At 70.2% G+C, this 47,096-nt stretch carries 41 protein-coding genes and 2 pseudogenes; 15 read left to right on the forward strand and 28 right to left on the reverse strand.

From position 1 onward, the window contains the following. Window positions 1–155: 155 nt before the first annotated feature. From QIS96_RS34910 to QIS96_RS34925, 4 genes are all read right to left on the reverse strand, one after another. A complete protein-coding gene (locus tag QIS96_RS34910; RefSeq protein ID WP_282546871.1) occupies window positions 156–1,478 on the reverse strand; it encodes a hypothetical protein in 1,323 nt (440 codons plus the stop codon). A gap of 119 nt (window positions 1,479–1,597) precedes the next feature. Beyond that, complete coding sequence (locus QIS96_RS34915; RefSeq protein ID WP_282546908.1) at window positions 1,598–1,987, reverse strand: PPOX class F420-dependent oxidoreductase; 390 nt, start codon at window positions 1,985–1,987, stop codon at window positions 1,598–1,600. 5 nt (window positions 1,988–1,992) lie between these two features. After that, complete coding sequence (locus tag QIS96_RS34920) at window positions 1,993–3,252, reverse strand: alginate lyase family protein (protein WP_282546872.1); 1,260 nt, start codon at window positions 3,250–3,252, stop codon at window positions 1,993–1,995. 133 nt (window positions 3,253–3,385) lie between these two features. After that, window positions 3,386–3,637, reverse strand: a complete 252-nt coding sequence (locus tag QIS96_RS34925) for a helix-turn-helix domain-containing protein (RefSeq protein WP_282546873.1) — start codon at window positions 3,635–3,637, stop codon at window positions 3,386–3,388. 50 nt (window positions 3,638–3,687) lie between these two features. Between QIS96_RS34925 and map the strand changes: the two genes are divergently transcribed. After that, entirely contained in the window at window positions 3,688–4,455 is a 768-nt protein-coding gene (gene map, locus QIS96_RS34930; protein ID WP_282546874.1) for a type I methionyl aminopeptidase, read from the forward strand. A gap of 473 nt (window positions 4,456–4,928) precedes the next feature. Here the strand turns inward: map and QIS96_RS34935 are convergent, their stop codons facing one another. Continuing rightward, window positions 4,929–5,615, reverse strand: coding sequence for a glycoside hydrolase family 75 protein (locus QIS96_RS34935; RefSeq protein ID WP_282546875.1), 687 nt, complete (start codon window positions 5,613–5,615; stop codon window positions 4,929–4,931). Window positions 5,616–5,653: 38 nt separating this feature from the next. Beyond that, complete coding sequence (gene ggt / locus QIS96_RS34940) at window positions 5,654–7,465, reverse strand: gamma-glutamyltransferase (protein ID WP_282546876.1); 1,812 nt, start codon at window positions 7,463–7,465, stop codon at window positions 5,654–5,656. A 103-nt stretch (window positions 7,466–7,568) separates the two neighbouring features. On the opposite strand from ggt, the gene QIS96_RS34945 reads away from it, so the two are divergent. Together QIS96_RS34945 and QIS96_RS34950 are read left to right on the forward strand one after the other, a co-directional pair. Next, on the forward strand, window positions 7,569–8,324 hold the full coding sequence (locus QIS96_RS34945; protein WP_282546877.1) for a hypothetical protein: 756 nt from the start codon (window positions 7,569–7,571) through the stop codon (window positions 8,322–8,324). Window positions 8,325–8,627: 303 nt separating this feature from the next. After that, on the forward strand, window positions 8,628–8,837 hold the full coding sequence (locus QIS96_RS34950; RefSeq protein WP_282546878.1) for a hypothetical protein: 210 nt from the start codon (window positions 8,628–8,630) through the stop codon (window positions 8,835–8,837). Window positions 8,838–8,940: 103 nt separating this feature from the next. Here the strand turns inward: QIS96_RS34950 and QIS96_RS34955 are convergent, their stop codons facing one another. Both QIS96_RS34955 and QIS96_RS34960 read right to left on the reverse strand, forming a co-directional pair. Further along, entirely contained in the window at window positions 8,941–10,203 is a 1,263-nt protein-coding gene (locus tag QIS96_RS34955; RefSeq protein WP_282546879.1) for a cytochrome P450, read from the reverse strand. After that, window positions 10,200–10,970 (reverse strand): alpha/beta fold hydrolase, encoded by a 771-nt coding sequence (locus tag QIS96_RS34960; RefSeq protein ID WP_282546880.1) that lies wholly within the window; start codon window positions 10,968–10,970, stop codon window positions 10,200–10,202. The genes QIS96_RS34955 and QIS96_RS34960 overlap by 4 nt, the downstream gene beginning before the upstream one ends. Window positions 10,971–11,204: 234 nt before the next feature. Between QIS96_RS34960 and QIS96_RS34965 the strand changes: the two genes are divergently transcribed. Further along, complete coding sequence (locus tag QIS96_RS34965; RefSeq protein ID WP_408907306.1) at window positions 11,205–12,824, forward strand: CocE/NonD family hydrolase; 1,620 nt, start codon at window positions 11,205–11,207, stop codon at window positions 12,822–12,824. A 61-nt stretch (window positions 12,825–12,885) separates the two neighbouring features. Here QIS96_RS34965 and QIS96_RS34970 read toward each other — a convergent pair whose 3' ends face one another. The 5 genes from QIS96_RS34970 to QIS96_RS34990 form a co-directional block, all read right to left on the reverse strand. Continuing rightward, a complete protein-coding gene (locus tag QIS96_RS34970) occupies window positions 12,886–13,758 on the reverse strand; it encodes an amino acid ABC transporter permease (protein WP_282546881.1) in 873 nt (290 codons plus the stop codon). After that, window positions 13,755–14,399 carry an amino acid ABC transporter permease gene (locus tag QIS96_RS34975; protein WP_282546882.1) on the reverse strand — a complete coding sequence of 215 codons (645 nt, stop codon included), beginning with the start codon at window positions 14,397–14,399 and terminating at the stop codon, window positions 13,755–13,757. Before QIS96_RS34975 ends, QIS96_RS34970 begins: the two co-directional genes overlap by 4 nt. Before the next feature lie 10 nt (window positions 14,400–14,409). Next, window positions 14,410–15,336: a glutamate ABC transporter substrate-binding protein gene (locus QIS96_RS34980; protein WP_282546883.1), complete on the reverse strand. Its 927-nt coding sequence runs from the start codon at window positions 15,334–15,336 to the stop codon at window positions 14,410–14,412. A 41-nt stretch (window positions 15,337–15,377) separates the two neighbouring features. Further along, complete coding sequence (locus tag QIS96_RS34985; RefSeq protein WP_282546884.1) at window positions 15,378–16,121, reverse strand: amino acid ABC transporter ATP-binding protein; 744 nt, start codon at window positions 16,119–16,121, stop codon at window positions 15,378–15,380. Between the two features lie 141 nt (window positions 16,122–16,262). After that, on the reverse strand, window positions 16,263–16,703 hold the full coding sequence (locus tag QIS96_RS34990; RefSeq protein WP_282546885.1) for a DUF6278 family protein: 441 nt from the start codon (window positions 16,701–16,703) through the stop codon (window positions 16,263–16,265). A gap of 213 nt (window positions 16,704–16,916) precedes the next feature. Here QIS96_RS34990 and QIS96_RS34995 point away from each other — a divergent pair, with 213 nt between their 5' ends. Together QIS96_RS34995 and QIS96_RS35000 are read left to right on the forward strand one after the other, a co-directional pair. Further along, window positions 16,917–17,096, forward strand: coding sequence for a hypothetical protein (locus QIS96_RS34995; protein ID WP_282546886.1), 180 nt, complete (start codon window positions 16,917–16,919; stop codon window positions 17,094–17,096). Between the two features lie 209 nt (window positions 17,097–17,305). Then, window positions 17,306–19,090 (forward strand): SGNH/GDSL hydrolase family protein, encoded by a 1,785-nt coding sequence (locus QIS96_RS35000; RefSeq protein ID WP_282546887.1) that lies wholly within the window; start codon window positions 17,306–17,308, stop codon window positions 19,088–19,090. A gap of 118 nt (window positions 19,091–19,208) precedes the next feature. Here QIS96_RS35000 and QIS96_RS35005 read toward each other — a convergent pair whose 3' ends face one another. The 9 genes from QIS96_RS35005 to QIS96_RS35045 all read right to left on the reverse strand — a co-directional run bounded on the left by QIS96_RS35005 (window position 19,209) and on the right by QIS96_RS35045 (window position 29,532). Next, on the reverse strand, window positions 19,209–19,988 hold the full coding sequence (locus QIS96_RS35005) for an exodeoxyribonuclease III (RefSeq protein WP_282546888.1): 780 nt from the start codon (window positions 19,986–19,988) through the stop codon (window positions 19,209–19,211). 54 nt (window positions 19,989–20,042) lie between these two features. Beyond that, window positions 20,043–20,684, reverse strand: a complete 642-nt coding sequence (locus QIS96_RS35010) for an MBL fold metallo-hydrolase (protein ID WP_282546910.1) — start codon at window positions 20,682–20,684, stop codon at window positions 20,043–20,045. Between the two features lie 115 nt (window positions 20,685–20,799). Next, window positions 20,800–22,080: a bifunctional 3-oxoadipate enol-lactonase/4-carboxymuconolactone decarboxylase PcaDC gene (gene pcaDC, locus QIS96_RS35015; RefSeq protein ID WP_282546889.1), complete on the reverse strand. Its 1,281-nt coding sequence runs from the start codon at window positions 22,078–22,080 to the stop codon at window positions 20,800–20,802. Between the two features lie 32 nt (window positions 22,081–22,112). Next, window positions 22,113–22,802 (reverse strand): transposase, encoded by a 690-nt coding sequence (locus QIS96_RS35020; RefSeq protein WP_282546890.1) that lies wholly within the window; start codon window positions 22,800–22,802, stop codon window positions 22,113–22,115. A gap of 425 nt (window positions 22,803–23,227) precedes the next feature. Next, the gene (locus QIS96_RS35025) at window positions 23,228–24,373 is read right to left on the reverse strand and encodes an alpha-hydroxy-acid oxidizing protein (RefSeq protein ID WP_282546911.1); all 1,146 of its coding nucleotides are present in this window, start codon (window positions 24,371–24,373) and stop codon (window positions 23,228–23,230) included. Between the two features lie 87 nt (window positions 24,374–24,460). After that, the gene (locus tag QIS96_RS35030) at window positions 24,461–26,113 is read right to left on the reverse strand and encodes an amidohydrolase (RefSeq protein ID WP_282546891.1); all 1,653 of its coding nucleotides are present in this window, start codon (window positions 26,111–26,113) and stop codon (window positions 24,461–24,463) included. Between the two features lie 15 nt (window positions 26,114–26,128). After that, window positions 26,129–27,382 carry an amidohydrolase gene (locus QIS96_RS35035; protein WP_282546892.1) on the reverse strand — a complete coding sequence of 418 codons (1,254 nt, stop codon included), beginning with the start codon at window positions 27,380–27,382 and terminating at the stop codon, window positions 26,129–26,131. Then, window positions 27,379–28,629, reverse strand: a complete 1,251-nt coding sequence (locus QIS96_RS35040; protein WP_282546893.1) for an MFS transporter — start codon at window positions 28,627–28,629, stop codon at window positions 27,379–27,381. The genes QIS96_RS35035 and QIS96_RS35040 overlap by 4 nt, the downstream gene beginning before the upstream one ends. 99 nt (window positions 28,630–28,728) lie before the next feature. Further along, entirely contained in the window at window positions 28,729–29,532 is an 804-nt protein-coding gene (locus tag QIS96_RS35045) for a class II aldolase/adducin family protein (protein WP_408907307.1), read from the reverse strand. A 135-nt stretch (window positions 29,533–29,667) separates the two neighbouring features. Between QIS96_RS35045 and QIS96_RS35050 the strand changes: the two genes are divergently transcribed. Next, complete coding sequence (locus QIS96_RS35050) at window positions 29,668–30,288, forward strand: TetR/AcrR family transcriptional regulator (protein ID WP_282546894.1); 621 nt, start codon at window positions 29,668–29,670, stop codon at window positions 30,286–30,288. Between the two features lie 566 nt (window positions 30,289–30,854). On the opposite strand, the gene QIS96_RS35055 is transcribed toward QIS96_RS35050, so the two are convergent. Continuing rightward, a complete protein-coding gene (locus tag QIS96_RS35055) occupies window positions 30,855–31,442 on the reverse strand; it encodes a nitrilase-related carbon-nitrogen hydrolase (protein ID WP_282546895.1) in 588 nt (195 codons plus the stop codon). Continuing rightward, window positions 31,442–31,981 carry a nitrilase-related carbon-nitrogen hydrolase gene (locus QIS96_RS35060; protein ID WP_282546896.1) on the reverse strand — a complete coding sequence of 180 codons (540 nt, stop codon included), beginning with the start codon at window positions 31,979–31,981 and terminating at the stop codon, window positions 31,442–31,444. The genes QIS96_RS35055 and QIS96_RS35060 overlap by 1 nt, the downstream gene beginning before the upstream one ends. A gap of 163 nt (window positions 31,982–32,144) precedes the next feature. Here QIS96_RS35060 and QIS96_RS35065 point away from each other — a divergent pair, with 163 nt between their 5' ends. Both QIS96_RS35065 and QIS96_RS35070 read left to right on the forward strand, forming a co-directional pair. Then, on the forward strand, window positions 32,145–33,077 hold the full coding sequence (locus QIS96_RS35065) for a LysR family transcriptional regulator (protein ID WP_282546897.1): 933 nt from the start codon (window positions 32,145–32,147) through the stop codon (window positions 33,075–33,077). 329 nt (window positions 33,078–33,406) lie between these two features. After that, window positions 33,407–34,018, forward strand: coding sequence for a response regulator (locus QIS96_RS35070; protein WP_408907308.1), 612 nt, complete (start codon window positions 33,407–33,409; stop codon window positions 34,016–34,018). Between the two features lie 27 nt (window positions 34,019–34,045). Here the strand turns inward: QIS96_RS35070 and QIS96_RS35075 are convergent, their stop codons facing one another. Beyond that, window positions 34,046–35,248: a sensor histidine kinase gene (locus QIS96_RS35075; protein ID WP_282546899.1), complete on the reverse strand. Its 1,203-nt coding sequence runs from the start codon at window positions 35,246–35,248 to the stop codon at window positions 34,046–34,048. Between the two features lie 341 nt (window positions 35,249–35,589). On the opposite strand from QIS96_RS35075, the gene QIS96_RS35080 reads away from it, so the two are divergent. Further along, window positions 35,590–37,803: an MMPL family transporter gene (locus QIS96_RS35080; protein ID WP_282546900.1), complete on the forward strand. Its 2,214-nt coding sequence runs from the start codon at window positions 35,590–35,592 to the stop codon at window positions 37,801–37,803. A gap of 98 nt (window positions 37,804–37,901) precedes the next feature. Beyond that, window positions 37,902–38,183 (forward strand): hypothetical protein, encoded by a 282-nt coding sequence (locus tag QIS96_RS35085; protein WP_282546901.1) that lies wholly within the window; start codon window positions 37,902–37,904, stop codon window positions 38,181–38,183. 281 nt (window positions 38,184–38,464) lie between these two features. On the opposite strand, the pseudogene QIS96_RS35095 reads toward QIS96_RS35085, so the two are convergent. Beyond that, window positions 38,465–40,091: pseudogene (locus tag QIS96_RS35095) on the reverse strand (RHS repeat-associated core domain-containing protein); the annotation flags it as partial. Between the two features lie 180 nt (window positions 40,092–40,271). Then, window positions 40,272–41,618, reverse strand: coding sequence for a PLP-dependent transferase (locus QIS96_RS35105; RefSeq protein WP_282546903.1), 1,347 nt, complete (start codon window positions 41,616–41,618; stop codon window positions 40,272–40,274). 552 nt (window positions 41,619–42,170) lie between these two features. Between QIS96_RS35105 and QIS96_RS35110 the strand changes: the two genes are divergently transcribed. Next, a complete protein-coding gene (locus QIS96_RS35110; protein ID WP_282546904.1) occupies window positions 42,171–42,752 on the forward strand; it encodes a DUF2690 domain-containing protein in 582 nt (193 codons plus the stop codon). 155 nt (window positions 42,753–42,907) lie between these two features. Here QIS96_RS35110 and QIS96_RS35115 read toward each other — a convergent pair whose 3' ends face one another. Next, a complete protein-coding gene (locus QIS96_RS35115) occupies window positions 42,908–43,717 on the reverse strand; it encodes an RICIN domain-containing protein (RefSeq protein WP_282546905.1) in 810 nt (269 codons plus the stop codon). Between the two features lie 374 nt (window positions 43,718–44,091). Here QIS96_RS35115 and QIS96_RS35120 point away from each other — a divergent pair, with 374 nt between their 5' ends. The 3 genes and pseudogenes from QIS96_RS35120 to QIS96_RS35130 all read left to right on the forward strand — a co-directional run. Then, window positions 44,092–44,658 carry an EF-hand domain-containing protein gene (locus tag QIS96_RS35120; protein WP_282546906.1) on the forward strand — a complete coding sequence of 189 codons (567 nt, stop codon included), beginning with the start codon at window positions 44,092–44,094 and terminating at the stop codon, window positions 44,656–44,658. A gap of 180 nt (window positions 44,659–44,838) precedes the next feature. Continuing rightward, window positions 44,839–45,348 (forward strand): GNAT family N-acetyltransferase, encoded by a 510-nt coding sequence (locus tag QIS96_RS35125; protein WP_282546907.1) that lies wholly within the window; start codon window positions 44,839–44,841, stop codon window positions 45,346–45,348. A gap of 1,376 nt (window positions 45,349–46,724) precedes the next feature. Beyond that, a pseudogene (locus QIS96_RS35130) lies at window positions 46,725–47,096 on the forward strand (transporter); the annotation flags it as partial.

Below are 47,096 nucleotides of genomic sequence, written 5' to 3' on the forward strand. Positions count from 1 at the left end.
CGTGTGGGCGGGCCACATAGGTGCCGCACACATGTGGTCCGCCCACATAGGTGCCGCCACACACGTGGCCTGCCCACATAGGGCCCGCACACATGTGGCCTGCCCCCACAGGACACCGGCCCTCCCGTCGACCGTCCGGGCCCTTCCCCCGCACCTCAGACGGCGATGCCCGCCACGCGCAGCGCGTGCACCAGGTCCCACTCCCGCTCCGGCGACACCGCGCGCGCCGCGTCCAGGACCAGGGGCGCGAGCCGCGCCGGGTCGCGCAGGGCGAACCGCGCCGCCTCCTGCGGTCCGCGCACCCGTACGTACGCGTCGAGGAGCGCCGCCACCTCGCGCTCCCGGCCGGACTCGTGCAGGGCGAGCACGGCCTCGGCGAGCTCGGGCGCGGGGCGGGCCACTCCCTGCCGGAGCAGCTGCCCGCCGTCGTCGGCGCGGCCCGCGGCGGCCAGCGCGTCGGCCGCCGCGACGAGCCGCTCCACGGGCAGCGAGGCACTCTCCCACAGCAGCGTCACCCAGTCGGCCGCGAGCCCCGCGCACTCCAACTCTTCCGCCAGCAGCGGTAGTTGGTCCGCAGGGCCGAGCACGGCCTCACACAGCAGCGCGTACGCCTCGCCGCTGCGCCCCGCGCCGCGGAGCCGGACCAGCTCACGTACGGCCTGTGCGGCGGCCGCACGCGAGGCGGCGTCGTCCGGCTCGGGGGCCGACTCGGGGGCCGACTCGGGGGCCGGCCGCGGCGCGGGTTCCGGCACGGCAGCGGCCATCGCGAACCGGGCGCCCCGCGGAGCCTCCGCGGCCACGGCCGCCCCGGGCATCGCCTCCGGTACGGGCACGGGCACGGCCTCGTCCGTCGCGTCACCCTCGTCCGCCGCGCCCCAGGCGTACCTGGCCCCGCGCGGGCGCTTCCGCCGGGCGGCCGCAGGCGTGCGCCGCTCCCGGTCAGACGCCGCCCCCGACCCCTCCGCCACCTCCCCCGCTTCCAACTGGGCGATGCGCGAGCGGAGTTCTTCGCTCCTGGCCGTCGCGCGCTCCTCGTCGTCGCGGGCCCAGGCGAGGTCGAGGCGGAGGCGTTCGGCCTCGTGCGGGGCGGGCGCTTCGGCGAGCCGGGCGGCGATGAGGTCCTGGCGCTCGATCGCGTACCGCTGCTCGTCGCGCATCAGGTCGAGCCGCTCGGCCAGGAGTCGGCGGGCGCCGGGCAGCTCGTCCTGGGCGGCGAGCGCCGCGCGGTGCAGGGGGCGGGCGAGGGCGGCCTCGCGCTCGGCGGCCGGGTCGCCGTGGTCGCCGGCGAGGTCGTGGAGCAGGGCCTGGACGACGTCCCAGGGCGGCACTTCGACGCCGTCGAGGCAGGCCGTCACGCCCTCCGGGTCGCGCTGCCAGAACACTCCGCACCAGCCCGCCCGCTGGTCCGGCCGGGACAGCAGATCCTCGAAGTACGCGGCGAACTCCCCGACCGCCGAAGGGAGTTGATGCTGTGCCATACCGCTCGCCCCCGTCAGCGCAGAAACCACGGAAGCGGGCCTGTTCGGCCCGTCCGTCCGGCTGGCATTGCACACCCGCCGTGTTACGGGGCGGCTACGGGCGCTTTTCGGCGGGACGCCTACTGGGCGTTGAGGCGTACGGCGATCCCGGTGTGCGGGCGCTTGCCGAGGCGTACGAGAGTGGCGGGCAGGTCCACGAGCCAGTACTGGAGGCGGTACTTGCGCGCGAGGAGCTTGCGCAGCTTCGGCATCTCGTCGGCGGTCAGGAAGCGCGCCGTGCCGTCGACGGCGGGCGCGTCCGGGGCGACCCGGCCGCGCACGTCGCAGGGCGACACCCGCACGTTCTTGTCCCGTCGCAGCCGCTTGACCTTCCAGGAGTCGCTCCGCGTCCACACCCACAGCTCGTCCCCGGCCCGTACGACCCATACGGGTGTGGCGACGCCGACCCCGTTCCGCCGGTATGTGGTGAGGCTGATGTAGGGGACGCGGCCGAGGAGTGAGGCGTTCATGGGGGTCATGGCCGGAGCTTAGGCGCGCTGCTCGCGCCCGCGTGCGTGAGGGTCTCCCAGGCGACGAAGAGGTCGTCGGTGCCTGCGGGGCGGGTGCGGCGCACGAGGCGTTCGGTATGTGGCACGGGCACATGGAGTCGGTTCTTGAGGTGGTTGAGGACCACTTCCAGGTCGGGCCCGAGGGTCAGCTCGGGCTTACCGCCGCACAACCACTGCGGCACGGCGCCGCCGAGCTGGTACCCGGAGTGCAACTCCGTTGCGGCGCGGAGCCGTTCGCGCACTTCGCCGTAGAGGTCGACGCCCTGGTGGTGCGCGGTCTCGGCGGTGTGCGCGGTGGCGGCCAGGGCGTACCCGACGTGTTCGAAGTTGCGGCAGGACTCCTGACCGAGGCCGTCGACGAAGCGCCGCTGCCCGAACCAGTAGGCGCGGATCTTCTCCGGGGTGTCGGCGCTGCCGCCGGGCGGGGCGAGCGGCAGCGGCCCGTCGGAGCGCAGATAGAAGTACGCGGGCACGCGCGCCCGGAAGCGTGCGAGGGCCTGGTCGAACACCTTACGGTCGTCGAGGAAGACGCCGATCCCGAGGGCCGCGTCGGTCATCGTCAGGTCCCAGTTGCCGTTGTAGTCGGCGACCTTCACGTCGAACTCGGCGAGGTAGGCGTGGCGCAGCATGTGCGAGAAGCGCGCCACCCGGTCCTTGGGCCAGCCGTCGGAGCCGTCGGAGGTCTTGTAGGTGTGCCGCACGATCTCGGCGGCCCGTGCCCAGGTCGACCCGGCCCAGGCCGCCTGCAGCCCGGCGTTGCCCTCTGTGTGGTCGCGCAACACCTTCGACCAGGCGTCCATGATCTGCACGGACTTCTCGGCGTGCGCCCGCTTCCCGGTCACCGACCAGAGCAGCGCCTGGGTGTACGCGGCGACGGCGTCCTCGCGCTCGGCGGTGCAGGCGGGCGGGTTCTCGTACGGCTTGCAGGCGACCACGGCGACGGGGCGGGGGCGGTACCCGGCCTGTGCGTACCGGCTGTTCGCCATCGCGCGGTAGGCCGACGCCCAGGGCTCGGCGCCGGACTCCACATGGGCGCGGAGCACATGGAGTTGGGAGCGGTCGAGGAGCACGCCCGGGTGGGTGAAGGCGCGGGGCCCGACCGCTCGCGGCGCCGGCGCGGGCGGGTCCACGGCGCGCGGGGCGGCAGCGGCGAGCGCTGCGACCAGGACTGCGCAGGCGGCGAGCCCACTGCGTATGCGGCGTACGGGGCGCGGTCGGGTGGCCATACGAGCAGCGTGCACCGGCGTGTCGCGGGCCCGCGCGATCTGTTGCTCCGGCCGCGCCGCCCGGGACCTGGGGCTGGGCCTGCCCCTGCGCCAGGCCCTGCGCCTGGGCCTGGGCCGTGGGGTCGGCCGTCCCTCAGGCCGGGACTGCGGAGCAGCGCGCGAGGACTTCGTCGAGCGAGAGACCGAGGGCGCCGGCGAGGGCGGCGACCGTGAAGAACGCCGGGGTGGGCGCGCGGCCGGTCTCGATCTTGCGGAGGGTCTCGGCAGAGAGTCCGGCGCTCGCCGCGACCTCGATCATGCTCCGCCCGCCGCGGGCCTCGCGCAGCAACTGGCCGAGCCGCTCGCCGCGTTCGCGCTCTTCGGGGGTGAGAGGGGTGCGCACCATGTGGCCAGTCTACAGCCCGACCCAATTTTTATACCGGTATAGTAATTGGCATGGTGGAACTGAAGACGGACGCGTCCATCGACGCGATGCGGGAAGCGGGCCGAGTCGTGGCCCAGGCGCTGACGGCGGTACGGGAGGCGGCGGAGGTCGGCGTCCGGCTGCTCGACCTGGACGAGGTGGCGCGCGGCGTCCTGAAGGAGGCGGGCGCGGACTCCCCGTTCCTCGGGTACCGGCCGGGCTTCGCCCCCACCCCGTTCCCCGGGGTCCTGTGCACATCGGTGAACGACGCGATCGTGCACGGCATCCCGAGCGGGTACCGGCTGCGCGACGGCGACCTGGTCTCCGCGGACTTCGGCGCGAAGCTGAACGGCTGGGTCGGGGACTCGGCCGTCAGCTTCACCGTGGGCAGGGCGCGCGCCGCCGACACCCGGCTCGTGGAGACGGCGTTCGCGGCGCTCGACGCGGGCATCGCGGCGGCCGCCGTCGGCAACCGCATCGGAGACATCGCCCACGCCATCGGCACGGTCTGCCGCTCGGCCGGTTACGGCATCCCGGACGACTTCGGCGGCCACGGCATCGGCCGCGAGATGCACGAGGACCCGGGCGTGCCCAACGAGGGGCGGCCGGGGCGGGGGATGCGGCTGCGGCACGGCATGGTCCTGGCCATCGAGCCGATGCTGACCGGGGGTGGCGGGGACGACTACTACGCGGACCGGGACGGGTGGACGCTGCGCACATGTGACGGCAGTCGGGCGGCGCACGCGGAGCACACGGTGGCTGTCACGGAGGCGGGCCCCCGCGTCCTCACGACCCTGTGAGCCTCCGGACCACGCCCGGCCCCGTCGACTCGGCCCTGTCGAGCCTGATTTGATCCCCTCCCCGCCCCTTCCCGGCTGCGCCCGATATGCGGCTGCCGCCGCGTGGCTGCCGTCGGCTCCTGGGGGCCAGCCCCCAGACCCCCTCCCCCAAGCTCTCGGCTTCGCTCGAGCAGGGGGGACCCCCATCTCCAACGCCGGAGGGGCTGAATTTGGCGGAATGAGGCTGGGAGGAGCGCCCCGTCAGGGGCGCGGGGCTGTGACATTTACGGCTCCGCCGCGTGGGCGCGAGCAACCACAACGGCGCGACAGCCGAAAAACAACCGGGCACGGGGCGAAGCCCCGGACATTCAGGGGCGCGGGGCTGTGACATTTGCGGCTGCCGCCGCGTGGGCGCGACCAGCCGCAGCGGCGCGGCAGTCGAAAAGCGACCGGGCCGGGGCCCGGGGCGGAGCCCCGGGGTGAAACAACAGCCCTCACTGCCCCGCAAGGAACCGCCGAGTCAGCTCCGCCCCCATCCGCTGCGCGGCGCCCGCGCTCTCGATCGGCTTGACCTCGCTGCCCGTGAAGAAGATGTACGTGACGTCGCGCGCCGCCCCGCCCCGTACCGGATGCGGGTTGATGCCGAGGCCGCGGGCGGTCGCGTACGAGGCCTCGCCGATGAGGTCGGCCGGGCCGGTGTCGCCGACGACGGCGTACTGCACCTTGCCGCGGTGGACGACCGCGGCAAGACCCCCGCCCCACACCTTCGAGTCGCGATGGCTCCACAGCTTGCTCGCGCCCGGCACCACGACGTACGGCAGTTTCGCCGAGTCGAGGTGCCGGCCGCGCGCGTCCTGGAAGGCCGTCGTGGGCTGGAAGTAGGGGTCGGTGCGCTTGTTGCAGACGCTGCTGGGGCGGCCGTCGCAGTCGATGTCCAGGTCGGCCTTGAAGTGCACGACGCCCTTGCCGCCGCAGACCGGGATGTTCGCGGGCGCCCCGTCGTCCGCGCGGTACCGGCCCTTGGAGATCTGCGCGCAGCCGCGGATCTTGGCGAGCAGCGCGGCCGCCACCGTCGGGCCGCCCTCCTCGGCCACCACCGTCGGACCGCTCTCGTCAGCCGCCGCGGGCGGGGCGGCGAGGGCGGTGAGCAGGACGGGGGCGAGGGCGGCCGGCACCAGCACAGAATTCAGTGCATGCAAGGGAGACCCCTAGGAAGTGATCAAGAGCTCGGGTGCACCACCCTCGCCGAGCCCCCGCCCCTTCGCACCTTTTCCGCCGCCGCGAGCCAGCGCCCGTCGGGCAGTCGCTGCACGCCGGTGGCCGCGCCGATCTCCGAGGTCTCCTTGAAGGCGTGCCCGATCGACTCCAGCTTCGCCCTCAACTCGCTGCCGTACAGGCCGGGTTCGAGCTCGGTGGCGGCCGCGTTGCGCTGGCTGGCGCGCGGCGCGGCGATCGCGTCGACGAGCGGCAGGCCGCGGTCGACCACTCCGGTGAGGGTCTGCAGGACGGTGGTGATGATGGTCGCGCCGCCGGGCGAACCGAGCGCGAGCACCGGCCGGCCGTCCTTCAGGGCGATCGTCGGCGACATCGACGAGCGCGGCCGCTTGCTCGGGCCCGGCAGGTTCGGGTCGTGCACGTCAGGGCTCGCCGGAGCGAAGGAGAAGTCGGTCAGCTCGTTGTTGAGCAGGAAGCCGCGCCCCGGCACGGTGATGCCGCTGCCGCCGGTGGACTCGATGGTCAGCGTGTACGCGACGACGTTGCCCCACTTGTCGGCGGCCGTCAGATGCGTGGTGTTCTCGCCCTCGTACGTGGTCGGGGCGGCCTTGTCGCCGGTGCCGCACGACTCCGGGTCGCGCGGGTCGCCGGGTGCGAGCGGGCTGGTGAGGGCCTTGTCGTCGCTGATCAGGCAGGCGCGGGAGTCCGCGAACTCCTGGCTGAGCAGCTCCTTCGTCGGCACGTCCTCGAACGCCGGGTCGCCCACCCAGCGCCCGCGGTCCGCGAAGGCGATCCGGCTGGCCTCGATGTACCGGTGCAAGTACTGCTCCTCGGTGGCCTTCGCGAGGTCGGTGCGCTCCAGGATGTTCAGGGCCTCGCCGACGGTCGTGCCGCCGGACGAGGAGGGCGCCATGGAGTAGACGTCGAGCCCCCGGTACTCGGCCCGGCTCGGCGCCTGCCGCTTCACCGCGTACCCGGCGAGGTCCCCGGTGGTGAGGTCGCCGGGCCTGGCCTCGCGCCCGGAGTCCGGGTCGACGGGCGGCTCGTTGACGGTCCGTACGACCTCCTCGGCGAGCTTGCCGTGGTACATGGCGCGGCTGCCCTTGTCGCCCAGCTCGGCGTACGTACGGGCCAGATCGGGGTTCTTGAAGACCGAGCCGACCGCCGGGAGTTCGCCGCCGGGCAGGAAAAGCTCGGCGGAGGCGGGGAAGTCGGCGAAGCGCTCCTGGTTGGCGGCGGTCTGGGCGCGGAACGTCTCGTCGACGACGAAGCCCTTGGACGCCAACTCCTTGGCGGGTTCGAGGAGTTGGTCGAGCGGGCGGCTGCCCCAGGAGTCGAGGGCCGCGTCCCAGGTGGCGGGCGTGCCCGGGGTGCCGACGCTGAGCCCGCTGGTCACCGCGGCGGCGAACGGGAGCGGCTTGCCGTCCTCCAGGAACAGCCCGCTGTCGGCGCTGCCCGGGGCCGTCTCGCGGCCGTCGACGGTGTGCACCTTGCCGGACTTCGCGTCGTAGTAGACGAAGTAACCGCCGCCGCCGACGCCCGCGGAGTACGGCTCGGTGACGCCGAGCGCGGCGGCCGTGGCGACGGCGGCGTCCACCGCGTTGCCGCCCTTGCGGAGCACCTCGATGCCCGCGGCGGAGGCGTCCGGGTCGACGCTGGACACGGCCCCGCCGTAGCCGACCTCGACCGGCGACTTCGGCGGCGGTGGCACGGAACCGGCGGAGGCCGACGACGAAGGGGGCGCGGCCGCACCGACCGTCACCAAAGCTCCTGAAACGGCGAGCAACGAGAGATTCCGCGCAACTGGACGACGCATCCGTACCTCCGGTCAACGACTGTCTGCGCAGCGTAACTTCGCGGCGCGAACACGTCAGGCCCCCCTCGAACACCGGTCCGTCCGGCGGCTAGAGTGCCCGCCCATGAGTGAAGACCTTGTGAACGTCGCCCTGGGCGTCCTCGCCGTGGGGATCGTCGCGTCCCTCGGCTGGTTCGCCCGTACGTACCTGTGGAAGCGGGGACTGAGGCGCAAGCAGGCCTTCTTCGGGCTGCCCGCCAACGCGGAGACCCTGCTCGTCGTGAGCCGTGACGCGGGCGGTCCCGAACTCGCCGTGTCGCACACCGACATGTTCTCGCTGCTCGAACTCTCCGCGCTGGTCAAGGAGTGCGGGGCCAACGCCCAGGTGATCGCGCACGACACGGTCAAGGAGGGCTTCGGCGAGCGCACCGAGTTCTGCGTGGGCGGCCCCGCCGCCAACCGCCGCATGGCCGCGCATCTGCACTCACTGCTGCCGGGCGTACGGGTCAACTCCACCCCCGAACCGGGTCCGGACCGGGGTGCGTTCCAGATCGGCAGCGAGCGGTACCGGATGGAGCCGGGGCGCGCGGAGCATGTGGTGCTCGCGCGGTTGACGGCGGGGCAGGGGCAGGAGGCGCGGCCCGTGTTCCTGTTCTGCGGGCAGCGGGCGATCACGCATCAGGCGGCGACGCGGTATCTGGCCCGGCACCACGAGCGGCTCGCCCGCAAGTACGGCACGAACTCCTTCGTGCTGCTTCTGAAGGTGGTCAACTCGCAGGCGTACGGGCCGGATGTGGTGGAGCTGGTCGCCGATGTGACGAAGGCCGCGCAGGCGCCGGTCCCTCCGGTACGCACCTCGCACCGGGCGCCGAAGGACTGAGTGAGCGACCGTCGGGACGACCGCCCGAATATCCGGATTTGACGTCAAACCCCGGTGATCAACGGACACTTGACGATCTTCTGGCAGACCACATCAGCCGCATTCCCGGACACATGGTGCGGCCTGAAAATCCATCCTCCGCAGGTGTGACACGCAGCGGGTCCGGTGCGCTGTCACAAGTGAGTCGGCCGGTGATCGGCGCCTCGGTTCCGCAGGTTTCTTCCGTGTCTGCGGGTCTGCCGGCCCCCCTGCTGTGGCCCTGCCGTCTCATGCACAGTCCCCCGACGAAGGAAGAGCTTCCTCATGAGCTACAACGCCCCGATCGAGACCCGCGAGATCGCCGACGACGCCCTGGACGCCCTGGCCGGCGGAGCCGCGGCCCTGAACCTGCACGGCGACCAGAACCACGTGCAGGGCTTCGGCGGCGTCGAGCTGGCCGGTCACGGTGTCGTCGCCGACGGCGTGGCCGACCTGCAGAACGGTACGGCGAACCTCAACGTCGCCACCTTCTGACCGTCCGGAGCGGCTGAGCCCCTGCCGGGCTGAGCCCGTTCCGAGACGTCCGCCCCCTCGGCCGCACCCTTGCCGAGGGGGCATTCCCTTTCGTCGCCCGCCGTCAGGCGATCCGCACGGGCAACTCCTTGATCCCGTTGATGAAGTTGGACACCAGCCTCCGCGGCGGCCCCGCGGCGACCAGCACCGGAAAGTGCCGCAACACCTCCTCGTACAGCACCCGCAGCTGCAGCCGCGCGAAGTGCGCCCCGAGACAGACGTGCGGCCCCTCTCCGAAGGACACATGCGGGTTGGGCGTGCGCCCGAGGTCCAGGCGGTACGGGTCGGCGAACACCCGCTCGTCATGGTTGGCGGAGGCGTGCAGGACGACCACCTTGTCGCCCGCCCGCACCCGCTGCCCGCCGATCTCGACGTCCCGCGTCGCCGTACGCCGGAACGTCAGCACCGGCGGATGCCACCGCAGCAACTCCTCGACGGCAGAGGCGAGTTGGACCTCCCCGGCCCGCAACCGCGCCTGCTCCCCCGGATGTTCGACGAGTGCGAGAAGGCCGCCCGGCGCGGCGCTGCGCACGGTGTCGTTGCCCGCGACGGTGAGCAGGAAGAAGAACATCTCCAGCTCGGCCGCGCTGAGCCGGGCGTCGCCGTCCGTGGCGTGCGCGAGCGCGGTCATCACATCGTCGCTGGGGTGGCGTCGTTTGTACGCGGCGAGCCCCTGCGCGTAGTCGAACATCTCCCGCAGCATCGCGGGCGAGCGCGGATCGACCGGCCGCCCGTCGGGCCCCCGCACAAGCGCCGCCGCCTCGTCCGGGTCCTGGTAGCCGATGACGCGCTCGGTCCACTTCAGGAGCAGTCCGCGGTCGCTCTTGGGCACGCCGAGCAGGTCGGCGAGGTTGAGCAGCGCGTAGTCGTCGGTGACGGTCGAGACGAGGTCGACCCCGTCCCCGAACTCCCTTGCCGCTACGAGGAGTTGGCGGGCCCGCTCCCGTATCTTCGTCTCGAACCGCTCGATCCGCCCGCGCGTGAACGCCCTGCTGACGAGCCGGCGGAGGCGGACCTGGTGCGGAGGGTCCTGGTTGAGCATCATGCGGCGGATGAACGGCAGGTCGTCGGGGGCCGGGTCGCGGATCTGGGTGGCGCCGAGGTGCGAGGAGAACGTGGCGTGGTCCTTGAGGACGCGGACGACGTCGGCGTGGCGCGCGACCGCCCAGAACCCGGGCCCGGCCGGCCAGCCGAGCACCTCGTACTCCTCCTGCCAGGCCACCGGGTGGTGGGCGCGCAGCTCGCGGTAGGCCTCGTGCGGGATGCCGTCGCGCAGCAGCCGCGGGTCGAACACATCGGGGACGCGGCCGGGTGCCGCGGCCGTCACAGCTGCTCCGCGCGCAGGAAGTCCTCGACGACGCGGACGAGTTCGAGCGGCGTCTCGTCCATCGCGTAGTGCCCGGCGGCGGCCAGCTCGACCACTTCGGCCCGTACGAACCAGCGCCCCCAGGTCTGCCGGGTCAGTTCCGCGCCGAGCACCGGGTCGAGCGCGCCGACGACGGCGAGGGCGGGCACGGTGCTGCCGTCGACCTCGGTGTGGAAGTCCTCGCGCGCCCAGGAGTCGAGCCAGGCGCGGAAGGCCTTGGGGTCGCTGCGGTCCAGGGAGCGGCGGACCATGCGGTCGAGCCAGGCGGCGGGCCGGTTGCCGCCGGTGGTGGTGTCGATGATGCCGCGCCGCACATCCGTGAGCTCGGCGGCGGACGAGAAGTACGCCCACTGCTCGGGCGTCGGCGAGAGCCCGGACGCCGGCACGGGCGAGACGCCGACGAGCCGGCGCACCCGCTCGGGCACGACGGCCACGACGCGCTGCGCGACCGCGCCGCCCATCGAGTGCCCGATCACCGAGAACCGGTCCCAGCCGAGCCGGTCGGCGAGCGCCACCAGGTCGGCGGCGCCCTCCTGGGTGGTGTACGCCCCGGCCTCCCCGCGCGCCTCCCCGTATCCGCGCAGGTCCACGAGGGCGTACGTGAACGACTCCAGGTCGAGGTCGGCGCCGACGGCCGCGTAGGCGTCGCGGTCGGCGAACCAGCCGTGCACGGCGAAGACCTTGTGCGGTCCGGATCCGAGCAGGGTGTGGGGCAGCGGGAAGGCCACGTGCGACTCCGTTCGCGGGTGCGGGTGCGGGCGGTCACCAAGGTGTCCCCATCTTCCGCCTCCGGCAAGGGCGCAGAGCGGTCACAGCGGCGACACGCCGGGTGCGTGCCGCGCCGCCCTGCGCCCCCGGCTCGCGCCGTACGCACGCCCAACAATCGTTACAGGCGCGTAACTTACCGACGGGTTACCTCCAGTAAACAGCCGAGGTTACCGTCGGGTCACTTTGCACTCGACATGAGGAGTGACCCCGTGGGACCCGTGGGAGAACCGCGCCGCAAGGCGCTCCGCAGCACCGCCGCCGGCACTCTCTCGGCAGCCCTGGTCGCGGGCGCCGCGTTCGGCCTCGCCCCCGCGGCCCACGCGGCGCCCGCCGCCGTCACCGCCGCGGAGACCGCCGGCCCGCGCTTCGTCGACATCGAGGGCGACGGCGGCACGGTCCTGAAGGCCAACGTCTTCACCCCCGCAGACGCGAAGCCGGGCGACCGCTACCCCGCGATCGTGCTGCCCACCAGCTGGGCCATGCCGCAGATCGAGTACGTCGCCCAGGCCAAGAAGCTCGCCGACTCCGGCTATGTGGTGGTCGGTTACAACTCGCGCGGCTTCTGGCAGTCCGGCGGCGAGATCGAGACCGCGGGCCCCGAGGACGTCGCGGACGCCCGCAAGGTGGTCGACTGGACCCTGGCCAACACCCCGGCCGACCCGGACCGCGTCGGCATGGCCGGCGTCTCCTACGGCGCGGGCATCAGCCTCCTCGCCGCCGCCCACGACCCGCGCGTGAAGGCGGTCGCGGCGCTCAGCGGCTGGGCCGACCTGATCGACTCGATCTACTCCGGCCGCACCCAGCACAAGCAGGCCGCCCAACTGCTCGGCGGCGCGGGCGCGCTCACCGGCCGCCCCAGCCCCGAACTCCAGCAGACCCTCAAGGACTTCCTCGCCTCCGACCTCGACCAGGAGGACGAGATGATCGCGTGGGGGAAGAAGCGCTCCCCCGCCACGTACATCGACGCCCTGAACAGGAACGACACTGCCGTCATGCTCGGCAACGCCTGGGGCGACTCCCTCTTCCCGCCCAACCAGTACGCCGAGTTCTACGAGAAGCTCACCGGCCCCAAGCGCCTGGAGTTCCGCCCCGGCGACCACGCCACGGCCGAGGCGACGGGCCTGTTCGGCCTTCCCAACGACGTGTGGAGCAACTCACAGCGCTGGTTCGACCGCCACCTCAAGGGCGAGCGCAACGGCATCGACCAGGAACTCCCGGTCCAGCTCAAGTCCCGTACGACAGGCGGTTACGAGGGCTACCCCGACTGGAAGTCCGTCGGCACGAAGAGCGCCAGGATCGATCTCGACGGCACCCACACGCTGCGTACCAACTCCGACTCGGGCGCGAACGGCGGCACGGTGATGCTGACCGGGCTCCTCGACCAGTTCGCGAAGATCCCGCCGATGGCGTCGATGCCGCTGCTGCCCCGCTCCCGCGCGGCGGTCTGGCAGTCCGAGCGGTACACCACCGCGCAGCAGGTGCGCGGCACCGCGAAGGTGCACACCACGGTCTCCAGCAACGAGTCGAGCGGCACCCTCGTCGCATACCTCTACGACGTGGGGCCGCTCGGCCTCGGCAAGCTGGTCTCGCACGCGCCGTACACGTTCCACGGCAAGACGCCCGGCCGGCCGTTCCCCGTGGACCTGGAGCTGTTCTCCACCGCCTACGACGTACCGGCCGGGCATCGCCTCGCCGTGGTGGTCGACACGGTCGACCCGCTCTACATCGAGCACAACCCGACCGGCGCGCAGCTGACCTTCTCCTCCCCCGCGGCCGACCCGAGTCACGTGTCGGTCCCGCTGCGCGAGCAGTGATCTCCGGCTGCTGCCGGGCGGGCCTGGCCCTGTGGTCCGTCCGTCGGACGGACACTGAGTGCTACTGCGGACCCGGCAGCAGCGTCCCCGGTTCGGCCGGGGCGACGTCCACGGCCTCCGTCTTGGGGCTGCGCCTCTGCCGCTTGGACACCCAGGTGGCGAACCACGACAGAAGCATGCACATCCCGATGTAGATCGGTGAGATCACCAGCACCACGGGGATGAACGGCAAATCGTAGTCGAGATTCGAAGCGATGAGTTTCCCCGCGTGCAAGAACTCCTCATAGGTGATCAGGTAACCGAGCGAGGTGTCCTTCAGGGCGACCACCAACTGGCTGATGATGGCGGGCAACATGGCGCGTACGGCCTGCGGCACCAGCACATGCGTCATCACCTGCGTCTTGCGCATGCCGAGCGCGAACGCCGCCTCCCGCTGGCCGCGTTCGACCGCGTTGATGCCGGAGCGGAAGACCTCCGCGAGCACAGAGCCGTTGTAGAGCGTGAGCCCCGCCACGAGCGCGGGCAGCGGCTGCACCTTCAGCGCCACGAAGATGAAGAAGATCATCACGAGGACCGGCATCGCGCGGAAGAACTCGACGATCAGCGTGGCCAGCCAGCGCACCGGCTTGTGGTCGGAGAGCCGCCCCACCGCGAGCAGCGTGCCGAGCACGAGCGAGAGCACGGCGGCCATGGCGAAGGCCTTCAGCGTGTTGCCGAGGCCCGTCAGGAGGAGCTCCTGGATTCCCTCGTACTCGAAGGGAGTCCACTTGGTGGCGGTGAACTGCTCGGTGTCGAAGAGCAGGTACAGGATCCAGGCCGCGAGCCCCAGGATCAGGAGCGTCGACAGGGCCCCGTACGCGAAGTGCCGCTTGCGGGCGGCCGGTCCGGGGATGTCGTAGAGGGCGCTGGACTCTTCGTGCGTGGTCGCGGTCATCGGGCGACTCCCCAGCGCTTCTCCATGAAGTTGAAGACCGCGCTGATGGTGAGGGTGATGATCAGGTAGCCGAGGGCGATCCAGACGAAGGTCCAGATGATGCTGTAGCCCAGTTCGTTGAGGGTCTTGTACGTGCCGAGGAGCTCGGTGACGCTGAACGCCCCCGCGATCGCCGAGTTCTTGGCGAGCGCGATCAGGTTGGAGCCGACCGGCGGGATCACCGAGCGGAAGGCCTGCGGCAGAACGACGTTGTTCAGCGTCTGCCCGAAGCTCATCCCGAGACTGCGCGCCGCCTCGCCCTGCCCCTTGGGCACGGTGTTGATGCCGGAGCGCAGCGCCTCGCAGATGAAGGCGGAGGTGTAGCAGCCGAGCGCGAGGATCGCGAACACCTTGAAGGGGAGCACGAGTCCGAACCGCGGCAGGCCGAGCAGCACCGCGAAGAACAGCAGGGTCAGCGGGGTGTTGCGAAGCACGGTCACCCACACGGTGCCGAACACCCGGAACGACCCGACGGGCGCGACCCGGAACGAGGCCATCACGAAGCCGAGCACGAGCGCCAACAGCGAGGCGTAGACGGTGAGTTCGACGGTTCCGAGGAACCCTTTGCCGTAGGTGGAGAAGTTGTCGGTCAGTACGTTCATGACGGCCCCCTCAGCTCGCCGGATAGCGGTCGATCGGCGGCGGCTTCGGCGCCGGGACGCCGGACAGGCCGAGCGTCACGTCATAGGCCTTCTTCCAGTCGCCGTTCTTCTCGTGCCGCGCGAGCGCGTCGTCGAGGGCGAACCGCAGGGCGTTGTCCTTCCGCGGCACCCCGATGCCGTACGGCTCCTCGGAGAACGGCTTGCCGACCAGCTTCAGCTCGTCGGGCACCTTGGCCGCGTACCCCTGCAGGATCGCGTCGTCGGTGGTGACCGCGTCGACCTGGTACGTCAGCAGGTTGTCGACGCAGATCGAGTACGTGTCGTACGCGACGAGGTCGGCCTTCGGGTAGTCCGCCTCGATCCGCTGGTAGGGCGTGGCGCCGGCCGCCGAGCAGACCTTCTTGCCCGCCAGGTCGTCGGGCCCCTTGATCTCGTCCTCGTCCTTGCGCACCAACAGGCTCTGGCCCGCCTGGTAGTACGGCCCGGCGAAGCCGACGAGCTTCTTGCGGTTGTCGTTGATGGTGTAGGTGCCGACGTAGTAGTCGATCTGGCCGTTCTGCAGGGCCGTTTCACGGTTGGCCGAGGCGATCGTCTTGTACTGGATCGTCTTCGGGTCGAAGCCGAGCGAGGCCGACATCATCTTGGCGATCTCGATGTCGAAGCCCGAGTAGCTGCCGCTCGCCGGGTCCTTCTCGCCGAGGTAGGGCTGGTCCTCCTTGACGCCCACCACGAGCCGGCCACGCCTCTTCGCCTTCGTCCAGGTCGTGGAGTCCGCCAGCTGGAAGCCTTGCGCGATCTCGTACTTGGGGAGGTCCTCGGCGCTCGGGCCCTTCACGGGCGGGCTGCCGTCCTTGCCGCAGGCGGTGGCGGCGAGCGCGGTGAGCGCGAGGCAGGCGAGCGCCCGCACGAGCCTGCGTGCGGGCAGGCGTGCGGGCATGCGTGTGCTGCGTGTTGTCCGTGTCATCGGTGCGCGCCCCGTCAGTGCTTGAGGATCTTGGAGAGGAAGTCCTTGGCGCGCTCGCTCTCCGGGTTCGTGAAGAAGTCCTCGGGGGTGCGGTCCTCGACGACCTTGCCGTCGGCCATGAACACCACGCGGTTGGCGGCGGAGCGGGCGAAGCCCATCTCGTGCGTGACGACCACCATGGTCATGCCGTCGCGCGCCAACTGCTGCATGACTTCGAGGACTTCGTTGATCATCTCCGGGTCGAGCGCCGAGGTCGGCTCGTCGAAGAGCATCACCTTCGGGTCCATGGCCAGGGCGCGGGCGATGGCCACGCGCTGCTGCTGGCCGCCGGAGAGCTGTGCCGGGTACTTCTCGGCGTGCGCGCCGAGCCCCACCCGCTCCAGGAGTTCCCCGGAGCGCTTGTCGGCCTCGTCCTTCTTGCGTCCGCGCACCTTGATCTGGGCGAGAGAAACGTTCTGGCGGACGGTTTTGTGAGCGAAGAGGTTGAAGGACTGGAACACCATCCCCACTTCGGCGCGGAGCCTGGCGAGTTCCTTGCCCTCCGCCGGCAGCGGCTGCCCGTCCAGTGTGATGTGTCCCGACTGGATGGTCTCCAGCCTGTTGATCGTCCGGCACAGGGTCGACTTCCCCGATCCGGACGGCCCGATGACCACCACCACCTCCCCGCGCCCGACGGTGAGATTGATGTCCTGCAGGACATGCAACTCCCCGTAGTACTTGTTGACGTCCCGCAGCTCGATCAACGGATCGACGGCCATTCCGAGCCCTACTCATTCATCGCTGTATGACAGTCCGCGCAAACTATCCATAGCAATACGGGACTTAACAGGCGACACGCACCCGGCGGGAATTAACCGTATTTCCGCTTCAGGGAGTTAGGGAAACCGCCTCGCGGAGCCTCAGGCCTCGGCCGCTTCCGCGTACACCTGGGAGAGTTCGGGGGCCCCGGCGACCGCCCAGTCGAGCCCCGCCTCCACCACGTGGATCTCCCTGCCGGAGGCCAGCCTGACCACCGGGTGACCGCCGGGCCACACGTGCCACACGGCGCCCGGGACGGTGCGCACCAGGACGGTTCCCAGATAGAGGCCCGCGTCGTTGCCGAACCAGGGCAGCGTCTCCGGGTCGTCGCGCCACTGCGGCGGCAGCTGGTCGAGGGCCTCCAACGAGGCGACGCTGTCGTCGAGTTCAAGCCCGGCGGCCGCGGCCTGGGAGCGGAGGAGTTCGCACTCCGAGAGCAACTCGGCCACGCCGTCCGGGTCCTCCTCGAAGGCGACCGCGAGGCCGGCGCCCGGCTCGTCGGTCCGACGCCCGAGCCACTTGTCCAGGAAAGGCATCCTCATGATCCACGCTCCGCCGATTCGGCCCGCTTCGCCCAAAATGGCTGTCACTTTGTCGTAGTTGCACTAGATCACCTTCCGGGTGCCGCCTTGACCCCCGACACGACGGCCCCCCTCCATTGTGCGGCCGGCCATCGCTCATGCGACCTGCGCGGGAGCAGCCTTCCGTGACCGGGCGGTAGCGGATTGTCATACCGTGCCCCTAGGCTTCACTCCATGTCCCTCAATGACGAGCGCCATGGCCCGACGCCCTCCGCCGCGGAGATCAACGCGCAGATACGCGAGCTGTGGAGCCGTGCGGACGGCCGGCTCTCCGACGAGCAGCGCCGGGAGTACGCACGCCTGGTCACCCTCTGGGCGGTCGCCGTGCGGGACGAGGTCGTGGAGGCGGCCTGAGCAGCGCCTGTCCGGACAACTCGGCCGTGCGGAGCCGAGACCTCTCCGACGGTTCTGACCACGATGTTTGAGCGGGAACGCTCATCTTCCTTGAATTCAGGGCGAGTTCAGACGGCGGTCATTGACGGGTCTTGCACCTCTCCTTAGCTTCATGGCGCATCTGTCGTCACAAGGCCCTCACCCCGCAGGTGAGGAGGAGGAGACAGCCCGTGCGCCGACGTTTCTGGGGAACCACGGTCGTCCTTGGACTCCTTGCCGGAGTCGCACCACTCACCGACGCCACGGCGGCGGAGCCAAGACGGGCAGAGCCAAGACAGAAGCCGCTCCCGCTGGAGCGGCTCTTCGACAACCGGGCGGTGAGCAGCGACGAGCAGCCCGCGGCGGCCGACTTCGACGGCTCGGGCGCCTCGCTCTCCGCCCAGGACCTGACCGCGGCCGGCTGGACCCCGGGCCGCACCGTCGGCGTCGACGCGGCCCGCCTGCAACTCCCGCGTACGCAACCGGGAGAGCCCGACAACGTACGGGCGGACGGCCAGTCCGTGGCGGTGGCCGGACGCGGTGACGCGCTGGCCTTCCTGGTCGCCGGCACCGGCGGCGAGGCGAGCGGCACCGGCACCGTCCGCTACCGCGACGGATCGAGCAGCGAGTACCGCCTCACCGCCCCCGACTGGCGCTCCGGCCCCCTCGCCACCAAGTCCGTGGCGCTGCCGCACATCAACTCCCCGCAGGGCCAGCGCACCGAGACCGCCCGCCTCTACGTCGTCACCGTCCCGGTCGACCGCGGCCGCGAGGTCTCCGAGGTCGCCCTGCCCCAGGACAACGGCCCCGACCTGCATGTCTTCGCCCTGTCCGTGCGCGCGGCCACAACCGGCTGGAGCGGCACCTGGTCCGCCTCGACCGCGGGCTACACCGCCGTCGGCCCCTGGGTCGACCGCACGCTCCGCCTCGTCGTGCACTCCTCCGTGGGCGGGCCCCGGGTGCGGATCCGCCTCGACAACACCTTCGCGCGTACGCCGGTGCGGATAGGCAGTGCCACGGTCGCCGTGCAGCGCTCCGGGGCCGAACCGCGGCAGGCGCCGGTGCGGCTGACGTTCCGGGGCTCGGCCGGTACCGAAATACCGGCGGGGGCACAGGCGTTCAGCGATCCGGTCGACTTCGACGTCCCGGCCGACAGCAATCTGCTCGTCAGCTTCCATCTGCCCGGCTCGGTCTCGGCGGCGCCCGTGCACAGCCAGGCCATCCAGCGCTCGTACCTCAGCACCGCCGGCGACCACAGCGGCGACAGCGCGCCCACCGCGTACACGTCGACGATCTCCACCTGGCCGTTCCTCACCGGTGTCGACGTCGGCGGCGGTCCCGGCTCCCTGGTGATGCTGGGCGACTCGATCACGGACGGCGTGAAGTCCACCCAGAACGCCAACCTGCGCTGGCCGAACGTGCTCGCACGACGGCTGCTCGCCCAGAACGACGTGCCGCACTACGGCGTGATCAACCACGGGATCTCGGCGAACCGCGTGGTCAGCGACCGGTATCCGGGGGACGGGATCTCCACCGACACCGGCGGCGTCAGCGCACTGCACCGCCTGGACCGGGACGTCCTGTCGCAGACCTCGGCCCGCACGATGGTCGTCTTCGAGGGCGTCAACGACGTGCGCTGGGGCGCGAGCTCGGGGGAGGTCATCGCCGGCCTGAAGGAGGTCGCCGAGCGTGCGCGGGCGCGCGGCCTGCGCGTGGTCGCCGCGACGATAGCGCCGTGCGAGGGCGAGAACCTGTGCACGGCCCCGGGTGTGGACGCCCAACGCACAGCGGTGAACACCTGGATCCGCACCAGCGGCACGTACGACGCGGTCCTCGACTTCGACGCCGTGCTCCGCGACCCGGCGCACCCGGCGCGGATGCTGCCGGAGTACGACAGCGGCGACCATCTCCACCCGGGCGACGCGGGCCTCACCGCGCTCGCGGAGTCGATCGACCTGAAGGAGCTTGCGGGCTGAACGGGCTGAACGGGCTTGCGGGCTGAGGCAGTTGGGCGGCCCCACGCACAGCGCCGCGGGGCCGGGCAGGATGCTTCCATCCCGCCCGGCCCCGCGGGCGTACGACGAAGGCGTGCCGCTACACGTCCAGGTCGACCACGACCGGCGCGTGGTCCGACGCGCCCTTGCCCTTGCGCTCCTCGCGGTCCACGTAGGCGTCCGTCACGGACTTCGCGAAGGGCTCGTTGCCGTACACGAGGTCGATGCGCATGCCGCGGTTCTTCGGGAAGCCGAGCTGGCGGTAGTCCCAGTACGTGAACGGGATGTCGTACTTCAGGGCGCGGGGCCGCACGTCGTTCAGACCGGCCTCGCGCAGGGCGGCCAGGGCGGCGCGCTCGGCCGGGGTGACGTGCGTGGCGCCGTCGAAGAGGCTGATGTCCCAGACGTCCTCGTCGGTCGGCGCGACGTTGTAGTCGCCCATCACCGCGAACGGGCGGGGGCCCGCGGCGTCCTCGGCGACGGCGGCCTTCAGGGCCTCGAACCACTGGAGCTTGTAGGCGTAGTGCGCGTGGTCGGGCTCGCGGCCGTTCGGGACGTACACCGACCAGACGCGGACTCCGCCGCAGGTCGCGGAGAGGGCTCGGGGCTCTTCCACCCCTTCGTACTCCGGGCCTCCGGGCAGGCCCTTGACCACGTCCTCAAGGCCGACCTTGGAGACCACCGCCACGCCGTTCCACCGGCCGGTGGCGTTGACCGCCGATTCGTAGCCCAGCTCGCGCAGTTCGTCCGCGGGGAACTGCTCGGCGGCGCACTTGGTCTCCTGGATGCACAGCACGTCCGTGCCGCTGTTCTCCAGCCAGGCCAGGAGGCGCGGCAGACGGGCGGTGATCGAGTTGACGTTCCAAGTCGCGATGCGCATGTCTCACAACCTACCGGGCGGGTACGACAACGGGCTCGGGGATCCGGGCCTGCCTCACAGCTCCGTGCCGTCCCCCGACGCGTACCGGGTGTGCTCGGCGCCGCCCAGGTTCCCGATGTGGGTGTCGTAGATGGGGCGGGCCAGGTCGGTGAGGAGCGCGTCGTGGATGTCGACGGCCCGCTGCGGCTTGACCTCGCGGACGTACTCGATGACCTCGGACACCTTGTTCCAGGGCGCCATCACCGGCACGAGCAGCGTCTCGACAGGCTGCTCGGGCACGGTCAGCGCGTCGCCCGGGTGGAAGACGGCGGTGCTGCCCGGGTCGACGAGGAAGCCGACGTTGGTGATCCGCGGCAGCTCCGGGTGGATCACGGCGTGCAGCTCGCCGTGCACCTGCACGTCGAACCCGGCGGCCGTGAACGTGTCGCCGTGCCCGACGGTGTGCACCCGGCCGGGGAAGGCGGCCGCGATCCGGTCGGCGACCGCGCGCAGCGTCCAGATCTCGGCGGCCGGGTTCGCGTCGAGGGCGGCGCGCAGCCGGCCCTCGTCGAAGTGGTCGGGGTGCTCGTGGGTGACGAGGATCGCGTCGGCGCCGAGCGCCGCGTCCTGTTCGCTGAAGCCGCCCGGGTCGATGGCGAGAGTGCGGCCGTCCTTCTCCAGGCGGACGCAGGCGTGCGACTTCTTCGTGAGCTTCATGTGTGCCATGACCCCATCCTGCTCCCGTCGGCCGTGTGCTTCAGCCATACGGGAGCAGCGCGCCGACCGGATCCGGCCGGGTCGGCCCTCCGGCATGGTCAGTCCTCCGGCGTGGTCAGTCCTCCGGCGTGGTCTCCTCGCGGATGACGGACTGCGCGACCTTGAACGCGGTGTTCGCCGCGGGCGCGCCGCAGTACACGGCGGCCTGCAGGAAGACTTCCTTGATCTCCCCGGGCGTGAGGCCGTTGCGCAGCGCCGCCCTGACGTGGAAGACCAGCTCGTCGTGGTGGCCGCCCGCGATCATCGCGGTCAGCGTGACGCAGCTGCGCATCCGCCGGTCGAGGCCGGGCCTGGCCCAGACCTCGCCCCAGACGTACCGGGTGATGAGGTCCTGGAAGTCGCCGGAGAACTCGTCGGCGGCGGCGAGCGCGGCGTCGACATGCGCGTCCCCCAGCACTTCGCGCCGCACCTTCAGACCGCTGTCGTACGTGTCGGGCCGGCCCGACGGAACGACCTCGGCCTCCTCGGCGGGCGCGATCTCGGCGACCGGCGCGGTCGGCATCGGCGGCGCGAGGACCGGCTTGGGCGGGGTCGCGGAGATCGCAGAGTGCTGCTCGGTCCAGGCGGTGGAGAAGTGGCGTACGAGCAGGTCGGTGACTGCGGCGGGCTGCTCGACGGGGGCCAGGTGGGAGGCGCCGGGCACGACGGCGAGCCGGGCGTCCGGTATGCCGGCGACGAGCGTGCGGGCCTCGGCGGGGCCGGTGACCTGGTCCTCGGAGCCGACGAGGACGAGCGTGGGCACGCCGATGCGGCCGAGCTCGGCCTTGATGTCGAAGGCGGCGAGCGCCTCGCAGGCGGAGATGTAGCAGCCCGGGTCGGTGGTGCGGACCATCTGCACGGCCCACTCGGTGATGGCCGGCTGGTTGGCGGCGAAGCCGGGCGTGAACCAGCGCTCCGGCGCCGTACGCGCGACCGGGTCCAGGCCGTTCGTACGCACTATGACGCCGCGCTGCCGGAACTCGTCGGCGGTGCCGAAGCGGGGCGAGGCGGCGATCAGGGCGAGCGAGGCGACGCGCTGCGGGTGCCGGAGGGCGAGGTCGGCGCCGATGGCACCGCCGAGCGCACAGCCCGCGTAGCCGAAGCGCTGCACGCCGAGGTCGTCGAGGGTGGCCAGCACCCGGTCGGCGAGGGCGCTGACGCTGTCGGCGGAGTGCGCGGGCGCACCGCCGTGCCCAGGCAGGTCGAACCGGAACACCCGCCAGGTCTTGGCCAGCTCGGGGACCTGCCGATCCCACATGTGCCATGTGGTACCCAGTGAGGGGCCCAGGATCAGGACCGGTGCGTCTTCTGGCCCGTCAAAGCGGTATTGCAGGCTGTTCTTCGGCGTCTCGCTCACCCGTCCGACCCTCTCATCTGTCACGGACGCCCCTATAACGGGGGGTCACTGGATACCGTTTTGACCAGGTTGAATACCTCACGGGCGGCATACCGCTTGAGGCACCTGATGATCTCACGACGCGTTTTGCCCTCCCGGGTACGGCGTTCGTAGTACGCCTGCGTGCGCGGGTCATGGCGCAGCCTAGTGAACACGTTCCGGTGCAGGGCGGCGTTCGCTCTCCGGTCGCCGCCCTGGTTGAGCCGGCGCGAGTTCCGGCGGCCCGAGGAGTACTCGATGGGGCTGACCCCACAGAGAGCGGCGAACGACGCCTCCGTGCGCACGCGTTCGGGATTGTCGCCCATGGTCATCAGGAGCGTGACCGCGCTGTCCGGTCCGATACCCACGGGTTCGAGCAACTGCGGGGCGTGACTTTCGAGGAGCCGGGTCAGGCGCTGATTGAGGGCATCGATCTGCCCGGTCAGGTGCTCGATGCGCCGGCCCAGCATGCTCAAGCTGATCCGGGTCGCCTCGGCCACACTGTCCCTGTCCTCCGCGTCCTCCTCCTGATCTGGGGTCAGGCGGGCACAGGTGCGGAACAGTTCCCGGTTGCCGAGGCTGGACAGTCGTTCCCGCAGGGCCGGGTCGGCGATGACCAGGACGGCTTTGAGTTGGTTGATCGTCTGGGTGCGGGCCCTGACGGCGGAGTCCTTGGCAATCTTGAAAAGCCGAGCACTCTGCACCGCACCGTCGCCAGTGGCGAACCGGTTCCTGGCTGTGTCAACAGATCTTGCCGGGTTGGGCAGCTGTCGCCTTGAGGAGATCCCGCAGCAAGTAGAAGTCGACGCTCTCCGGCTTCGGAACCGCAGGGTCCCTTCCCATGTCCTGGTCGGGCGGCCGCTAAAACACGCATCAGCGGCAAACTGCATCACGGTGGCGAACAGAACTGGACCGTCCGGCGGGGGACGTTGCTGTGATGCAACGGAGGTCGTGTCCGTGAGTGAGCAGGAACGGCGATGTGGACGAAACTTCGGCAGTGGGTTCCCGCGGAGACCGCGACGGGGAGCGCCCAGCTCCCCGTATACCCAGCTACCCGGCTCAGAGGCCGTGACATCTGAGGGCGTGGATTCAGCCCACTTGCTGGCCCGCGTTCTGGAACACCTGCCCCTCAGTGGTCGATCAGCGGTCCTGTGCCGCAGCACACGCGTCGCAGGGCCGCCGGGGTGAGGTCGGCGAGGGTGGGATAGCCGTCCACCGCCATGATCAGGTCGGCCTCGGCGAGCAGGGCGCGCAGGACGTGGGCGACGCCGTCCGTCCCTCCCAGGGCCAGGCCGTAGGCGTAGGGGCGGCCGACGCCTACGACCGTGGCGCCGAGCGCGAGGGCTTTGACGATGTCGGCGCCGGAGCGCACTCCGGAGTCGAAGAGGACGGGGAGCTCGCCCGCGGCCTCGACGACGGCGGGCAGTGCGTCGAGCGCGGGCAGGCCGCCGTTCGCCTGGCGGCCGCCGTGGGTGGAGCAGTAGATGCCGTCGACTCCGTAGTCCTTGGCTCGGCGGACGTCGTCGGGGTGGCAGATGCCCTTGAGGATGAGCGGCAGTGTGGTGAGCGAGCGGAGCCAGGGCAGGTCGTCCCAGGTGAGCGGGTTGCCGAAGATCCGGGCCCAGGTGAGGGCCGTGTCCCGGGCGTCGTCCGGGTGGCCGCCGGGCAGCAGGGCGCGGAAGGCGGGGTCGCTGGTGTAGTTGGCCAGGCAGTGACCGCGCAGTTGAGGGAAGTTGGAGGTGGCCAGGTCGCGGGGGCGCCAGCCGGCGACCCAGGTGTCAAGCGTGACGACGATGCCCGCGTAACCTGCCTTCTCGGCCCGGTGGACGAGGCTCTCCGCCAGTGCCCGGTCGGTGGGGGTGTAGAGCTGGAAGAAGCCGGGCGTGCCGCCGAACTCGGCCGCCGCCTCCTCCAGGGGATCGGCCGAGAGGGTGGAGGCGACCAGGGGCACGCCGGTGCGTGCGGCGGCACGGGCGGCTGCAAGGTCGCCGTGACCGTCCCGTGCGCAGATGCCCAGGACCCCGACCGGGGCCATGAACAGCGGCGACGGCAGTGTCAGGCCGAAGAGGTCGACGGAGAGGTCACGCCGGTCCGCGCCGACGAGCATGCGCGGGACGAGCCCCCAGTGCGCGAAGGCCGCGCGGTTGGCGTTCTGGGTGTGCTCGTCGCCGGCACCACCGGCGACGTACGACCACACGCTCGGCGACATGGCGTGCCGGGCCCGTTCCTCCAACTCGCGGAATTCCATGGGGTGTTCGGGGAGGATGCCGGACATTCCGTTGAGGTAGATCTCGTTCTGATAGGCGGCGTACGACTCTTGGGGCGTGGGGCGGTACTGCAAGAGGTTTCCCTTCTGGGGCGGTCAGGGCCAGGTCGGCCGTCCGCCGAGGTACGTCGCTGTCACGGCGACGTCCTCCTTGAAGCGGTCAGGGTGCACGGTGCGAGGGTCCGTGGTGAGGACGGCCAGGTCGGCGCGCATGCCGGGGCGCAGCATGCCGATGTCGTTCTCCAGGTGCAGCTGCCAGGCGGGGCCGGAGGTGACGGCACGCAGGGCCTCCTCGACGGTGAGGCGCTGGTCGGGCCCGTGGGTCCGGCCGCTCGGGTGGCAGCGGCGGGTGATCGCAGTGGCGACGCTGGAGAGCGGGTCGGTGGGCGAGCAGATGCCGTCGTTGTGGAGCGAGATGCGGTGCCCGGCTTCCACGGCGGACCGTGCGGCCGTCCAGCGGGCGGCGACGTCCGGGCCGAACAGGTCGTCCGCCAGCACGTCTCCCCACCAGCGCACGTGGTCCATGAACAGGCTGACGGTCGCGCCGAGTTGCGCGGCGCGATGGTACTGGTCGGCGGTGACGGCGCCGCAGTGTTCAAGGCGTGGCCTGAGCGAGCGCAGCCGTTCGGGGTCGCCGTCGGCCGCCTTTTCGTAGGCGTGCAGGACGGCCTCGCAGGTGACGTCGCCGTGCACATGGGTGGCGACGGGGAAACCCTGGGCGGTGAAGGCGGCGGCCAGGAGGGCGAGTTCGGCGGTGCTGTAGTTCATGCCGCCGTGGCCGCAGGGGTCGAGGCCGATGCGTGTGGCGGCGTCGGTCGCCCGGAAGGGGAAGCTGGTGGCGATGCTGCCCTGCCAGGGCGTGCCGTCGGCCCACAGCTTCATGCCGGAGACACCGAACATCTCGCGCGCCGGGGCGTGGCCCGTGAACCGGCGGCCGGGGTCGGCGGCCAGCTCGGGGGTGCCCATGACGTAGGCGCGCACCCGAACGTCGGCGTCCGGTTGTTCGGCCGCGGCGCGCAGGTCGGGCAACAGCCGGGGTTCTGCGGCCATTTCGGTCAACGTGGTGATGCCGACCCGGGCGTGCTGGGCGAAGGACCACCGCAGGGCGGACCGGATGTGGCGGGCGTCGAGACGGTCGTCGGCGACGGTGTTCATCAGGGCGATCACGGCCGCGCTCTCGTGCGCCTCTCCGGTGGGCTCACCGTTCTCGTCGCGTACGAAGCGCGCACCGGGCGGGTCGGGCGTGGCCGCCGTGATCCCGGCGGCACGCAGGGCGGGGGTGTTGGCGTACGCCGCGTGGCCGCTGTTGGAGACGACCACCAGTGGGGCGTACGCGGAGATCGAGTCGAGCAACGCCCGCGTGGGCGGGGCGAGATCGCGCTGGAGCAGAAGGTCGATCCCGTACGCGCCCACCGGGCGCCCGGGGTGCACTACCACGGCGGCGCGGATCTTGTCGTAGACCTCCCTCCCGGTCGGCACGGTGAAGGGACGGACGTCCAGGGCGGGTGGCGCGATTGCCAGACCCATGATGGTTGGGTGGCCGTGCGCCTCGACGAACCCCGGGAGGAGCGCCTGGCCTTGGAGGTCCACGACGTCGGTGGCAGGGCCTCGCAGGGCGAGTACGTCGCGGGCGGCGCCCACGGCGGTGACGGTGCCGTCGCGTACGGCCAGGGCTTCGGCGTCGGGGGCGGTGGGGTCCATGGTGAGTACCGGGCCGCCGGTGAGGATGAGTTCGGGTGCGTCAGACATGGGGCCGTCCTGGTCTCAAGAGGTCAGCCACGGTGTGGCCGCGAGCAGGAGGTACTGCACACCGAGTTCGACGGTCGGCTCGGGCAGCGGCGCGAACAGTGGCGAATGGTTGTGGGGGATTTCCTGTGGGACCCCGTCCGCCAGGAGGTCGGCGCCGGCGAAGGGCGCCGGGTCGAGTCCGCCGAACGTCCAGTACACCGACGGCGCGCCGAGCGTCGTGCCGAAGGCGCCGAAGTCCTCGCTGCCGGTGAGGGGTTGGGCCAGGTCGAGCACGCGGTCGGGTCCGAGAGCGGCCCGGAACGCGGCCTGCACGGACGCGGTCGCCTCGGCGTCGTTCACCGTCACCGGGAAGGCGTTGATGACGGTGATCTCCGGTTCCTTCGGCGCCGCCGAGGCGGTCGCTTCGGCGCGGATGATCCGCTCGACCGCGCCAAGCACCTGTTCCCGCACCGTGGACGTCGTGCTGCGGATGTTGATCGTGAGGTCGGCCGTGTCGGGAATGACGTTCTCCCGGGTTCCGGCGTGCAGCGATCCGACCGTCACGACGGCCGACCGGTCCGCCGCCACCTCGCGGGACACCACCGTCTGGAGCCGCATCACGGTCGCGGCGGCCATGACGACGGGGTCGACGGTTGCCGCCGGCGTCGATCCGTGTCCGCCCCGTCCGTGCAGACGTACGGCCAGACTGTCGGAGGCGGCCATGAACGTTCCCGCGCGGGTGCCGACCAGGCCCGCGGGGGCGGGGGCCACATGTTGGGCCAGGCAGACATCCGGGCGGGGGAAGCGCTCGGCGAACCCGTCCGCGATCATCGCCGGGGCCCCGCTGACTTCCTCCGCCGGCTGGAACACCGCGACGACCGTGCCCTTCCAGGCGTGCCGGTTGGCGGCGAGCAGGCCGGTCGCGCCGAGGAGACAGGTGACGTGCACGTCGTGCCCGCAGGCGTGCATCACGGGCACCTCCTGACCGGCGGCGTCCGTCACGGTCCGGGTCGAGGCGTACGGCAGTCCGGTCGCTTCTCGTACCGGCAGGCCGTCCATGTCGGCCCGTAGCAGCACGACCGGTCCGGGCCCGGATTCGAGAACCCCGACGACGCCCGTGCCGCCGACGCCCTCGGTGACCGTCCAGCCCTGCTCCCGCAGCCGGGCGGCGACGATTCCGGCGGTACGGAATTCCTGGTGGGAGAGCTCGGGGTGGGCGTGCAGATCTCGGTAGAGGTCGAGCAGACCGGGCAGTTGACGGTCCAGGCCGTCGAAGAGGGCGGCGGTCACGAGGACTCCTTCTCGGTGGAGGTGGGTACGGGAGTGCCGGCCGGGGGCATGCGGCGGTGGACTGCGGTGGTGAAGGACTCCGTGTCCTGCGGAGTGAGCATGGCCAGCACCGCCGTGATGACCGGGCCGAGGGCGAGGACGGCGAACGCCGCTTCGAAGGAGACCGCGTCCGCGATCACGCCAAGGACCGGCGGTACGACCATGCCGGCGACCTGCCCGCCGAAAACGACGATCGCGCTGCCGACACCGACGAGTTCCGGCGCGAGGCTGCGGAGCGGCACGGCGAAGATCGGCATGTAGCAGAGGGAGGCGGCGAAAACGGCGATGGTGCCGCACACGATGGCGCCGGCGAGGCTGGGCAGGACCGCCATCAGACACAGGGCCGGGGCCGCAACCGACATGGCGGGGAGAATCACCTTGCGGTGGTGCCCCTCGAACCGGTCGGAAAGACGTCCGCCGAGGAGCGTGCCGAGCGCGGCGGCGAGGGAGGGAACCGCCACGAGGACGCCGGCGGAGGTGAGGGAGAGCCCGCGTTCCGTGTTGAGGTAGGACGGGATCCAGGTGCTCAACCCCCAGGTGAGAGCGGCGTATCCGAAGAGCATCAGGGAGAAGCGCCACAGCACCCCGATACGCAGGACCTCCCGCACAGGGACGCCGCTCGCCGCGGGCGCGGCACCCTCGGCCTGATCGCGAGGGGCGGGCAGCCACAGCCTTACCGCGACGTAAACGAGCACGCCCACCCCGGCGGCCAGGACGAAGGACCAGCGCCAGCCGACCACCGCCGCGAGCGGCGGAACGGCCAGTGGCGCGGCGACGGAGGCGAGGGCGTTGGAGCTCATGATCAGCCCCTGCGCGCCCATCCGCTCGCCGACCGACGTCCGCTCGACCAGGACCTTCATCGAGGCGGAAGGGAAGATGCCCTCGGCCGCGCCGAAGGCGAAGCGCACCAGCAGGAGGACGGAGAAGGACCAGGCGAGTCCGGTGAGCGCGGTGAAGATCGACCAGGCAAGGAGCGCCCAGCAGGTGACGCGCTTGGCCCCGAACCGGTCGGCCAGCATGCCGCCGGGGATCTGGCACAGGGCGTACGCGACGAAGAAGACGGAGACGAGCAGGCCCTGCTGCCCGCGATCGAGGTCGAACTCGTCACCGATCGTCGGGAGGACCACGGCGATGGCGATCCTGTCGACGTAGTCGATGAACCAGGCCGCGAACAGCAGGATGACGGTGGTCCTGACCGGCGCGCTCATCGCCGGTTTCGCCTTGGCGGAAGGGGAACGGAGGAAGGGCACGGTGGTCCTCTCTGAGATGGCCGCGACGGTGTGGGCCAGTGGGTCCCTGTCCTTCGGTCAGTGGAAGAGGTCCGGCTGTTCCTCGGTGATCTGCTCCCACAGCGGCCGGAGCTGGAACCACCCCGACAGCGGGCTGCCGGTCTGCTCACGTACCTGGAGCGCGGTCTCCCGGTCGATGTGGAACGGGGTGCCGGCCGCCATCGCGAGCAGTTGTGCCTGGCAGGAGCGCTCCATCGTGATGAACCACCAGGCCGCCTCCGCGACGCTCTGACCAACCGTCAGCAGACCGTGGTTGGCGAGGATGACGGCCTTGTGCGGACCGAGCGCCTCGCCGATGCGGCGTCCCTCCTCGGTGTCGTTGACGACGCCGCGGAAGTCCTCGTACAGCCCGTGGTCCTCGAAGAACGCGCAGGCGTCCTGCGTGAGCGGGTCGAGACGGCGGCGCAGCGTCGAGAACGCCTTGCCGTGCACGGAGTGGGCGTGGGCGGCGGCGATCGCGTCGGGGCGGGCCTTGTGCACCTCGGAGTGGATGCAGAACGCGGCCCGGTTGACCGGGTGTTCGCCCTCGACGACGGTGCCCGCGTGGTCGACGAGCACCAGGTCGGAGACCCGGATCCGGCTGAAGCTCATGCCGAACGGGTTGACCCAGAACCACTCGGGGTTCTCCGGGTCCCGCGCGGTGATGTGGCCGGCGACGCCCTCGGCGAACCCGAGCTTCCCGAACAGCCGGAAGGCGGCGGCCAGTTCCTGCTTGCGGTGCAGCCGCTCCTGCTCCACGGAGTCGAACTCGGGCGGAAGCATCGCCTGAAACCCGGGCGGTACGGGTCCTATGCCGGCGTGCTGTGCGGTGGACGTTTCCATCGTTGGCCTCCTCGTTGAGCGCCATGGGCACGAGCCGTGGGAGACAGACCTGCATCGGATACAGACTTGTATCGCATACGGTGCTGTATCGTGAGGCGGGTCACGCCGAGGTGTCAATGGGCAGGGAGAAATCACGTGCCGAAGGGACCCACCAAGCGCCGCCCGCAGACGACCGCACGGCTGCTGCACGCGGCCCAGGAGACGTTCGCCGAGCGCGGCTTCTACGGCTCCTCGATCGAGGTGATCTGCGAGCGGGCGGGCCTGACCCGGGGGGCCTTCTACTCCAACTACCGCACCAAGGAAGACCTGTTCTTCGCCCTGTTCGACCTCCACGCCCAGCGCGTGATCGACCGCCTGACGCAGGCGGTCGACGAACTGGACCTGGCCGACGACCCCTTGCGGGCGGTCCTCACGCGCATGGGCACCGTCGACGAGGCCGAACGCCGCTGGTACCTGCTGTCCACGGAGTTCACCCTGCACGCCATCCGGCACCCCGACACGGCACGCGCCCTGGCCGAACACGACCGCCGCCTGCGCGAGGAGATCGTCCACCTGCTCGCCCAGCTCCTCGACCGCCTCGGCCGCAGACCCACCGTCGACCTGAACCTGCTGGCCCGCCTCACCACGGCCGTCCACGAGGGCTCCTTGACCCAGAGCCTCGTCGAGCCCGACCAACTGGCCCCCGAGCAGCTGGCCGTCACCTTCCTGCCGACGTTCCTGGACACGGTCTCGGAGCCGGTGGCGACGGAGGGGTGAGGAGGTTCAGCCCCTCCCCCTCCTGCACAGTGAGGTCGGTGCACTCGAAGGCGGAGTAGGTCAGGCCGTGACCGAGGGCGGCGTGGTGGCGGTAGCCGACGCTGCGACCCCCGCAGTGGGTGACGTGGCCGTCGGCGCCGGGGAAATGGAGGTAGGACGGCACGTCCTACAGGCGGTGACCAGGCTGCGGTATGGCCCCGCCCCCGAACGTGGCCCAAGGAGCCGAGCACGCACACACGTGACAGCTCGACGCGCACATCTTTCAACCACTGCGACCGAAGCCGAGCAGGACCACCCTGTGGGGATCAGAACTCCGTGAGCGGGGCCAGGCGCAGCTGCCGTGTCGCATGAATTTGCTGCGGCCCACGAGCCGGCCACGGCGCGCGGCAAACTCCATCGGGCCCGACCTGAACTGCACGGTCTCCTGCGACCGGTGGCAGCAAGTGGTGCCACCGGTCGCGGTGTGGGCATGAACAACGTGTCGGAGCCGACGGGGAATGCAGCATCAAGGCGTTCAGCTCACAGTCATGCAGTCCTGGACATACGGGCGGGGGACTCGGCTGGATTCAGCCCGCCGTTTCGCGAGTCTGGCCGGCCTCTCCGGTCGGCTGGCTCTCCTCGTAACCGGGGCGGCGCCAGATGCCGGCCTCGACCATCCGATCGATACCTGGGTTCAGGATCTCCTCCGCATAAGCCGCGTGGTTGCCAGGTCGGCGTGAGAGGTACAGGTTGGCCGGGTACAGCGGCTTCTCGTACAGCATCCGAGCAGTCTCGGCGCGCACGTCCTTGAGCCAGTTGGTGGTCTTGGCGTGCGTACGGTGGTGGCGCAGGGCCTCGATGTCGATGACGCCGCTCACGAAGCTGGGGCCGTTGGTGTTGGCCTGCTCCCCGATGACCTGGCCGCGGTAGTTGACGATCATCCCGGTACCGCCGCCCGAGTCGACCGGGAGCCGACTGTCAGGGTGCAAGTAGACGCCGCCGATGTTGGGGGCGACCACGTAGAAGTTGTTCTCCAGCGCGCGTGCCCGGTTGGTCACCTCGAAGGTGCCGTTGGCGGTCATGGGGACCGGGAGGGAGGCCCGGTAGACGACCTCCGCGCCGTTCAGGGCGAGCCCGCGGCCGTTCTCGGGAAAGTTGCCCTCCATCGCCATCATCACGCCGATCCGCCCGATCTCGGTGTCGGCGACAGGCCAGAACGACTGGAGCTCGCGCCCGTACTTCTCGATCCACCAGTCGTAGAGGTCGTGAGGCGAAACGGAACGCTCGACCGGGACAGTGCCGACATCTTGTAGTGCTTCAGCACGATCTCGCCGGCGGGGTTGATGAGGAAGCCGACGTTGAAGAAGAGTTCCGGCCAGTCGGGGTGGCGTGCCTTGGCCTGGCCGAGGATGAACAGGTCCTGCTCGCGGGCGAACCGGGCCAGGATGTCGGTCTCGGGTCCGGGGACGTCGATCGCGGCGGTCTGGGCGTACTCGCGGGCCGGCATGTCGTGGATCTCGTCGGTGAATCCCTGCAGCGCGCCCTCGGGCAGGACCAGCAGCCGCACAGGCACGTCGAGGGACGAGAGCCAGACTGCCCCCTTGGCCAGCTCCAGCAGCAGGTCGATGTTCTTCTTCACGTCGGCGCGGGATTCCGCACCCCAGACGGTCGGGATGAGACCGACAGCTCCGTACGGCTTGATCAACGCGATCACGCTTCTTTCATCTTTTCCTGGGCTCCCGTCGGTCGTAGATGTTCCGAACGGGGCCGTGTGGGGCCGGGGTCTGTTGGAACCTTCCGGCCTGGACATATCCAGTGGCCCCCCCTTTCATCAGCTGTCCAATATGAATGATGGGCCCTGCCATATGCTTAGCCATATGGAACTCAGTCGTCGTCTGCTGGAGCAGTTCGTCACCGTGGCCGAGGAGGGGCATGTCGGCCGAGCTGCCGAGCGGCTCGGGATGCGCCAACCCCCGCTCAGCCAGGCCCTGCAACGACTCGAACGCTCGCTGGGCGCGGCGCTGCTGGTACGGGAGGCACGCGGCGTGCGTCCGACACCGGCAGGTGAAGCATTCGCTGCCGACGCACGCCGGCTGCTGGAGGCGCAGCAAGCGGCCGTCGAGCGGGTACGGCGGATCGCGGACGGCGCCGAGGGTGTGCTGCGGGTCGGCTGCGCGGGCGCGTTCGCCTACTCCTTCCCCGCCGAACTTCTGCGAGTCTCCGCCGCTCGGCTCCCCGGCCTGCGGATCGACCTGTCCCAGGGCACCGACACTCACATCGCGGAACTTGTTCGGGACGGCCGATGCGACCTCGGTTTCGTCCGCGAGCCGGTACCAACTACCCGCGCCCAGCCCGGTCCTGAACAACAGGAGAGTGACGGACTCGTCATCGTCCCGGGATTCTTCACCGAGCACATCGTCGCCGCCCTGCCGGTGGCACACGCACTGGCTGGGGCTACCGAACTGAACCTGGCAGAACTTCGGGGTGATTCCTTCGTGTTGCCCGAGCCACTGTCCATGGCCGGGCTGGCGGCCCGCGCGGCAGCGGCCTGCCGGGAGGCAGGTTTCGAACCGCGTGTGGGCGGTAGCTGCGACGACGTGACCAGTGCGCTCGGCTACGTTGCCACCGGCCTGTACGTCACCCTCGTCCCAGAGGGTGTGCGGCACTTTTCACCGCCAGGGATCGCCTATGTACCCCTGCGTACGCCATCGCCGCAGATGATCTCCTCGATCGCGGCAATCCACCGGCCCGGCGCGGATCGCGCGGTCCAGCGCGTGCTGGACCTCCTCGCCGAGCCGACGCGCCTGTGAACGTGGTGCGCCGACTGTTTTCGCCCCCGACCACTACGCCAACTCACCAGCCGAGTCCCCCGAAAGATCGCGCCAACTGGCCCCGGCCCGTCCTGCGCGGAGGATCCGAGCTGTGCTACCACTCCTGTCGAGCGCTACCGCGTTGCGGCCCGCACCGCCGACTCCCCCGGTCCAGCAGTGGGAACTGCGGGTTCCGGACGGTGGCGACGTGACCGGCGATCTCGTTCACCGGCAAGAAGCAGCGTGGTGCGAGAGGAACGGCTGTGGCTGAGCGCTTGATCGATGTGGTGATCGCGGACGACCAGGAACTGGTACGCGCCGGGTTCGAGATGATCCTGGACGCCCAGCCGGGGATCCGCGTGGTCGGCGTGGCCGGCGACGGTGTCGAGTGCATCGAACTGGCCCGCCGGCTGCGTCCCGACGTGGTCCTGGTCGACGTGCGCATGCCCCGCCTGGACGGCCTGGAAGTGACCCGCACACTGGCAGGGGAGCATGCGGATCCACGGACGAACGTGGTGGTGATCACGACATTCGACCAGGACGACTACGTGCGCGATGCGCTCCGGTTCGGTGCGTGCGGGTTCCTGCTCAAGGACGCCAGTCCGGAGCTGCTGGTGGAGGCCGTACGGGCTGCGTCGCGTGGGGACGCGCTGGTGTCGCCCGCGGTGACAGTCCGATTCCTGGGCCGGTTCATTCGCGGGACAGCAGTGGACGGTGGCCTGGACGCGGTCGACGAAGTGGAACTCAGCGGCCGGGAGGTGGAGATCGTGCGGCTGGTCGCGGTGGGGCGCACCAATCAGGAGATCTGCGAGGAGCTGTTTCTGTCGCTGTCGTCGGTGAAGACGTATCTCGGCCGGATCCAGACCAAGTTGGGGGTGCGCAATCGGGTCGAGGTGGCGGCGTGGGCCTGGGAGCGCGGTGTGGTCGTATCCCGCCCGTGACCGCATCGCGGGTTCGAGGACGCCGGGTCAGCCGACGGGAGGGACGGGATGGCGGGGCAGGCGTGCGGTGACACGCCACTGGCCGCGGCCGGAGGGGCCCGCCCGGAAGGTGCCGTCGAGCGCTTCGATGCGTTCCTGCAGCCCGATGAGGCCGAGGCCGCCGCGTCCCCCGGCCGGGCCGGCCGGGTGCGAGGGCAGGGTGTTGGTGACGGTGACGAGCAACCAGTCGGGAGTGGCGTCCAGGCGGACAGTAGCGTGCTGCCCGGGTGCGTGCCGGTGAACGTTGGTGAGGGCTTCCCGCACGACCCGGTGGACGGACGCCTCGGCCTCGGGGCTGAAGCGGGTGCTGCGGGCGGCGGCGGTGACCTCCAGGCGGACAGGCGGACTGTCGGGGTTGTGGCGGGCGAACTCGGCGGTCAGCTCGCCGAGTTCGGCCAGCAGGTCGCCCGGCAGCAGCGCGTCGTGGTCGTACTCGCGCAGCACCCGGACGAGGCGGCGCATCGATGCGAGCGTCTCGGTTCCGGCCCGGGTGATCGACTCCAGGATCGGCTCGACCTTGTCCGGGGCGGTGGCATGGACGGTGCGCGCCGCGTTCGCCTGCACGATGATGCCGGTCATGTGGTGGGCGACGAGGTCGTGCAGATCCCGGGCGAGTGCGAGCCGCTCCGCCTGACGCACGTCGTGCACGGCGCGTTGCCGGCGGGCCTCCTGCGCGCGCAGGGCGGATCCCAGGGTCACGCAGACGGCGAGCAGCAGGGTCAGGACGTACGCGCCCACCACGAGGGTGTCCTGACTGCGGTCGCGTAGCGGCAGCATCAGGACGGCCGCGACCAGTGGGGCGATGACCCAGGCCGCGGCCTGGGCGGGTTGGACCTGGGCGAGGACCCGGATGATCAGAAGCAGCAAGGCGACGGTCTCAAGGAATCCCCAACCGGCGCCGTCCTGAGGGATGAAGAGGCAGACGCAGCTGAGCGCCACGGAAACGGCGGCCACCAGCACCGCCCTACGGGTGAGGGCGGGCAGCCAGCGATTGTCCGGCAGCGTCAAGGCAGCCAGTGGCCCGGTGATGAAGGCCGGGATCCAACTGGTCACCGCCATGCCCGACGCCGGCGCGCCCGGTCGCAGGAAAAGCACCCCGAAGTCGGCGAACCAGGTCAGGGCCAGCACGACGAGCGCGGCCACAGAGAACAGGCGTCGCATCCCCGGCGAGAACGGAAAGGTCGAGTACACGTGTCTCAGCGTAGGAACCCGGGCCGGTCCGTGGTTGTCGGCCGATCGGCCGACAACCACGTGTCCAAGACCGTGCTCCGGGCGGACACCGCATGCGAGAACAGGGGCCGACGATGGAAGCGCAGCACTGGGCCCGCTCCCCGAAGGTCCAGCGTCTGTGCAACTCCGGCCCCGGCATGTACTCGGAGGCCGGAGTGCGCGCCATGGCCTGTGGGGACGGCGCCCGGCGCGCTGGGCGGGGACCTGGGTTTGAGCGGCCCGAAGGTCCCTGCCCTCGTCACCAGCCCGTGACGCGGACGTCCCCGTCACATTCCTGTCTCACGTACGGAGTCCTGTTTCTCATGGCCACGTTCCTGCACCGGCTCGGCCGCGGCGCCTTCAAGCACCGCTGGCCGGTCCTGCTGCTCTGGGTCGTCCTGCTCGGCGCGGTCGGCGCCGCGGCCGCCAACAGCACTGGTAGCGCCGACTCGACCATCACCCTGCCCGGTACCGAGGCGCAGAAGGCGTACGACCTGCTCGGTGAGAAGTTCCCCGCGGCCAACGCCGAGGGCGCCGGCGCCCGCATCGTCGTCCAGGCACCCGACGGGGAGAAGCTCACGAGCCCCGCCCGCAAGGACGAGGTCACCCGGCTCCTCAAGGACGTGCAGGACTCTTCCTCGAAGATCGCGCAGGTCACCGACCCCTTCCAGGCGAAGACCATCAGCGCCGACCAGTCCACCGGCTACGCCCAGGTCACCTACAAGGCCAAGCCCGGTGACCTGACCGACACCGATCACGACCGCCTGGAGCAGGCCCTCGACGAAGGTCGCGGGCACGGCCTGACCGTGGAGGTGTCCGGGAACGCACTCGCCCCGGCCGAGGCCGGCAAGTCCAGCGAGGCCGTCGGCTTCGCCCTGGCCGCCCTCGTCCTCGTCGTCACCTTCGGCTCCCTGGCCGCGGCCGGCATGCCCCTGCTGACCGCCCTGATCGGCGTCGGCATCACCACCAGCGCGATCACCGCGCTCACGGCGACCTTCGAACTCAACAGCAGCACCTCGGCACTGGCCTCCATGCTCGGCATCGCGGTCGGCATCGACTACGCCCTGTTCATCGTGTCCCGCTACCGCTCCGAGCGCGCCGAAGGCCACGGCGCGCGGGAGGCGGCCGCACGCGCCAACGGCACCGCCGGCTCCGCCGTGGTCTTCGCGGGCCTGACCGTCGTCATCGCCCTGGCCGGCCTCGCCGTCGTCAACCTGCCCCTCCTCACCGCCATGGGCCTGGCCGCCGCCGGCGCGGTCACCATCGCCGTCCTGATCGCCGTCACCCTCGTCCCGGCCCTGCTCGCCTTCGCACCCGAACGCGCCCGCGGACGCGCCGCCCGCAAGCGGCAGCCGACGGACCCGGAGCCTCAACACTCGGGCCGCACACGGCCGTTGGGCGAGCGGTGGGCGGCCTTTGTCCTCCGCCGGCCGCTGAAGGTTCTCCTCGTGTCCGTGCTCGGCCTGGTGGTCGTGGCCCTGCCTGCGGCCGAGCTGCAACTGGGGCTGCCCGACGATGGTTCCCAGCCGGCCTCGACCACGCAGCGCAAGGCTTACGACCTGCTGGCCGACTCCTTCGGCCCCGGATTCAACGGCCCGCTCTCCCTCGTCGTCAGCGACGACGACCCGGCCACGGCGAAGGCCACGGCCGGTGAACTGACCGCACACGTCAAGGACTTGAAGGGCGTCGCCACCGTCGCCCCGGCCGCGTTCAACCCGGTCGGCGACACCGCCCTCATCACCGTCATCCCCACGAGTGCCCCCGTCAGCGACAGCACCGAGGACCTCGTCCACGACATCCGCGACGCCGCCCAGGACGCCCCCGGCGAGGTACTGCTGACCGGCACCACCGCGATGAACATCGACGTCTCCGCCAAGTTCACCAGCGCGATCGTCCCCTACCTGGCTCTCGTCGTCGGCCTCGCCTTCCTCATCCTCATCCTCGTCTTCCGCTCCATCCTGGTGCCGCTCAAGGCCGCTGTCGGCTTTCTGCTCTCGGTTCTCGCCTCGTGCGGTGCACTCGTGGCCGTCTTCCAGTGGGGCTGGCTCAAGGGCCTCTTCGGACTCGAAGTCCCCGGCCCGATCATGAGCCTGATGCCGATCCTCACGGTCGGCATCGTCTTCGGCCTCGCCATGGACTACCAGGTCTTCCTCGTCACCCGCATCCGGGAGGCGTACGTCCACGGGGGCGACCCCCGCGCCGCCATCACCGAGGGCTTCAAGCACAGCGGCCGAGTCGTCACCGTCGCCGCACTGATCATGACCTTCGTCTTCGCCGGCTTCATCGGGGCCGACGAAGCCATGATCAAGGCCCTCGGCTTCGGCCTCGCCGCAGCAGTCCTCCTCGACGCCTTCGTCGTCCGCATGACGATCGTCCCCGCAGTCCTCGCCCTGCTCGGCCGACGCGCCTGGAACCTGCCGCAGTGGATCGACCGGGCCCTCCCGCACGTCGACATCGAAGGCGAGAAACTCTCCCGCCCCTCCCCGCCCCCGAGCGACACAGAGTCCAAGGCCCCCGCCTACAGCAGCCACCCCTGAGCACTGCGCAGCCGCCCGCGCCCATGGAATGGCGCGGGCGTCTCGCGATACTCCTCAACTCACGGACCGCTACCCGAACTTCGGTAACCGTGGGCTCAGTGGACGAGGCGAAGCTTCTCGCCGTGTCGCCCGAAGCTGGTGCGATGCATCGGCGGCCGCAGGATGCAGCCGCCGATGCCTACGTCCGCGCCCTCCTCCCCCGGCGGTGTTCAGAGAGGCCCGTCATGCGCCGGCAACGGCAGAGCATCGCCGCGCCGCAATCCCTCGCTTCCGATGGAAAGCAGGAATTCGACGATCGCTTCGAGGCGGTTCGGGCTCTCGAAGAATTAGCCAGTCGGCAGCATTGGAAGCCGGGGCTCTACGGGGTGGACCCCGCATAAAGCGGCGTCGACACTCCGTCTCTGAGCCGTTCTGAACATTCACCCAGGCGCTGATGACCAAACCAGTGGCCCTGGAAGACGACGATTTCTTCCCCGTTGGGGTGCTCGTACCATTCCTCTGTGTATTAGATGGGCTGGTGATCGTCGCCTATAAGTTGCTTACCGCCTTGCCATTCTGACGTCGTGGCTGGCGTGTATTCGTTCACATCGAAGGGCTCAGCCCCTTCGGGTTTCCCGGCCTCCCGTAGAGCCTTAGCCTTGGTCTCTTCTAGGTCACGGCCTATCTTCTCCTCTGCGCAGGGAGTGAGGCCCAGTGGGTCGACCCACGTGTGCGGATTTGCTACGTAGGCTGACGGATTGGGGCCCGGAGCGAGACCGAGGGGGTCGGGTGTGAGGTAGCGGGCGGTTTCTGGGTCATAGTGGCGGAAGTAGTTGTAGTGGAGGCCAGTCTCGGCGTCGAAGTACTGGCCCGGAAAGCGAAGCGGGGTGTGCGCAGTGGCGCCCCGATTCCAGACGGTGGCGCCCCAGAGAGTGGTGCGGGTGTGCCAGGCGATCTCGCCGTCCTCGCCCACGAGTTCGGTGGGCGCGCCGACGAGATCTGTGACGATCGCGTAGAACCGCTCGTCGATCTCGTCCTGGCCCTTACCGCTGGTGATTTTGCGTTCGGTCTGAGTGTTTGGCTTCCAACCCCGGTGGCCCCAGGTGAGCGTGAGGTGCTCCAGACTGCCGGGAGTGTGCGAGGTCTGTTCGCACAAGGCCGTGCCGGCCCATATGAAGTCGACTTGTTCGACGACTGTCTGCCCGTCTGTGGCGAGCCGCTGCCTGGCAATACGCCGCCCGAGGGGGGCCGTTCGCTTCCCGACCTCCTGGCATGCTCGCGGGCCAGGTCGGTCGCCTCTGTCTGGTTGCCCGCCTCGTCGTAGGTGTACGTCTCCGTCTATCCTGCTCTGCCCGGACCTGCGTGACGCGGCCTGCCGTGTCGAGGTCGTAGCGGCGGGTGCCGTTCAACTGGTCCTCGACGCCGAGGAGATGCCCGTCGGCCCGGTAGGTGTATGCACGTTGCTGGATCGTTTGAGCGGTCGGGCCAAGGAGTTCTAGGCCGGCCAGACGTCCCACTACGTCGTAGCCCTGCGTCATGGTGAGTTCGCTGCCGATATGGCGGAGCACCTCACGTCCGGCTGCGTCGTGCTCGAAGGTCAGGGTGCGGCCGTTGGTGACCAGATCGGCACGGTTGCCGGCTGCGTCGTAAGTCCAGGCACTGTGCACGCCCGAGGGCATTACGCGTCCTGCGCGTCGGCCCAAGGCGTCATTGGTAAAGGCGAGGGTTCGATCGTTGACCGTCTCGGATGTCAGGTGTCCCGCCGCATCGCGCTCCAGGACGAGGACGGCGTCCGGGTTGGCGGCTCGCGCCAGATTCCCCATCCGGTCATAGGTGTAGGTCGTTACGTGACCCGCTGCGTCCTTTCGGATCGTGCGACCCAGTACGTCCCGCTCAAATCGGATCGATTCACCGGCAGCAGTAGTGCGGGCCGCCAGCCAGCCAGCTGCGTCGAACGTGTAGGTCAGAGTCCGGTCGTCGTAGTCGGTTTCCGAGACGATGCGTCCGGCAGCGTCGTACTCGTAACTCCAGCTCAGGCCATGTGGGTTGATGACCTTGGAGAGTCGAAACTCGGCGTCGTGCTCGAAGGTGTAGCGGGCACCGTCCGGGCCTGTGCGGGCCCACAGCAGGTCAAAGTGGGTGTACTCAAAGGTCGACACGGCGCCCACGGCTTCCGTGTGCCGCAGACAGTTTCCTTCGCCGTCATAAGTCCAGGACTCCGTGCTTCCGTCCGCGAGAGTACGGCGCGTCAGCTTGCCCTCCGCTGACCACTCAAGGCTGGTCGCCCGGCCCACCCCAGACGGCCTTGTTGCGGATGTCGACCTCGATACGCTCGTCGAGCCTGGAGGCCCAAGAGCCCCCAAACCATGTACCGAATGTGTAGTCCGACAGGTGAGTACGCCGAAGCACGGCCGATGGCCTGTGGCCATCAGCCGTGCGGGCAGGATTCGGCGTTCCGCTCCCCAGTACGACTAGAGCCCCGCACCCGTCTACCGCCCTGGAGCGAGCGCCGAACTGGCAGCGGAGGCGAGCCGTGTGGCGACGGAGCGCGGCCCGGAGCCTGCGCTGAGCCGCAGCCCGTATTCGGTCCCGCTTCGGACGAGGGAGACAGCCGGCACCGATATGCCGAACGTGCCCTGATAGCCGATGCGCAGGCCGCGCTCGCCTGCCTCTCGCACCACCTCGGGCACCTTCCGCGCGGCCCAACCGGACGTACGTGCGTGATCGCCGAGCAGTACGTAGGCGGCACCCGGACGGTAGCGGACCTCAACCGCCGCAGAGCGCAGTGCGCGGGCCAGGATGGACTGGTTCCGTTGGTAACGGACCAGGCGGGAGCGCAGAGAGCCGGCGCTGTCGACGTCCATCCAGGCCGCGTCCTCGAGCCTGGCGGGCACCGCACGCTGCACCGCTCTGGCCTCGAGAAGGTCGTCGACGGTCCTGCGATCCGTACGGGCGAGGAGAACGCCACCGGCCTGGCGCTGGCTGCCTCCGGCGGCCCATTTGGTCATCGAGCACGCGATGAAGACGTGCCTGGGCAAGGGGCCCGTGAGCACGTCCTGCAGAGGGTTCTGGGAGACGTCCACGATGACCGCGACCTCTCGGTTCAGGGCGGACCAGAACCGTTGAGGGTCGATCACCCGCTGCGCAGGCGTGTTGGAGACGGGCTCGAACAGCACAGCCCCTACGTCAGGGGCGTCGGCGTGCGCGGCCAGCTCCTCAGCCGTCTCGGCCGTGACGATGCGGCACACATCGGAGCCGCACTGTCTGAGGAGGCTGAGGGTCTCCACCCATGCGTCGGCGGACGCCACGAGTTTCTGGCCGGCTGCCCGCAGCCGCTCCAGCAACAGCAGGATCGGCACCCTGAGCGCTGCCATACCGCTGGACATCGCAAAGGCGGTGGCGCCGCCGGAACCGAGGACCGCAGCCGGTTGCTCGACCAGCGCTTCCAGGGCGCCGTCGAAGGCGAAGTGCCCTGTCTGTACGGGGCGTTCACCGTAGTCGGGCTCCACCGTGCCGCACGGCGTGTAGACCCCGTCTCCTGGGTGGTAATGCCGCTGTTCGGGATGGCGCAGCGCGGTGCCTCCAACGGGCGGTGCGATCCGGGCCCCGCCGTACACCAGGTTCAGGCACTGTCCGGTCACGGTGGCCTCGGCATCGTCCACCTCGGCGATACTCCAAGGCTCCGAGGCAGTCGCTGCCGCCGCGCCCACCGCCGCGATCTGCCCCTGAACCCACGCGATCGCTGCCGGATCGGCATGGCGCCGCACGAGGCGGCTCAGCCGACCCAGCCGCGTACGCAGCTCCCACCGCCACTCAGCCAAGTCAGACGCATCCACACCGCAGATCATCCCTGCACTGAGATCGGAAACACCGTAGAAGCTCCCTGCGTCCCGCAAACCTGCCTCAAGGACGTGGGCGAGTTCGGCGAGGTTCGACGGCCCGGGAGGCGATGCCGGTGTTTCTCAGTCGCCATCGCGCAGCCCGCGCGCTTCGTTCCTGGCGTCTCGCTCGCGTTCCGCCCGTAGGCTCTCGCGACGCGACTGTGCGCCCCCTTGCGCTCCTTCTGAGCTCCTTCTGAGCTCCTTCTGAGCTCCCTTACGCCCTCTCGCCTCCTCACCTCCCTTTGACGCCAACTCGCCACTGCCGCAACGGAGTTACTGCATCCGCAGGCCCGTGCCGGACACTTGCGATGACATCACGCTATGTGGTTAATGGTCTTCCCTCAGCACAGCCCATCACCCAGGGGCCGTCAGTGGAGTGGCGCCCTCCCTTCGAGGAGAAGGCTTCACCTACTGACACAGATCCGATGAGGCGTCAGCTCGGAGTGCGGTTCAGCAGGTCAACTCAGCCCGATTCAGGGGCAGTTGATGAAGAGAGAAGGCATCACTGTGACGGACAGCACCACCACCAATGAACCCTCGCCCGAAGCGGAGCCGCCACCGGTCAGCCGCTTGACTCGTATCCGCAACTCGGTGGGGAGGCACAGCAAGAGCGCCATGGTCGTCGGCATCACCACGGCGGTATTGAGCCTCGCAGGCACCTACGTCCTGGAGAACTTCGAAAAGTGGACGGAGTCGCCTCCGCCCCCGTGCCCCGGTCCTGGTTGCGACAACAAGAGCGCCAACAGCACTCCCAAGAATGAGCCGTGCGGGGCCACCAAGGTGCACACCTTCCGTGCTCCGGACCCCAATCCGGTCGAGCTCGAGATCCGTTACAGCCCACGTTGCCAGGCGGCCTGGGGCCGCATCCTGAACGGAGAACCGGGCGACGGCGTGAAGATCGACTCAAACCGAGGTGGCGCGCAGCAGGCCACCATCAGCGTCAACAAGGACATCTACACGGACATGGTCTTCGTCGGGAAGGATGCGTTCCGGCTCACGGTGTGCGCTACCCCAGACTCCAGCCCTGATGAGGGCAAACCCTGGAGCGAGTACTGCGCGAACGCGACCGAGAAGACCTTCGCTACGTAGACGATCCGGCGCGGCCGCGCTTCGAACCGCCGGCGACTGCGAGCCCGGCAGGACGGGCGAAGGCCCGGACCGCTCAACGGTCCGGGCCTTCGCCGTTCATCTCAACGAGGGCTGAGGACTGACGACTGAGGTTCTCAGCTTCGCTGCGGAAACGCTCAGGAGAGCGTGTCCTTCAGCTTCACGTAACCGCGCTGGACAACCCACTGCTGGTTGGTGTTGAGGTTGCCGCAGGTGTAGATGAAGACGTTGTCGCCGTTGTTGCGGGTGCCGCCGGCGTCCAGGCACATCTCACTGCCCGTGCCGATCGTGTCCTTCACCACGATCTGCCCCTCGCGGGTGACCCACTGCTGGTTGTTGGAAGCCGCGCATCCGCGGATGCGGACGTTCTGGCCGTTGGTGCGACCGCCCGCGACGCTCAGGCACATCTCGCTGCCGGTGCCGATCGTGTCCTCGACCTTGATCTGACCGTCCACGATCACGAACCGCTGGTTGGTGTGGTCGAGGCAGTCGTAGATCCGTGCGTTGTCGTCGAAGTCGCGGGTGTCACCGATGTCCAGGCACATCCCCTCGGTGGCCGGGAAGGCCGCCGAGTCCCACTTGAGGTTCTGGGCGAAGGTGTTGGTGTTGTCGTGCCACAGGTAAGCCGGCGCGCGGTTGCCACCCGTGTCGCCAGGCGCGTGCTCGATGACGTAGCCGGTGGCCACGTTCTTGATCAGCCTGGTCTCCGGGTCGTACGTCCACTTCAGGTTGCTGGCCGTGTTGTTCGGGTCGTGCCACAACGTGACGTCGACCCGTTGACCGCTGGAGCCCGGGGCGATCTCCAGGACGTAACTGGTCTGCAGGTTCTCGATCGTGTCAGCCGGCCCGGGTACGGCGACGGCAGCCGGGGCCTGAAACACGGTGAGGGCCACCAGAGCAGTCGTCAGGAGAGCGACGACGCGCGTGGTGAGGTCCTTCAGGAGCATGGCGTTTGCTTCCTGTTTCGGTTCTGCATGAGTAAGACGTTCGTGATCACGAGAGAGATCCGCTGCGGAGACGACCAGCGGAAACGATCAAGCAATCAGTACGTGTCTGCCAGTTGCTCCGCTTGGAGTCAGGGCCGCCCCATCCGCCATGGACGACCGGCCAAGAGGCGTGCTCCGTAACGGTCGTTGACGCCCCGAACGACGGCAACTCGGTGCACCTCGGTGCACCGGGTCGGCGTGGCCCTGGACGGTGTCGGCGCGGTCGTCGGCGGCGTCCGCGCCTCCGCGCCTCCGCGCCTCCGCGCCGGAGTTAGTCTCCGTGGAATCTGCCTGGAGCGGCCCCGGCGGGCCGCCTCATCTCCCTTGGAGGGTCCATGTCGGACGACTTGCTCACCACCAAGATCAGTCGCGGCTTCGACCAGCTCGACGCCGACGGCGACGGGCGCCTGACGGAACACGACCACATTCTCGCGGGCCGGGCCGTCGCCAAGTCCCTTGGCCATGAAGCGGGTTCGCCCCAGGAGGCCCGCATCATCGACGCCTATCTGACGATCTGGCGCGACCTCCACGCGCCGCAGCTGCCGGCCGGAGCCGACGCCATCACCAAGGAGCAGTTCCTCGCCTCCACCGGCTCACTCGCCGACCAGCCCGACATCGCCAGGGCGGTTCTCGGCGGTCTCGCCGGGGCGTTCCTGGCGATCGCCGACACCGGCGGCGACGGGCACATCGACCCCGACGAGTTCTTCGCCTTCCAACGCGGCCACTTCCCCGCCCTCACACGCACCACCGCAGACGAGGCGTTCCGCCACCTCGACCGCGACAGCGACGGAAAGCTGTCCGCCGAGGAAGTCACCACCGCGATCGTCGAGTACTGGACCAGCACGGACCCGGCCGCACCCGGCAACTGGTGGACCGGCGACCCCGACCTGGGCGCGCCTTGAACCGACCATGACGGGACACGCGTGTCCAGGTGAGGGCGGCTCACAAGCCCGGCAGGCCACCTGACGGACCCGCCGATGAGTTCGACGGAGCCCCGCCTCGGCGGCGTCGGCCGCAGCCACTGAAGGCTGTGACGATCCGTCGTATGGACAGGCGCCGGCAGGTCTTCGACCATGACGTGCATGCCCACGTGGACCATCGAGGCGGAACCCGTCACCGGCCCGGAGATCGGCGACGTGATGTGGCAGTACTTCACCGAGATCGCCCAGCGCGTGATGGGGCGTCCGGCTGCCGAGGCCGAACTGCGGCGAGCACTGGCGCGGGACCCGCACGACGACCTCGCTCCGCCGAGCGGCGTGTTCCTCGTAGCGCGCGGCCAGGACGGTGACCTCCTTGGCTGTGCCGGCGTACGGCTGCTGCCCCGCGCCCCGGCGACGGCGGAGCTCAAGCGCATGTTCGTACGGCCCGCCGGACGCGGTACGGGGCTCGGGCGGGGCTTGCTCGTGGCCGCGGAGACCGCGGCGCAGGGCTTGGGAGCCACCCGCATGGTGTGCGAGACGAACACCCAACTCACCGAGGCCCGAGCCCTGTACGAGGCGCACGCCTACGAGGAGATCCCGCCCTACGAGGGCCTTGGCAGAGCCGACCACTGGTTCGCCAAAGCCCTCGTTCGCGGCAACGCGGACAAGTAGCTGCCGGTAAGGACAGCGCGGCAGGACGGAGCGACTGGGCGTTCGTCCGCATCCGAAGCCGAACTACTCGACGTCCTCCGTGTGTTGGCCCAGGAACCTGCCCTCCCCCCCAGAGCGCGGGCGGCCCGCTTGCGGCACAGGCGGGGGGCAGTCGCGTCCCGCCGGGTGACGAGCCCGCACCTGGCGCATGCATGCGGCCGCCCGTCAACCAGTGGCGTGAGTGGGGCGGAAGATTCGGTTCAGATGCTGGTCCAGGACCGCGGTCGCGGACTCCGGACTGCGCTGGCCGACGAGGCGCCGAGCAGACGTGCCTCAGGCGGGGCTTCTCATCCACGCGGTGAGCCTGGCCCACCTGCCTTCCTTCGACCCGTTCGGTTTCCCTGCACGGACCGGCTTGCGCTGCGCCGGCTCACACGTGCATCGCTGTGGTGTCGGCACGTCGGCGAGCACGTGCTCCACGTGTCCTCCGCAGCCCTCGTAGGTCGCCTTTCGGCATGACTGACAGACAGCGCGTCGGCACATGGGGCCCCTTCGTTCAGCAGCGCACCCATGTTAACGACCAGTAATAACAACGTTTTCGTCACAAGCGAATTCACCGTTCCGCCCACCTGTAACCCCTCACGTACACGACCTCCACGAAACAGACACTTCTTTCAGCCGGAGCGGCGGCCAAATGGGCGCGTGACGCCCGGTATTGCGCGCTATGCCGTGCTTAGCGATGTCACGTGGTCAGGGCCGCCGCTTGAATTGCTTGCGATACCGAACAGTGGTTCCATCACGCCCGGTCGAAGCAGGAAGGCGCTGCTTCGGACATGTGACAGGCCATCACCGCACCGTCGACAGCGTCGACTTGGGCGCGGCAAGGCAAGAGAGAACGGCGACCGGCACGCATGAAACGGGGGTGTGCGACGGTCAGAAGGGAGCAACGTGAGTTGCTCACATGCCGCGGCATGCCCCCTTTTCCCCTTGCTCAGGGCGAGTTTGCAAGGGTGGCGCGATTACTACTGCGACAGCGAGGATCAGTGGCTCGGCTGTGCGCGCTACAAGGTGTCACTCACCGGCGAGCGTGTGCCGATCAGCCTGCTGCCCAGCGGAGCCCGCGCGCGATACCTGGAACACACAGCGCCCGGCGCGGACCGGCTCCACACCTCCGGCCCTGAGCAAGAGACCCGGCAGGCCCCTCCTGCGGCCGCGGCAGCGGATTCTGCGCGGTTCGAGCCGGCAGCTCCCCCGGCGGCGTCGGCGTCGCAGCACAGGCCCTCGCCGTCCGCACAGGCTGCCCGGCCCGGGGGCCGTACGTCCGGACGCACGGGACAGAACCCCAGGCCGAAGCGCGGCATGTGGGCTCGATTCACCCACTGGATGGGAGGCCCCGCATGAGCGGCTACTGGCCCTGGTGGGCCGGCGCTGCCGGGCTCGCCCTGATCACCGTCTACCACGCACTCAGCACCGACCGTTCCTTCGGAGTGTCGTCCGCGTGGGATCGCGTACTGCACTGGCGCAGGGAGCGCCAACTGGAGCGAATGGACGCGGAGTTCACCGACGAGAACGCTCTCGCCGAGGCGCTCGCGGCAGCGACGGCGGAGCACTTCGGCACCGCCTCCGACTCCGGCACCGACACCGGCACCGACTCCGGCTCCGGCTCCGCGGCGCCCACCGCGCCCCCGGTCCCGTACGAGGCTTCGCGGGTGGACCAGGCGGGCGTCAAGTCGACGGTGGGTGAGGGCGCTTCGGTGACGAGCCAGACC

Source organism: Streptomyces cavernicola (genome assembly GCF_029968035.1).
Classification (GTDB): Bacteria; Actinomycetota; Actinomycetes; order Streptomycetales; family Streptomycetaceae; genus Streptomyces; species Streptomyces cavernicola.

Bases quoted from the DNA above. Each gene is read 5' to 3' on its own strand.
- QIS96_RS34910 (WP_282546871.1), bottom strand. From the start codon at position 1,478: ATGGCACAGCATCAACTCCCTTCGGCGGTCGGGGAGTTCGCCGCGTAC.
- QIS96_RS34920 (WP_282546872.1), bottom strand. From the start codon at position 3,252: ATGGCCACCCGACCGCGCCCCGTACGCCGCATACGCAGTGGGCTCGCC.
- QIS96_RS35120 (WP_282546906.1), top strand. From the start codon at position 44,092: ATGTCGGACGACTTGCTCACCACCAAGATCAGTCGCGGCTTCGACCAG.
- QIS96_RS34945 (WP_282546877.1), top strand. From the start codon at position 7,569: ATGAGTGAAGACCTTGTGAACGTCGCCCTGGGCGTCCTCGCCGTGGGG.
- QIS96_RS35115 (WP_282546905.1), bottom strand. From the start codon at position 43,717: ATGCTCCTGAAGGACCTCACCACGCGCGTCGTCGCTCTCCTGACGACT.
- QIS96_RS35065 (WP_282546897.1), top strand. From the start codon at position 32,145: ATGGAACTCAGTCGTCGTCTGCTGGAGCAGTTCGTCACCGTGGCCGAG.
- QIS96_RS34970 (WP_282546881.1), bottom strand. From the start codon at position 13,758: ATGACCGCGACCACGCACGAAGAGTCCAGCGCCCTCTACGACATCCCC.
- map (WP_282546874.1), top strand. From the start codon at position 3,688: ATGGTGGAACTGAAGACGGACGCGTCCATCGACGCGATGCGGGAAGCG.
- QIS96_RS34980 (WP_282546883.1), bottom strand. From the start codon at position 15,336: ATGCCCGCACGCCTGCCCGCACGCAGGCTCGTGCGGGCGCTCGCCTGC.
- QIS96_RS34965 (WP_408907306.1), top strand. From the start codon at position 11,205: ATGAGGAGTGACCCCGTGGGACCCGTGGGAGAACCGCGCCGCAAGGCG.
- ggt (WP_282546876.1), bottom strand. From the start codon at position 7,465: ATGCGTCGTCCAGTTGCGCGGAATCTCTCGTTGCTCGCCGTTTCAGGA.
- QIS96_RS35045 (WP_408907307.1), bottom strand. From the start codon at position 29,532: ATGGAAACGTCCACCGCACAGCACGCCGGCATAGGACCCGTACCGCCC.
- QIS96_RS35080 (WP_282546900.1), top strand. From the start codon at position 35,590: ATGGCCACGTTCCTGCACCGGCTCGGCCGCGGCGCCTTCAAGCACCGC.
- QIS96_RS34995 (WP_282546886.1), top strand. From the start codon at position 16,917: ATGTCCCTCAATGACGAGCGCCATGGCCCGACGCCCTCCGCCGCGGAG.
- QIS96_RS34985 (WP_282546884.1), bottom strand. From the start codon at position 16,121: ATGGCCGTCGATCCGTTGATCGAGCTGCGGGACGTCAACAAGTACTAC.
- QIS96_RS35010 (WP_282546910.1), bottom strand. From the start codon at position 20,684: ATGAAGCTCACGAAGAAGTCGCACGCCTGCGTCCGCCTGGAGAAGGAC.
- QIS96_RS34990 (WP_282546885.1), bottom strand. From the start codon at position 16,703: ATGAGGATGCCTTTCCTGGACAAGTGGCTCGGGCGTCGGACCGACGAG.
- QIS96_RS35005 (WP_282546888.1), bottom strand. From the start codon at position 19,988: ATGCGCATCGCGACTTGGAACGTCAACTCGATCACCGCCCGTCTGCCG.
- QIS96_RS34925 (WP_282546873.1), bottom strand. From the start codon at position 3,637: ATGGTGCGCACCCCTCTCACCCCCGAAGAGCGCGAACGCGGCGAGCGG.
- QIS96_RS34950 (WP_282546878.1), top strand. From the start codon at position 8,628: ATGAGCTACAACGCCCCGATCGAGACCCGCGAGATCGCCGACGACGCC.
- QIS96_RS35040 (WP_282546893.1), bottom strand. From the start codon at position 28,629: ATGAGCGCGCCGGTCAGGACCACCGTCATCCTGCTGTTCGCGGCCTGG.
- QIS96_RS35125 (WP_282546907.1), top strand. From the start codon at position 44,839: ATGCCCACGTGGACCATCGAGGCGGAACCCGTCACCGGCCCGGAGATC.
- QIS96_RS35030 (WP_282546891.1), bottom strand. From the start codon at position 26,113: ATGTCTGACGCACCCGAACTCATCCTCACCGGCGGCCCGGTACTCACC.
- QIS96_RS35025 (WP_282546911.1), bottom strand. From the start codon at position 24,373: ATGTCCGGCATCCTCCCCGAACACCCCATGGAATTCCGCGAGTTGGAG.
- QIS96_RS35055 (WP_282546895.1), bottom strand. From the start codon at position 31,442: ATGATGGCGATGGAGGGCAACTTTCCCGAGAACGGCCGCGGGCTCGCC.
- QIS96_RS34915 (WP_282546908.1), bottom strand. From the start codon at position 1,987: ATGAACGCCTCACTCCTCGGCCGCGTCCCCTACATCAGCCTCACCACA.
- QIS96_RS34975 (WP_282546882.1), bottom strand. From the start codon at position 14,399: ATGAACGTACTGACCGACAACTTCTCCACCTACGGCAAAGGGTTCCTC.
- QIS96_RS35070 (WP_408907308.1), top strand. From the start codon at position 33,407: ATGATCCTGGACGCCCAGCCGGGGATCCGCGTGGTCGGCGTGGCCGGC.